This window comes from Streptomyces sp. NPDC092369 (assembly GCF_044755245.1).
GTDB lineage: Bacteria > Actinomycetota > Actinomycetes > Streptomycetales > Streptomycetaceae > Streptomyces.
The window spans coordinates 55,488-110,926 of sequence record NZ_JBIVQP010000012.1 but is presented as its reverse complement, the minus strand read 5'-3'; the positions used below and the strand labels follow the sequence as shown (position 1 = coordinate 110,926).

Annotated in this window: 56 protein-coding genes and 8 pseudogenes (1 of these 64 only partly in view); 36 read left to right on the top strand and 28 right to left on the bottom strand. The window is 68.0% G+C overall.

Going from position 1 to position 55,439, the window contains the following annotated elements:
- Both ACIQI8_RS44480 and ACIQI8_RS44475 read left to right on the top strand, forming a co-directional pair.
- Window positions 1-738: the 3' portion of a cytochrome ubiquinol oxidase subunit I gene (locus ACIQI8_RS44480; RefSeq protein ID WP_402364790.1), read on the top strand. 672 nt of this gene lie to the left of the window's left edge; 738 of the gene's 1,410 nt are visible here — the last part of the coding sequence; its start codon lies beyond the left edge, outside the window; its stop codon occupies window positions 736-738.
- 38 nt (window positions 739-776) lie between these two features.
- Window positions 777-1,790, top strand: a complete 1,014-nt coding sequence (locus tag ACIQI8_RS44475) for a cytochrome d ubiquinol oxidase subunit II (RefSeq protein WP_402364906.1) — start codon at window positions 777-779, stop codon at window positions 1,788-1,790.
- Window positions 1,791-1,843: 53 nt separating this feature from the next.
- On the opposite strand, the pseudogene ACIQI8_RS44470 reads toward ACIQI8_RS44475, so the two are convergent.
- The 3 genes and pseudogenes from ACIQI8_RS44470 to ACIQI8_RS44460 all read right to left on the bottom strand — a co-directional run.
- Window positions 1,844-2,477: pseudogene (locus ACIQI8_RS44470) on the bottom strand (ISAzo13 family transposase); the annotation flags it as partial.
- Window positions 2,478-2,629: 152 nt separating this feature from the next.
- Window positions 2,630-3,046, bottom strand: a pseudogene (locus tag ACIQI8_RS44465) (TetR/AcrR family transcriptional regulator); the annotation flags it as partial.
- A gap of 45 nt (window positions 3,047-3,091) precedes the next feature.
- The gene (locus ACIQI8_RS44460) at window positions 3,092-3,379 is read right to left on the bottom strand and encodes a TetR/AcrR family transcriptional regulator (RefSeq protein ID WP_402364786.1); all 288 of its coding nucleotides are present in this window, start codon (window positions 3,377-3,379) and stop codon (window positions 3,092-3,094) included.
- A gap of 104 nt (window positions 3,380-3,483) precedes the next feature.
- Here ACIQI8_RS44460 and ACIQI8_RS44455 point away from each other — a divergent pair, with 104 nt between their 5' ends.
- The 3 genes from ACIQI8_RS44455 (at window position 3,484) to ACIQI8_RS44445 (ending at window position 6,273) form a co-directional block, all read left to right on the top strand.
- Window positions 3,484-4,383: an NmrA/HSCARG family protein gene (locus tag ACIQI8_RS44455; RefSeq protein ID WP_402364784.1), complete on the top strand. Its 900-nt coding sequence runs from the start codon at window positions 3,484-3,486 to the stop codon at window positions 4,381-4,383.
- A gap of 538 nt (window positions 4,384-4,921) precedes the next feature.
- Window positions 4,922-5,443 (top strand): DUF664 domain-containing protein, encoded by a 522-nt coding sequence (locus tag ACIQI8_RS44450; protein WP_402364781.1) that lies wholly within the window; start codon window positions 4,922-4,924, stop codon window positions 5,441-5,443.
- Window positions 5,444-5,943: 500 nt separating this feature from the next.
- Window positions 5,944-6,273 carry a DUF6234 family protein gene (locus tag ACIQI8_RS44445; protein ID WP_402364778.1) on the top strand — a complete coding sequence of 110 codons (330 nt, stop codon included), beginning with the start codon at window positions 5,944-5,946 and terminating at the stop codon, window positions 6,271-6,273.
- Window positions 6,274-6,399: 126 nt separating this feature from the next.
- On the opposite strand, the pseudogene ACIQI8_RS44440 reads toward ACIQI8_RS44445, so the two are convergent.
- The 3 genes and pseudogenes from ACIQI8_RS44440 to ACIQI8_RS44430 form a co-directional block, all read right to left on the bottom strand.
- A pseudogene (locus ACIQI8_RS44440) lies at window positions 6,400-7,549 on the bottom strand (transposase).
- A 131-nt stretch (window positions 7,550-7,680) separates the two neighbouring features.
- On the bottom strand, window positions 7,681-8,220 hold the full coding sequence (locus ACIQI8_RS44435; RefSeq protein WP_402364775.1) for a CbrC family protein: 540 nt from the start codon (window positions 8,218-8,220) through the stop codon (window positions 7,681-7,683).
- A 118-nt stretch (window positions 8,221-8,338) separates the two neighbouring features.
- A complete protein-coding gene (locus ACIQI8_RS44430; protein ID WP_402364772.1) occupies window positions 8,339-8,983 on the bottom strand; it encodes a class I SAM-dependent DNA methyltransferase in 645 nt (214 codons plus the stop codon).
- A 242-nt stretch (window positions 8,984-9,225) separates the two neighbouring features.
- Here ACIQI8_RS44430 and ACIQI8_RS44425 point away from each other — a divergent pair, with 242 nt between their 5' ends.
- Together ACIQI8_RS44425 and ACIQI8_RS44420 are read left to right on the top strand one after the other, a co-directional pair.
- Window positions 9,226-9,435: a hypothetical protein gene (locus tag ACIQI8_RS44425; protein ID WP_402364770.1), complete on the top strand. Its 210-nt coding sequence runs from the start codon at window positions 9,226-9,228 to the stop codon at window positions 9,433-9,435.
- Between the two features lie 38 nt (window positions 9,436-9,473).
- Window positions 9,474-9,869: a contact-dependent growth inhibition system immunity protein gene (locus ACIQI8_RS44420; protein ID WP_402364767.1), complete on the top strand. Its 396-nt coding sequence runs from the start codon at window positions 9,474-9,476 to the stop codon at window positions 9,867-9,869.
- A 221-nt stretch (window positions 9,870-10,090) separates the two neighbouring features.
- Here the strand turns inward: ACIQI8_RS44420 and ACIQI8_RS44415 are convergent, their stop codons facing one another.
- On the bottom strand, window positions 10,091-10,633 hold the full coding sequence (locus tag ACIQI8_RS44415) for a transposase (protein WP_402364764.1): 543 nt from the start codon (window positions 10,631-10,633) through the stop codon (window positions 10,091-10,093).
- Between the two features lie 571 nt (window positions 10,634-11,204).
- Between ACIQI8_RS44415 and ACIQI8_RS44410 the strand changes: the two genes are divergently transcribed.
- The 4 genes from ACIQI8_RS44410 (at window position 11,205) to ACIQI8_RS44395 (ending at window position 13,670) form a co-directional block, all read left to right on the top strand.
- Window positions 11,205-12,710 (top strand): amidohydrolase family protein, encoded by a 1,506-nt coding sequence (locus tag ACIQI8_RS44410; RefSeq protein WP_402364761.1) that lies wholly within the window; start codon window positions 11,205-11,207, stop codon window positions 12,708-12,710.
- A 146-nt stretch (window positions 12,711-12,856) separates the two neighbouring features.
- Window positions 12,857-13,132 carry a hypothetical protein gene (locus ACIQI8_RS44405; RefSeq protein ID WP_402364758.1) on the top strand — a complete coding sequence of 92 codons (276 nt, stop codon included), beginning with the start codon at window positions 12,857-12,859 and terminating at the stop codon, window positions 13,130-13,132.
- A gap of 23 nt (window positions 13,133-13,155) precedes the next feature.
- Window positions 13,156-13,287, top strand: coding sequence for a hypothetical protein (locus tag ACIQI8_RS44400; RefSeq protein WP_402364755.1), 132 nt, complete (start codon window positions 13,156-13,158; stop codon window positions 13,285-13,287).
- Complete coding sequence (locus ACIQI8_RS44395) at window positions 13,284-13,670, top strand: barstar family protein (protein ID WP_402364752.1); 387 nt, start codon at window positions 13,284-13,286, stop codon at window positions 13,668-13,670. Before ACIQI8_RS44400 ends, ACIQI8_RS44395 begins: the two co-directional genes overlap by 4 nt.
- Window positions 13,671-14,083: 413 nt before the next feature.
- On the opposite strand, the gene ACIQI8_RS44390 is transcribed toward ACIQI8_RS44395, so the two are convergent.
- The gene (locus ACIQI8_RS44390; protein WP_402364749.1) at window positions 14,084-14,644 is read right to left on the bottom strand and encodes a MarR family winged helix-turn-helix transcriptional regulator; all 561 of its coding nucleotides are present in this window, start codon (window positions 14,642-14,644) and stop codon (window positions 14,084-14,086) included.
- Between the two features lie 86 nt (window positions 14,645-14,730).
- Here ACIQI8_RS44390 and ACIQI8_RS44385 point away from each other — a divergent pair, with 86 nt between their 5' ends.
- The 3 genes and pseudogenes from ACIQI8_RS44385 (at window position 14,731) to ACIQI8_RS44375 (ending at window position 16,743) form a co-directional block, all read left to right on the top strand.
- Window positions 14,731-15,639: an NADP-dependent oxidoreductase gene (locus ACIQI8_RS44385; RefSeq protein ID WP_402364746.1), complete on the top strand. Its 909-nt coding sequence runs from the start codon at window positions 14,731-14,733 to the stop codon at window positions 15,637-15,639.
- A 46-nt stretch (window positions 15,640-15,685) separates the two neighbouring features.
- Window positions 15,686-16,069, top strand: coding sequence for a limonene-1,2-epoxide hydrolase family protein (locus ACIQI8_RS44380; RefSeq protein WP_402364743.1), 384 nt, complete (start codon window positions 15,686-15,688; stop codon window positions 16,067-16,069).
- A gap of 132 nt (window positions 16,070-16,201) precedes the next feature.
- A pseudogene (locus ACIQI8_RS44375) lies at window positions 16,202-16,743 on the top strand (hypothetical protein).
- A gap of 296 nt (window positions 16,744-17,039) precedes the next feature.
- Here the strand turns inward: ACIQI8_RS44375 and ACIQI8_RS44370 are convergent.
- On the bottom strand, window positions 17,040-18,419 hold the full coding sequence (locus tag ACIQI8_RS44370) for an MFS transporter (RefSeq protein WP_402364740.1): 1,380 nt from the start codon (window positions 18,417-18,419) through the stop codon (window positions 17,040-17,042).
- A gap of 61 nt (window positions 18,420-18,480) precedes the next feature.
- On the opposite strand from ACIQI8_RS44370, the gene ACIQI8_RS44365 reads away from it, so the two are divergent.
- The 10 genes and pseudogenes from ACIQI8_RS44365 to ACIQI8_RS44320 all read left to right on the top strand — a co-directional run bounded on the left by ACIQI8_RS44365 (window position 18,481) and on the right by ACIQI8_RS44320 (window position 27,826).
- Window positions 18,481-19,032, top strand: a complete 552-nt coding sequence (locus ACIQI8_RS44365; protein ID WP_402364737.1) for a CGNR zinc finger domain-containing protein — start codon at window positions 18,481-18,483, stop codon at window positions 19,030-19,032.
- Window positions 19,033-19,691: 659 nt separating this feature from the next.
- Window positions 19,692-20,078 (top strand): STAS domain-containing protein, encoded by a 387-nt coding sequence (locus ACIQI8_RS44360; protein WP_402364734.1) that lies wholly within the window; start codon window positions 19,692-19,694, stop codon window positions 20,076-20,078.
- Window positions 20,079-20,142: 64 nt separating this feature from the next.
- Complete coding sequence (locus ACIQI8_RS44355) at window positions 20,143-20,892, top strand: ANTAR domain-containing protein (RefSeq protein WP_402364731.1); 750 nt, start codon at window positions 20,143-20,145, stop codon at window positions 20,890-20,892.
- Entirely contained in the window at window positions 20,889-21,656 is a 768-nt protein-coding gene (locus tag ACIQI8_RS44350; RefSeq protein WP_402364728.1) for a GAF domain-containing protein, read from the top strand. Before ACIQI8_RS44355 ends, ACIQI8_RS44350 begins: the two co-directional genes overlap by 4 nt.
- Before the next feature lie 36 nt (window positions 21,657-21,692).
- A pseudogene (locus ACIQI8_RS44345) lies at window positions 21,693-22,160 on the top strand (transposase); the annotation flags it as partial.
- 64 nt (window positions 22,161-22,224) lie between these two features.
- The gene (locus tag ACIQI8_RS44340; protein WP_402364724.1) at window positions 22,225-22,755 is read left to right on the top strand and encodes an SMI1/KNR4 family protein; all 531 of its coding nucleotides are present in this window, start codon (window positions 22,225-22,227) and stop codon (window positions 22,753-22,755) included.
- A gap of 32 nt (window positions 22,756-22,787) precedes the next feature.
- Window positions 22,788-22,975: pseudogene (locus ACIQI8_RS44335) on the top strand (AAA family ATPase); the annotation flags it as partial.
- A gap of 2,222 nt (window positions 22,976-25,197) precedes the next feature.
- Window positions 25,198-25,533, top strand: a complete 336-nt coding sequence (locus ACIQI8_RS44330) for a MerR family transcriptional regulator (protein ID WP_402364721.1) — start codon at window positions 25,198-25,200, stop codon at window positions 25,531-25,533.
- 57 nt (window positions 25,534-25,590) lie between these two features.
- Window positions 25,591-26,385, top strand: coding sequence for a hemolysin III family protein (locus tag ACIQI8_RS44325; RefSeq protein WP_402364718.1), 795 nt, complete (start codon window positions 25,591-25,593; stop codon window positions 26,383-26,385).
- A gap of 202 nt (window positions 26,386-26,587) precedes the next feature.
- Entirely contained in the window at window positions 26,588-27,826 is a 1,239-nt protein-coding gene (locus ACIQI8_RS44320; RefSeq protein WP_402364715.1) for a PP2C family protein-serine/threonine phosphatase, read from the top strand.
- A 62-nt stretch (window positions 27,827-27,888) separates the two neighbouring features.
- On the opposite strand, the gene ACIQI8_RS44315 is transcribed toward ACIQI8_RS44320, so the two are convergent.
- Entirely contained in the window at window positions 27,889-28,017 is a 129-nt protein-coding gene (locus ACIQI8_RS44315) for an ATP-dependent DNA ligase (protein WP_402364712.1), read from the bottom strand.
- 386 nt (window positions 28,018-28,403) lie between these two features.
- Here ACIQI8_RS44315 and ACIQI8_RS44310 point away from each other — a divergent pair, with 386 nt between their 5' ends.
- On the top strand, window positions 28,404-28,541 hold the full coding sequence (locus tag ACIQI8_RS44310) for a hypothetical protein (RefSeq protein WP_402364709.1): 138 nt from the start codon (window positions 28,404-28,406) through the stop codon (window positions 28,539-28,541).
- Window positions 28,542-28,600: 59 nt separating this feature from the next.
- Here the strand turns inward: ACIQI8_RS44310 and ACIQI8_RS44305 are convergent, their stop codons facing one another.
- A complete protein-coding gene (locus ACIQI8_RS44305; RefSeq protein WP_402364706.1) occupies window positions 28,601-28,993 on the bottom strand; it encodes an ester cyclase in 393 nt (130 codons plus the stop codon).
- A 126-nt stretch (window positions 28,994-29,119) separates the two neighbouring features.
- Between ACIQI8_RS44305 and ACIQI8_RS44300 the strand changes: the two genes are divergently transcribed.
- From ACIQI8_RS44300 to ACIQI8_RS44280, 5 genes are all read left to right on the top strand, one after another.
- On the top strand, window positions 29,120-29,698 hold the full coding sequence (locus tag ACIQI8_RS44300; protein ID WP_402364703.1) for a PadR family transcriptional regulator: 579 nt from the start codon (window positions 29,120-29,122) through the stop codon (window positions 29,696-29,698).
- Between the two features lie 20 nt (window positions 29,699-29,718).
- The gene (locus ACIQI8_RS44295) at window positions 29,719-30,702 is read left to right on the top strand and encodes an NADPH:quinone reductase (protein WP_402364700.1); all 984 of its coding nucleotides are present in this window, start codon (window positions 29,719-29,721) and stop codon (window positions 30,700-30,702) included.
- 440 nt (window positions 30,703-31,142) lie between these two features.
- A complete protein-coding gene (locus ACIQI8_RS44290) occupies window positions 31,143-31,355 on the top strand; it encodes a hypothetical protein (RefSeq protein WP_402364697.1) in 213 nt (70 codons plus the stop codon).
- 438 nt (window positions 31,356-31,793) lie between these two features.
- Entirely contained in the window at window positions 31,794-32,084 is a 291-nt protein-coding gene (locus ACIQI8_RS44285) for a hypothetical protein (protein ID WP_402364694.1), read from the top strand.
- Window positions 32,084-33,016: an anti-sigma factor RsbA family regulatory protein gene (locus ACIQI8_RS44280; RefSeq protein ID WP_402364691.1), complete on the top strand. Its 933-nt coding sequence runs from the start codon at window positions 32,084-32,086 to the stop codon at window positions 33,014-33,016. The genes ACIQI8_RS44285 and ACIQI8_RS44280 overlap by 1 nt, the downstream gene beginning before the upstream one ends.
- 83 nt (window positions 33,017-33,099) lie before the next feature.
- On the opposite strand, the gene ACIQI8_RS44275 is transcribed toward ACIQI8_RS44280, so the two are convergent.
- From ACIQI8_RS44275 to ACIQI8_RS44235, 9 genes and pseudogenes are all read right to left on the bottom strand, one after another.
- Window positions 33,100-34,032: an SGNH/GDSL hydrolase family protein gene (locus ACIQI8_RS44275; RefSeq protein WP_402364688.1), complete on the bottom strand. Its 933-nt coding sequence runs from the start codon at window positions 34,030-34,032 to the stop codon at window positions 33,100-33,102.
- Between the two features lie 140 nt (window positions 34,033-34,172).
- Window positions 34,173-34,844 (bottom strand): response regulator, encoded by a 672-nt coding sequence (locus tag ACIQI8_RS44270; RefSeq protein WP_402364685.1) that lies wholly within the window; start codon window positions 34,842-34,844, stop codon window positions 34,173-34,175.
- Complete coding sequence (locus tag ACIQI8_RS44265) at window positions 34,768-36,024, bottom strand: sensor histidine kinase (protein ID WP_402364681.1); 1,257 nt, start codon at window positions 36,022-36,024, stop codon at window positions 34,768-34,770. The genes ACIQI8_RS44270 and ACIQI8_RS44265 overlap by 77 nt, the downstream gene beginning before the upstream one ends.
- A gap of 101 nt (window positions 36,025-36,125) precedes the next feature.
- Window positions 36,126-38,378: an MMPL family transporter gene (locus ACIQI8_RS44260; protein ID WP_402364679.1), complete on the bottom strand. Its 2,253-nt coding sequence runs from the start codon at window positions 38,376-38,378 to the stop codon at window positions 36,126-36,128.
- Window positions 38,379-38,663: 285 nt separating this feature from the next.
- On the bottom strand, window positions 38,664-40,181 hold the full coding sequence (locus ACIQI8_RS44255; protein ID WP_402364676.1) for a sensor histidine kinase: 1,518 nt from the start codon (window positions 40,179-40,181) through the stop codon (window positions 38,664-38,666).
- Complete coding sequence (locus ACIQI8_RS44250; RefSeq protein WP_402364673.1) at window positions 40,178-40,882, bottom strand: response regulator transcription factor; 705 nt, start codon at window positions 40,880-40,882, stop codon at window positions 40,178-40,180. Before ACIQI8_RS44250 ends, ACIQI8_RS44255 begins: the two co-directional genes overlap by 4 nt.
- A gap of 48 nt (window positions 40,883-40,930) precedes the next feature.
- Window positions 40,931-41,707 (bottom strand): ABC transporter permease, encoded by a 777-nt coding sequence (locus ACIQI8_RS44245; protein WP_402364670.1) that lies wholly within the window; start codon window positions 41,705-41,707, stop codon window positions 40,931-40,933.
- Window positions 41,708-41,808: 101 nt separating this feature from the next.
- Complete coding sequence (locus ACIQI8_RS44240) at window positions 41,809-42,723, bottom strand: ABC transporter ATP-binding protein (RefSeq protein ID WP_402364667.1); 915 nt, start codon at window positions 42,721-42,723, stop codon at window positions 41,809-41,811.
- A gap of 251 nt (window positions 42,724-42,974) precedes the next feature.
- Window positions 42,975-43,225 (bottom strand): annotated as a pseudogene (locus ACIQI8_RS44235) (transposase); the annotation flags it as partial.
- 870 nt (window positions 43,226-44,095) lie between these two features.
- Here ACIQI8_RS44235 and ACIQI8_RS44230 point away from each other — a divergent pair.
- Together ACIQI8_RS44230 and ACIQI8_RS44225 are read left to right on the top strand one after the other, a co-directional pair.
- Window positions 44,096-44,194, top strand: a pseudogene (locus ACIQI8_RS44230) (IS5/IS1182 family transposase); the annotation flags it as partial.
- Window positions 44,195-44,346: 152 nt separating this feature from the next.
- A complete protein-coding gene (locus tag ACIQI8_RS44225; RefSeq protein ID WP_402364664.1) occupies window positions 44,347-44,484 on the top strand; it encodes a hypothetical protein in 138 nt (45 codons plus the stop codon).
- 506 nt (window positions 44,485-44,990) lie between these two features.
- Here the strand turns inward: ACIQI8_RS44225 and ACIQI8_RS44220 are convergent.
- Window positions 44,991-45,719, bottom strand: coding sequence for an SDR family oxidoreductase (locus ACIQI8_RS44220; RefSeq protein WP_402364661.1), 729 nt, complete (start codon window positions 45,717-45,719; stop codon window positions 44,991-44,993).
- 75 nt (window positions 45,720-45,794) lie between these two features.
- Here ACIQI8_RS44220 and ACIQI8_RS44215 point away from each other — a divergent pair, with 75 nt between their 5' ends.
- The gene (locus tag ACIQI8_RS44215) at window positions 45,795-46,172 is read left to right on the top strand and encodes a MerR family transcriptional regulator (protein WP_402364658.1); all 378 of its coding nucleotides are present in this window, start codon (window positions 45,795-45,797) and stop codon (window positions 46,170-46,172) included.
- A gap of 86 nt (window positions 46,173-46,258) precedes the next feature.
- Here the strand turns inward: ACIQI8_RS44215 and ACIQI8_RS44210 are convergent, their stop codons facing one another.
- Together ACIQI8_RS44210 and ACIQI8_RS44205 are read right to left on the bottom strand one after the other, a co-directional pair.
- Complete coding sequence (locus ACIQI8_RS44210; RefSeq protein WP_402364655.1) at window positions 46,259-46,540, bottom strand: amidohydrolase family protein; 282 nt, start codon at window positions 46,538-46,540, stop codon at window positions 46,259-46,261.
- Window positions 46,541-46,545: 5 nt separating this feature from the next.
- Complete coding sequence (locus ACIQI8_RS44205; RefSeq protein WP_402364652.1) at window positions 46,546-47,070, bottom strand: amidohydrolase family protein; 525 nt, start codon at window positions 47,068-47,070, stop codon at window positions 46,546-46,548.
- Window positions 47,071-47,189: 119 nt separating this feature from the next.
- On the opposite strand from ACIQI8_RS44205, the gene ACIQI8_RS44200 reads away from it, so the two are divergent.
- Window positions 47,190-48,007, top strand: a protein-coding gene (locus ACIQI8_RS44200; RefSeq protein ID WP_402364649.1) for an IS5 family transposase whose coding sequence is annotated in 2 segments (ribosomal slippage) — window positions 47,190-47,519 and window positions 47,522-48,007 — 816 coding nt in all. Because the reading frame shifts where the segments join, the coding sequence is not laid out codon by codon here.
- Window positions 48,008-48,042: 35 nt separating this feature from the next.
- Here the strand turns inward: ACIQI8_RS44200 and ACIQI8_RS44195 are convergent.
- The 4 genes from ACIQI8_RS44195 to ACIQI8_RS44180 all read right to left on the bottom strand — a co-directional run bounded on the left by ACIQI8_RS44195 (window position 48,043) and on the right by ACIQI8_RS44180 (window position 52,348).
- A complete protein-coding gene (locus ACIQI8_RS44195; protein ID WP_402364647.1) occupies window positions 48,043-48,750 on the bottom strand; it encodes a hypothetical protein in 708 nt (235 codons plus the stop codon).
- 98 nt (window positions 48,751-48,848) lie between these two features.
- Window positions 48,849-49,700: an IS5 family transposase gene (locus ACIQI8_RS44190; protein WP_402364644.1), complete on the bottom strand. Its 852-nt coding sequence runs from the start codon at window positions 49,698-49,700 to the stop codon at window positions 48,849-48,851.
- A gap of 269 nt (window positions 49,701-49,969) precedes the next feature.
- Entirely contained in the window at window positions 49,970-51,034 is a 1,065-nt protein-coding gene (locus ACIQI8_RS44185) for an acyl-CoA thioesterase/bile acid-CoA:amino acid N-acyltransferase family protein (protein WP_402364641.1), read from the bottom strand.
- 519 nt (window positions 51,035-51,553) lie between these two features.
- Complete coding sequence (locus ACIQI8_RS44180) at window positions 51,554-52,348, bottom strand: SDR family NAD(P)-dependent oxidoreductase (protein WP_402364638.1); 795 nt, start codon at window positions 52,346-52,348, stop codon at window positions 51,554-51,556.
- A 55-nt stretch (window positions 52,349-52,403) separates the two neighbouring features.
- Between ACIQI8_RS44180 and ACIQI8_RS44175 the strand changes: the two genes are divergently transcribed.
- Both ACIQI8_RS44175 and ACIQI8_RS44170 read left to right on the top strand, forming a co-directional pair.
- Window positions 52,404-52,847 (top strand): helix-turn-helix transcriptional regulator, encoded by a 444-nt coding sequence (locus ACIQI8_RS44175; RefSeq protein ID WP_402364635.1) that lies wholly within the window; start codon window positions 52,404-52,406, stop codon window positions 52,845-52,847.
- A 1,074-nt stretch (window positions 52,848-53,921) separates the two neighbouring features.
- Window positions 53,922-54,401, top strand: coding sequence for a hypothetical protein (locus tag ACIQI8_RS44170; protein WP_402364632.1), 480 nt, complete (start codon window positions 53,922-53,924; stop codon window positions 54,399-54,401).
- Window positions 54,402-54,616: 215 nt separating this feature from the next.
- Here ACIQI8_RS44170 and ACIQI8_RS44165 read toward each other — a convergent pair whose 3' ends face one another.
- On the bottom strand, window positions 54,617-55,117 hold the full coding sequence (locus ACIQI8_RS44165; RefSeq protein ID WP_402364629.1) for a hypothetical protein: 501 nt from the start codon (window positions 55,115-55,117) through the stop codon (window positions 54,617-54,619).
- Between the last annotated feature and the right edge of the window lie 322 nt (window positions 55,118-55,439).

Here is a 55,439-nt window from a genome sequence, read left to right as displayed (position 1 = left end):
CTGCGGGGACGCCACGACGCCTACCACCGGGCGGGGTTCTTCATTCCGTTCACGCTGGGCGCGATCGTCACGCCGTTCCAGATCTTCGTGGGGGACTGGGCGGCACGCTTCCTCTCCGACTACCAGCCGGCCAAGCTCGCCGCCATCGAAGGCGTCTACCAGACCGGCTCGCATGTTCCGCTGACGATCGGCGGTGTCGCCGGAGACAACGGGCTGAAGTACGGCCTGGAGATCCCCAACGGCCTGTCCCTGTTGGTCGGTTACAGCCCCGGCACCGTCATCCAGGGGCTCGATCAGGTACCGCGGTCCCAACGTCCTCCGGTGACCGGTGTGCACTGGGCCTTCGACCTGATGGTCGGCATCGGCTTCTTCCTGCTCGCCATGGGCGCATGGTTGCTCTGGGTGTGGTGGCGGCGACGCGTGCACGGGGGCGAACTCTCCCTCCCCCGCCCGTTCTTGCTGCTGGCCGCGATCGGCGGCCCGGCCGCGGTCGTGGCCCTGGAAAGCGGCTGGACAGTGACCGAGCTGGGCCGCCAGCCCTGGATCGTGTGGGGCGTGATGAGCGTGCGCGACGCGGTCAACCCCGCCCCCGGCCTGATGGTCGGCCTGTGGCTGGTGCTCTTCGTCTACGCCGCCATGACCATTGCCACCGTCTACGTCCTGCGACGTCTGGCCAGGGGCACCCCAGTGCCTCTGGCTCCGCAGGAAGAGGACGTCACCGGATATCCCGTCGTGTGAATCTCCGCCATCCGCTCTACGACCATCTGGAGGCGACCGTGCTCGCGGACGCTGCGCTCGCCGTCATGTGGGTGGGCCTCACCTGCTACGCCCTCTTCGGAGGGGCCGACTTCGGCGCCGGGGTCTGGGACCTGCTGGCCGGCGGCGCCGAACGCGGCCGGGACCGCCGCGCGCTCATCGAACACAGCATCGGGCCCATCTGGGAGGCCAACCACGTCTGGCTGATCTTCGTGGTCGTGCTGCTGTGGTCGGCGTTCTCCCCGGTGTTCGCCGCCGTGATGTCGACCCTCTACATCCCGCTGACCCTCGCCGCCCTCGGCATCATCGCGCGCGGCGCCGCCTTCGCCTTCCGCAAGGCCAGTACCGAACTGTGGCAACAGCGGCTCTTCGGAGCGTGCTTCGCGGTGTCCTCGCTGCTCACACCGTTCTTCCTGGGCACCGTGGCCGGGGGCGTCGCCTCCGGACGCGTCCCGCCAGGGCTCGCCCAGGGGGACGTCCTCACCAGCTGGCTCAACCCGACTTCGCTGCTCGGCGGCGTACTGGCCGTGGTCACCTGCGCCCACCTGGCCGCTGTGTACCTGTGCGCCGACGCGCACCGCGAGGGCCGCGAGGAGATGGCAGCCGCCTTCACCCGGGACGCCGTGATCAGCGGCCTGTTGGCCGGCGTCGTCGCCTTGGCGGGTATCGCGGTGCTGCATGCGGACGCCCCCGACCTGTTCCACGGGCTGACCCACCGCGCCCTTCCCCTGGTGATCGTCAGCGCCCTGGCCGGAGTCACCGGACTCGGACTGCTCCTCCGGCACCGTTTCGTCGCCGCCCGCTCCGCCGCGGCCCTGGCGGTCGCCGCGATTCTGTGGGCGTGGGGCGCCGCCCAGTACCCGGCCCTGCTCGTGGGCAGCACCACGGTCTCCGAGGCCGCAGCAAACGCCACCGTGCTGTCGGCGGTCCTGTGGGCGCTGGGCATCGGAGCGCTCGTCCTGGTCCCCTCGCTGTGGCTGCTGTACGCCACCTTCCAGCGCGCCACGCCCGAGGAGCACTCGTCGTCGCGGTGAACTCCCGGAGCCGCGTGGAGTTGGAGAGACGTACGACGTGTGGAGTTTGCCCGGCCGCAGGGGGAGACTCGGTGGGCCTGGCCGGTGAAGTCGTGCGTGTTGACTCTCACGGGCTGTCTGGCGGGCCGCCATTCGTGCCCGGCGTTCTTGCAGTCGCCGATCAGCTCCTTCTTCGTGGTGTCCACGCTGATCACCGGGTCTCCGGCGTACCGGTGGTCTCGTGCCTGCCCGTTGAGGTAGTGGAACTGGGCGTCCCGGTCCGGGTGTTGGGCGCCCTCGATGGTCTTGGCCTTGCCCTGAAGGCTGAAGCCTTCCTCCCGTAGCACGCCGGCGACCGTGTCGGCGGAGACCCGGTGGCCCCGCCGCATCAGTTCTGCCGCCAGTTTCCGGGTCGACTTCGTCGTCCACCGCAGCGGCGACATCGCCCCGCTCGTCGGGATCGACCAACGCCAACAGCGCCGGCAGCAGTCCCGCATCCAGCTCGGTCGCCTTCTTCCGGCCACACCAGAACGACGAACCCGCCCCAACGGGGCCTGCCCGGACTCAAGTTCAGCCACCCCGCGTGAGACTGTGCCCTCCCGCACCCCGGCCGCAGCGGCGACGAGCCTGAACCCGCCATGCCCGAGCGACCCCGCTTCCGCCCCTATGGCCAGGTCCACGCTGACGCTCGTCCAGATGCGGCAACAGCGCTTGGAACTAAGTACTCCAGCTGTAGATCGTGATCTTCATGTCTGGGATGCGGCTTGCTGCCGGTAATGGCTGGTACGGGATCGAAACAGCAACCTTGGCCGTGGGCACCGTCCTACTTGGCGCCGCCGATGCCAGGGATACGTTTGCCGCTAGGAAAGCTTTGCGGTACCGAGGCGACGGCGATGTGCTCGCTGTCGGCAGGTAGCTCCGCAGTAGCGCGCCGGGCGGCCGGCGGAACGGGCCTCGAGCCGAGCCCCGCATTCCTCGCACCGCGACGCTGCGTGAAGCGTACTGGGGATGTCACGAAAGCCCCGCCCTTGCGTGACGAATGAGGGAGCCCGCAGGCTCTCCAGTGCCAGCCGCACCATGCGGGTGCCGCCGTTCCGGTCATGGTGGGCGGCCCGTATCGTGGCGCACCCGACGGTGAGGGCTGTGACATCGTCCGGGTTGACGTCGGTACGGATGCCGCCGGCGTGCTGGGCCGCGCGGAGCAGTTGGTCAAGTGCCTGGCTGAACCGGCGCGCCGACGCAGCCAGGATTGGCCGTGGCCAGCTCGTTTGTGTGGTTAGGGCGTCGCATGCGTGCTTGCGCCCGTGGGACGTTTCGACGACCTACAGGAGGAAGCCGAAGAATGCTGCGGCAGGGTCAGTGCGGGCCGCCCACTGTCGAGCGGTCTCCACCAAGTCGTCGAGCTGCTGGACGAGTACCGCCTCCAGCAGGATCTCCTTGCTGGGGAAGTGCCGGTACACGGTGCCGGCACCGACCCCTGCCTGCCGTGCGATCGCGCCGAGCGAGACGTCCAGGCCCTGCTCGTCGAACGCCTGTGAAGCGGCGGCGAGCACCTTCCTGCGGTTACGGCGGGCATCGGCCCGGCTCGCGTCTTGAGGAGCTGCGGTCATGTCACGTAATCCCTTGTCTGCGCCACTCAACCGGGTGGAGCATTCCACATCGACCCCGGGGCCAGCCCGACCGGCCCACCGACCATCCCGGGGCGGAGGACGACATGACCACTGACCGCTTGGTTGTCGTGACCGGTGCGACCGGTCGGCAGGGCGGAGCCACCGCACACCGGCTCCTGGCGGCCGGAAGGCCGGTGCGCGCGCTCGTGCGGGACACGACCGCGCTCGCCGCCAAATCACTTGAAACCAAGGGAGCGCAGCTCGTGCGCGGCGACTTCGACGACCCGTCAAGTCTGCCCGCTGCGCTGGAGGGGGCGGCGGCACTGTTCGCTGTACCGCCCGTGGCGTTCGGCCCGACCGGCTCCGACGTGGAGCGCGAGTTCGCCCGTGGCCGGGCACTGATCGATGCTGCGGCCGCGGTGGGAGTTGAGCACGTCGTGTTCACGGGCGTCGCGTCCACGCCGGGTCGCCCGGGTGGCTCCGAGGGGAAGAAGCGCATCGAGGACTACCTGCGTGAGCGCATCCGGTCGGTGACCGTGCTGCGTCCGGTGCGGTTCATGTCGAACTATCTCGGTTCGACGCCCATCGGCCTCGACGGCATCGTCCAGGGCGTGCACCGGCACATCTTTCCGCCGGGCGAGCCTGTCCAGATCATCGCGGTGGAGGACATCGCGGAGTTCGCCGCGCTGGCCTTCGACCAGCCGGACCGGTTCGCGGGACGGAGTCTGGAACTGGCTGGGGACGCCCCCACTCCGACCGAGGCGGTCGCCGCGATCAGCGAGGCCACCGGTGCCGCAATTCGCTACGAGCAGATCACTCACGCCGAGGCAACCGCCCTCAACCCCGAGATCGCCCAGGTGCGGCAACGCTGGGCAGCCGGATCGCGCTGGCACGCCGACATCGAGGCGCTGCGCGTCATCCATCCCGGACTGCGTACGCTCGCGGACTGGCTCGCCGAATCCGGCACAATCCTGCTGCGGAAGCGACTACTTGAAACCGCCTAGCACTCCAGTTGCCGGTCGGGACCTGATTGGTGGTCCCGCAATTGGCCGAGGACACCGTTCGACGGCTGGGTGTGTTCGCGCAGGGACTGCTGCGTAGCCAGTCGGCCGCCAGCGGCAAAGCCCCCTCGGAACTGAGCTGAACCCAAGTCGACCTTCCCTCGCGGAAGAGCTGGAGCACGGTAGCTACGCACGACGGTAGGACACGGGCCCGACGGTGCGCAGATGCATCGGCCGGCCCCGCGGGCGGAGGTCCATCACGTCATTCAGCGGCTTTCTGTATGGACCTGCCTTCCGTGCCGCCGTGCTCAGGACCCTGACGCGGCTCCGGTATTTGTACGCGCAGGAACACCGGCCGACACGACGGAGCGCCGGGCCGTCCCCCCGGGCAGTTCGACGGCGGGTGCGAGGGAGTGCGCAAGGCGGGCCTGCGCGCTGTCGCAGCGTCCGCGCAGACGGGTGCGGGCGGCGGGGACGAGTGGTGTCCCGGACGTCAGGGAACTTCCTGCGATTCCAGCGGCGTTGGGGAATCCTGCGTGTCGTGACCGAAAATGCGTACGAAACGATTCCCGGCAGTGAGGTCAAGACACTTCTTAGGGTTTTGGACGGGCAGCGCCGCCATGTCCTGGGCGCCCTTGATGGGCTCGAGGAAGAGGCTCTGCGAAGGCCGGTGCTGCCATCTGGATGGCACTGCCTGGGAATGGTCCAGCACCTTGCGCTGGACGTCGAGCGGTTCTGGTTCCGCGCTGTCGTCGCCGGGGACGAAGAGACCATCCGCGCTCTGCCGAGCGGCGACGAAGCGTGGAAGGTGGATCCGGAAACACGGGCTGCCGCTGTCCTGGACTCATACCGGATGGAGGCAGAGTTTGCCGACGCCGTCATCTCCGCCACTGCCGCCGATGCCGCCCTGGCGTGGTGGCCTCGCGACCTGTTCGGCGAGCCGCATCTGCACACTGTGCGCGACGTCCTGCTGCACGTCATCACCGAGACTGCGTGCCACGCCGGTCACCTCGACGCGGCACGCGAACTCATCGACGGCCGGCGTTGGCTGGTGCTGACCTGACACAGCGGCGCGGCTGGAAGTCCCATGCTGGTCTGCCTCTCCCTCTGCGCGGTTTCCCGGGCCGGCCCGGGCAGGGCGCGGGCCGCTGCGTACTGCGATGGTCCTTTCCATCCACCCCTTGCGGCCGTGGGGGGCAGGCGGTCAGGAGGCCGGCGCGGAGCTTGGCGACGATGCCGTTGAGGAGGCGGGAGACATGGATCTGGGATCGGAACACAGGATCAGACGGCGGACGTGTTCACGTCCCCGGAATCCTCGTACGAGCGAGTGCGTTCACTTCGCAGTTCGAGGGTGGGTGGACACCTGTGGGGAACTCGGCTCGGCCACGCCTCGGTCTCGTCCTGGTGAACGGTGATGCAGCACACGGCGTGCCGTACGAGGGTGTGACCATGCCCTTCGAGCCGAGTCCGCACATACCGCGCCTGCCGGGGAATGACGGCCGCCCTGTAAAGCTTCCAGACTCGCGAAGCGACGGGTTCGCGGGTGGCTGCACAAGTCTTATCGTGCTGCTCATCGAAATCCCGGTCGCCTTGCTGCTGGGGCTGACGTCGGTCCTCCGTGGATGGGGCCGTGTGGACGAGCAAACCGCGGCATCCCCGATGGACTGGGACCCGGTCCTCTGGCTCGGCGGGTTCACATTGAGTGTGCTCGTGATCGCCCTTTTCTTCCTGTACTCGGCACATCCGTTCGCGGGTGCGGTCCAACTGCTTGTTGCAGCCATCGCACTGTGTTTCACGATCGCTGCTTGGCACGACCAGTACGAGCGTGCTCATCCACGACCGCTACCAACGGGGGCCGGGATGCCGGCTTCGAACCACGTGGTCGACCGGTAGCACCCACAGCGGCGGATGCTGAAGAACAAAGCACACAGGCGCAACAACTGGGCAGTCATGCACACTCAACTCCGCGAGCTGTCGCGGTCAGTCGCAGCGACCATAAAGAACAAGCTCAGATTGTTTTTATGGTTTGCCAGCTTTGAGTTGATTGCGTTCCGCGACACGGGGCGGTCTGGTCGTTTTGCCCACGTCATAACGGATGGCAGGGCGCCGATTTTACGAGCCAAGTGGGTGCGTTGGGCCTGGAGTTGAGGGTTTGGGCGCACGGGCCGGACTGTGCAGATGAGGGCGGAGGTTCCTGAACCCCCGACGGACGCGGGCCTGGTTGAGCCGAGAAGGTTCGGCCCGCTTCTCCCAGGGGCGGCGGAGATAGGCCGCGGCCTCGCGGGTGAGCCTGAGCTGGGTATGCGCCGCAGGCCATCGCCTTCGGGGTGCCGTAGGGGTCGGTGACCTGCGCCGTCTCGGCGTCCGGCTCGCCCCAGGTCTCGGGCTTGGCGAAGCGGAACTCCTTGCCGTGCTTCGGCGGCCTGCCGCCCTGGGGATAGGCCGGGGCGTACTCCTTGAGCGAGGGTGTCGGACGGCGCATGACCCGGTCGGAGCGCATCCGTCCCAGTCCCTCGACGGGCAGGCCGCCGAGGAGGTAGGCCATGGGCGGGGCGTCGTAGCCGACGTCGAAGACGACCAGGATGTCCGAGTCGCCGTTCTCCCACTGGCCTTGGCCGATCAAGTCGTTTACGACGCGGCGGACCTGGGCGGCGGTGACCTCAGCGACATCGTCGTCGGGGCCGAGATGGACCGCGTCCAGCAGCTGGCACCACGACGTCCGCCCGGTCTCCAGGGCGGCGACGAACGAGTACGGCCAGCCGGGAATGAACTGGTCACTGGAGCGTCCCGAGCGTCCCAAGACATGACCGAACAGGCGGTTCGGACTGGTCGGCGCGTCGGGCCGCAGCCACGCCGAGACATCGACCGCAAGGACCAGCCACCCGTCGGCGGCCTTGGGCTGCGGCAGCATCGCCAGGGCGCGGCGGAGACCAACCACGTCGATGCGGCCCTTGTTGAGCGCGTCGTACAACGTACCGTGCCCACGCCGGTGCTCGGCCAGCAACGTCAGGTCGACCGGCGAGGGCACCGGGCCGTCCTCGCAGAGCATCGCGTCGCACAGCTCGAACAACGTGTCACCACGCCGGGTCAGACACGTGTAAAGGTCCTCCCGAAAGTGGGACGTGAAGTCGAACGCATCGGGCCGGGCATCGTGATGCACCAGACTCATTCCTGGCGGTCTCGGTTCCGGTGGACTTGGTGGACAGCGCGCTCTGGACAGCACGCAGCATCACGCCAAGACTGCCGTCTGTGTACGCCGAACTCCCAGGTGAGTGAAACCGTTCGACCCGTCTGCAGCGCCTATGCGAAGTCGGCGTAAGCGAGTTGGGCTGCGCAGACCCGGCACCGGAAGAGGTACGCCGTCGGCTCCCCGTCCTTGTCCAGCGAGCCGAGGAAGTACTCGACCTGGTCCGACGGCCAGCCCCAGTCGTTGCTCTCCTGCCGCAGCATCTCCAGCGCGTCGGGATGAGCGGTGAGCTCGGCGGCCCCGACCAGGCCCAGGAACGCGGCGCCGTCGCCACAGTGGAAGAACCACTGGGGTTCCTGCCACGCGGTGAAGGCCGGAGTGTGGCGGTCGACCGCTGCGAAGACTTCCAGGGACACGTCGTCGCCCAGGCGTGTTCCCGCCGTGAAGTGCGCGTCGAACCGTTCGGCGGCGCTGCCGTCCGCGATGCACCACGGGCACAGCCGGCCCCCGAGCTCGTCGGCAGCGTAGACCGGGCCCTTGTACACATACCCGCGCTCCCGCCCACAGCAGAGGCAGGCCGTGCCAGAAGGCACGATCACGCCTGTGGCGATGGGATCGGGGTGGTACCGAAACTCAGGCAGCAGCTCAGTCACAACCCATCACCGTAACAATCGACACGAGCGGTCAGCGGCGCGGGCCCCAGACCATAAAAAGCGAACTCAGAGGCTGTGTTGGAGCCGCGCATGACAACCGGACCGCTGACTGATGTGGCTAGGACCCACGGCGTGCGAAGAGGACCGCACCTGGGACGCTCTCGTCGGGGTCGATCAGCATGTGGGCCTCGACGGCGAACCCGGCATCGCGTAGCCAGGACGCCACTTGGTCAGGCTGGCGGCGGTGAACGTGGACGTTCATCGGGTGGCCGCCGTAGCCCTGCGTCTTCAGCCTCGACTCGTCGCCGACGTGAAAGCCGAGCTGCAGTGGTCCCCCCGGACGCAACACGCGCCGGAACTGGCCGAAGACCGTGGGTACTGCTTCGTCGGGGACGTGAATCAACGACCAAAACGCGAGCAGGCCGCCGACTGAACCATCGACGAGGTCGAGGTCGGTCATCGAGCCCACCTCGAACCGCAGGCGGGGGTGGTCACGCCGAGCCACGTCGATCATCACGGATGAAAGGTCGATGCCGAAAGCGTCCACACCCAACTCGTGCAGGTGAGCGGTGACGTGTCCAGGTCCGCAGCCCACGTCGGCCACCGGCCCACCGCCAGCGGCGTGCACCAAGTCGGCGAACAGTGCCAGCGCCGCCCGCAGATACGGAGCCCGGGCCAGAGCCTCGCGCAGTTGGTCGGCATAGCTGAACGCGACCGTGTCGTAGGAGGTCCGGGTGTCAGCCAACCAGCGGTCCGCGTTCATGGCTCGACAGGGTAGTGCAGTGATCAGGATGACGAACCAGATCAACCGGGATCAACGACGAATCAAAGCAGGTCACTTGAGACGGAGGCCAGATCCAACCTCTGGGCCGGATGGCGCCGTGTGGTTGTTGCTGCGGCCTTTGCTTGCGCGCGAAACTCGTACCTGACAGGCGGATAACAAATACAGCGGCGGGCGGCGAAACAGCCGTCAGCCACAGCTTCTCAACGCAGGGAGATTCAACCGTGGGACAGCTTGGTCCGTCTGCGGAACAGCAAGGTAAGTCGCGCATGTTCTATGTCTGGTCGTCCATCGCTTCAGCAGTCTTGGTGATCGCCGGAGTGGCACTCGCGATCATGGGTAACGCCGCAGGCTGGGTTCTGGTTGTCTTCGCTGCCGTCATGTGGACAGGACTCTTCCTCACTCTCAGGCACACGAAGCAGGCGCAGCCCTGAGAGTCCGCGTTTGAGATCTGACGTGGGACGATCGGTCGGTGACTCGACTCGTGAACCGAGACCGCTCCCTTGAGGACCTTGAGCGCGACCGCTGGTCGACCCCGTCGAGCGGTGAAACCCGGCTGATGGCGACCGTGCGTGAGCTTCGGCGCAAGCCGATCGGCAGCCTGACGGTCGAGGACATGCGGCTATTGCTCAGGCAAGACGTGGGCCTTGCCTATCTGCTGCCCCTGGCGGTGGAGGTCCTCCGGATCGACCCACTGGCGGAAGGCGACATGTACGAGGGTGATCTACTGGCTGCCGTGCTCACCAGAAGCGCGGAGGTCTGGAGCGAGTCCCCCGAACTCGAGCGGGATGTCCGCCTGATCGTCTCGGAGTCGGCCGACGTGCCGCCTGCCCTAAAGAGCGAGGTCGAGCGGTTTTTAGCTCTGTAGCTCGCCGACAGCGGCTACCTCGTCAAAGGACCGGCAAGCTGACTACGAGAGGTTTCGTACGAGCAGCGGTGGGCCGGGAAGTGTTGCAGCACGGCCCCGGATCAGTCTGCGGACCATGACGCCGATCACGGCCCATTGAATCATCGTCTCGGAGTAAGCCGGACTGGTTTCGTAGTCCCGGGCCAGGCGCCGGTGGGTGGTGAGCCACGAGAACGTACGCTCTACCACCCACCCTTGGGCTGGACCTGGAAGCCTCGCTGGTCAGTATCATCGCGGACGATCTCCAGGTCGCGGCCGAGGATCTGGGCGGCCCACTCGACCAGGCGGCCGGCGAAGCCCTGGTCGGCCCAGACCTTCTGACGCGGGGTTGGTCGATCCTGGTCCACAGAAAGAGACGTTTCGCGGCGTCGCGGTCCTGGATGCTCGCCGCGACGACGTGAGCGGCCAGGAGCAGGCCCAGGGTGTCGGTGACGATGAATCTCTGGCGGTCCTTCACCTTCTTGCCCGCGTCGAAGCCTCTGGTGGCCGCGGGGGACCGTGTCGGTGGTGCGGACGGACTGCGAGTCGATCACGCCCGCGCTCGGCTCCAAATCGCGATCGTCAGCTTCACGGACCTTGGCGCGCAGAGCGTTGTGGATGCGCTCGACGGTGCCGTCGGCGTGCCACCAGGTGAAGTGCCAGTGCACCGTCGGCCACGGGGTGAAGTCCTTCGGGAATTGCCTCCAGGCACGGCCGGTCCGCACCACATAGAAGATCGCGTCCACGATCCGGGCCGCGGATGCTCTCCCGACGTCCGCCCTTCGGGCCCACCCTTGCCAGCGGGAGCAAGGGCTCCACCAGCGCCCACCGCTCACCCGTCAGATCAGACGGACATCCACCCCCACCACGGCTCACGGTGAGCTCAACCAACGCCTCAACACCCCGGCGCCGGGCGATGTTCTCCGGGGCGGGCGTGCGGGCCTCGGAGGATGCGGCAGCTTGTTGGAGCGGCTGTCGCGGTGATGGGTGAAGCTGGCTGATGAGACGTCACATGCGCTGTGCCTCACGTGATGTGGCTGTTGGTTCCTCCAGCTGGGAGGGAAGAGGCGGCCGGTTCACGGGCGGAGGCGCCGCAGTGCGGGGAGGGCGTGTGGTGGTGCCAGCGACACCCCCGCCTACACGGTCTGGTCGCACTGTTCTGTTGTCTCGTGTCGGCCAGGGTTGTGGGGGTCGGCGAATACGGCCGGCGGATTCGCGAGCTGGAGGGGAAACAGCATGTCCGAAGCGACAGGTGGGGCGGATCGCGGTGTGGGCCGGCGGGGGTTCCTGGTCGGGGCTGTAGCAGTGTCAGGTGCGGTGCTGACGGGGACTGCGGCGGCCGGCACGGCACGTGCGGTCGGGACGAGGGCTGGAAACGGCGCCGGCAGCGGCCTGTTGGCGTTCACCCATGTCACTGTGATCGACGGTTCGGGAGCGCCCCCGGCCGCCGACATGACGGTCGTCGTCGAGGGCAGCCGTATCACTGTGCTCGCCCCGAGCTCACGTACCCGGCTGCCCCCGGGCACCCGCAAGGTCGACCTGAGCGGCAAATATCTGATCCCGGGCCTGATCGAGGCACACACTCACAGCGACGGCCCGGAGAGCGTGATCCCGCCGCTGTACCCCCTCGCCGGCGTGACCACGGTCCGGGAGATGCGAGGCCAGCCGGTCCACCACGAGTGGCGCGAGAAGATCCGCAACGGTGCGCTGCTCGGCCCCCGCTGGGTGGTCGGCAGCCCTATCGTCGACGGCGCGCCCTCCCTGTGGGCGGCCGACGTGGGCCCGACCATCGAGGTGCGAGACGCGGCCGAGGCCCGGCTCGCCGTACGGCAGGTCAGGCGCGAGGGCGCGGACTTCGTCAAGGTGTACTCCCGCCTGTCCCGCGAGGCCTACTTCGCCATCGCCGACGAGGCCCGCCGCCAGGGCATCCCCTACCTCGGGCACTGCCCCGACACCGTACGGATCGCGGAGGCCAGCGCGTCCGGCCACCGCACCATCGAGCACCTGCACGCGCTGCTTCTTGCGACCTCACGGCACGAGAAGGAGATTCGGCGACGTCTGGCCGCCGTACGGATCGACCCGGGCGACCCCAGCAGCCTGTCCCGCTACCACAGCTGGTTCCAGCAGGTGCATCCGCTGGAATGGCAGGCGGTGCAGGGCTACGACCGGGACCGGGCGGACGCCCTGTTCGCGAGTCTGGCGTCCGGTCGGACGGCGGTCGTCCCCACGCTCAGCGTGCACCGCACGCTGGAGCTGCCCGACGAGGTTCCCTCTAGGGCCGAGGAGTGGAAGTATCTGCCGGCCTGGCAGGTGGAGAGCTGGCCGGACCAACTGGCGGCCTTGACCGGTGGGCGTACCGCCGAACAGAAGCGGCAGATCCGCGAGATCTTCGGGCACCGGCTGAGGCTGGTGAGCGAACTGCACGCCGCGGGTGTGCGCCTGGCAGCGGGCACGGACACCGGTACGGGATACCTCGTCCCGGGCTTTGCCCTGCACGACGAGCTGGCGCTGCTCGTGGCCGCCGGCCTCTCCCCGGCCGAGGCCCTGCGGGCGGCCACGCAGGACGCGGCCCGCACCCTCGGCCTGCCCGCTGTCGGCACCGTGGCCCGCGGACAGGCCGCCGATCTGCTCGTCCTGGACGCCGACCCGCTGCGCGACATCCGCAACACCCGCCGCATCCACGGTGTGGTCGTCGACGGCAGGTGGATCTCGCCGGAGGAACGCCGCCGGTTGCTCGCGGAGGTGGAGGAGGCTGCCGCACAGACCCCGCCGCCCCAGTCCGGGCCGGCCATGACGGGCTGCGGCTGCGGCGGACACCCCTGACACCCCTGCGGTGGCCTCGCCGGCGGGCGGGGCTGGCCGCAGGCCGCCGACGCGGCTCAAGGCGGCTGGTTTCCTCGGGGCAAGTGGTGGCGGACCTTCGACTTCGACGCGAACCCGAGCGTCGGCGCGGCTTTCGCCGGCTGCGAGTGGATCAGGAAGAGCCGGCCGCTCTGTCTGATCGGCGATTCCGGGGCCGGCGGTCCTACGTGCTGATTGTGCTCGGCACCGACGTCGGGATGGCCGGCTGCCGGGTCAGGTATGTGGTGGCGACGGAGCAGGTCGACGAGTTCGTCGAGGCCGCCGACGAGAAGCAGCTCTCCAGACGATCGCCCGCTGGAGTCGCGCCGATCTCTTGTCCATCGGCGGACTCGGGTGCATGCAACGCGACGGCCGCGGCGCTGAACTCCTGGTTCGGGCCCTGAACGAACGCAAGGAGAACAGCAGCGTGGCCATCGCCTCCAACGAGTTGTTCGGCAAAGCGCACATGTTCCCGGCGAACCTGTGTCAGGCAGCGGCTGAACAGCGCGGGTTCTTGGAGAGGGAGATCATCGAGCCGGACGTATCCTTCGTGTCGTGACGGCGGTATACGTGCTGGACGGCACCCAGGTGAGGACGCTGGAAGACTTCTGGCGACTCATCGGCGAGGCGGTCAATGGTCCTGGAGGCTACTTCGGCAAGAACCTCGACGCCTTCGCTGACTGCCTCAGCGGCGGCTTCGGGCAGCCCGACGATGACGACTATGTCGTTGAGTGGCATGAGCACCAGGCGTCTCGCGAGTATCTAGGCTATCCGGAGACGGCTCGCCAGCTGGAGATCCGCCTCACGCGGTGCCATCCCACGAACAGGGCTGCTGTCAGCGCGGATCTGGCTGCGGCGCGAACAGAGCAGGGGCCGACCGTCTTCGACTGGCTGATCAGGATTTTCGAGGATCGTGCCCCTGGCGTCCTGCGGCTTCAGTAGCCACCAAATGCCTGGTCTTCGCCGCCCTGGCAAACGGCCCTCGTCGACGTGGTGCGAGATAGATCATGGTGGCTTCGGGGTCGATGCCGAACGTGGCGGCGACGAGTTTGGGGTCCATGGTGTTGACCAGGTCGAGCAGCCGAGTGCAGCGGATCATGCAGGTGCGAGGCCGCAGGCGTCAAGGACGTGGCTGACATAGGCGGTGGTGGCGGGTGTCCTGCCGGACTTCGTCTGGCGAGCGATCATGGCGAAGGAAAATGTGTCGACTATCCAGATAGAGGTCGACATTGAGCGAATTCCAACTTGAAGCTGCTGGTGGGCGGGCTGGTATGGCAGTCGTGTGGGGTACTCGCACGGGTAGGGGGTTGTGGTCGCAGGATTGATTACCCGTCGCGTGGCCTGTCAGGTGGTCTCTAGGTCGAGCCCGGCGCCGGCCGCCGGTCACTCGCCTTGGGCGGGTGCCAGTCCACCGGCGGCGGCAGCGTGCCCTGCGCGACTGTGTTCGCGTAGATGCTCTCCAGTGCCTGGCTGAGCGGATCGACAAGCTCGCGTGGCAAGCCGTCGAAGAACAGGCGACGCACGAGTTCGACGTGTCCCAGAGCCGCGGCCTCCAGCACCTTCCGGCCGTGCCGGGTCAGACTCACCTCCGTGACGCGCCGGTCGTTCGCGGACGGGCTGCAACTCACCAGTTCTCGCTTGGCCATCCGCCGTACGTGGTGCGAGGCCCGGCTGCGCTCCCAGCCGATCTGCGCGGCCAGCGCCGTGATCGGCATCAGGCCGCCGTCGGCGACGCTCAGGGCCGTCAGGACGTCGTAATCCGGCAGCGACAGATCGCTGTCGGACTGCAGTTGGCGATTCATCTCGTAGGTCAGCCGCAGCTGAAGCCGGATGTAGGCCAGCCAGGCTCGTTGCTGTTCGCCGTCGAGCCATCCGCCCTCGGGCACCGGCGCACCGTCGTTGGCGTTGCGTGACATATCACCTATGCTCTCTGTCCAGCACCACCGTCGAGGTGTGCCGTCCCCCATCATCTCGCGCGGACCGCCAGGAGCAGGAGGCACCGATGCCGTACGCAGCATTGCTCACCGGATACGGATCGCCCGAGGCGCTCGTGTGGTCGCAAGTCGCCCTGCCCGTACCCGGACCTGGTCAGATCAGGATGCGCGTACACGCGGCGGGAATCGGCCCGACGGACCTGAAGATCCGGCGCGGCGACCTCCGCGAGGTCTTCCCGCTGCCCGACCCCGCTGTTCTCGGCTTCGAGGCCGCCGGCACCGTCGACGCCCTCGGACCTGGCGTGACTGGCGTGTCGCCGGGTGACGAGGTGGCCGCTCAGCTGCCCACGCTCGGCGGCTACGGCGAATACGCCCTGGCCTCGGCTTGGACCGTCAAACCGGCCACCGTCAGCTGGGCCGATGCCGCGGCGCTGCCCGCCTCGGCCGAAGCCGCCGTCGGCGTCCTGCGCCAGCTCGGCGTCACCGCCGACGAGACCCTGCTGATTCTCGGGGGCGGCGGCTCGGTCGGCGTGATCGCCACCCAGCTGGCCGTGTCCCAGGGCCTCACGGTCTTCAGCGCCACCGGCCCGAGCGACGAACAGCTTGCCACGGATCTCGGTGCGATCCCGGTCCGATACGGATCGGCACTCCTCGCGCAGATGCGTGCGCACGTCGGCAAGGTGGACGCCGTCTTCGACGCCGGAGGCAGTGGCGGCCTCCGTGACGCTGTCGAACTCGCGGGCGGCCCCGCGCGCGTGATCACCCTCGCGGACGAGCACGCGGCCGACCTCGGCGTCGTCCTCTCCGCCCCCACCCCGGACCGTGCCCCCGACGCGGTCGAGCAGACCATGCCACTTCTCGCTTCCGGGCAACTCCGCCTGCGTGCCCAGCGGCTGCTGCCGATGCGGGACGCCGCGCTGGCGCACGCCCTCCTCGAAGCGGGCACCGCGCACGAAAAGCTCATCCTCACCCCTTAGTCGTCTGTCGCAGTGCACTGTTCAGATCAACCGCAGGAGGAGCCAGATGGAAAGCCCGATCGAGGTAGTGCGCAGGTTTTGCGCGGCGTGGTCGGACAACACCGGGGCCGCCGAGCTGGCAGCATTTTTCACCGACGACGCCATCTACCACAATATCCCGCTGGAGCCGGTCACCGGCCGGGAGGCCATCGCCAACACCATCACCTCGTTCATCCGTCCCGGCCCGCCCGGCATTGAGCACATCGAGTTCCGCGTCATCAACATCGCAGCCGACGGGCCGGTCGTGATGACCGAGCGGGTGGACGTGTTCAGGCTCCCTGACAAATCGTTCGAACTGCCGGTCATGGGGACCTTCGAGGTCACTGACGGCAAGATCAACGCCTGGCGCGACTATTTCGACGTGAGCCAGTTCACCAGCCGAATGGGATAAGGCCGAACCTCATCAGCACGAGTCCACATCGAGCGCGTGTCAACTTGTCGGTGCGGGCAGCTGGTTGAGTGCTGGGAGCTGTGCAACGCAGTGAAGCGCCAGGTGGACGGGTTCACGACCAAGATCACCCGTATCGCCTGGCGCTTCTGTGCTTCTCTACCCGCCGGGATCTCCCTGTCCCATTCGACCCTGCAGTTCCTCATCCGTCACCTGCGTCAACACCGCCGGGAGATCGGCAGCCGGTGGCGACGCCCGCCACCTCGGCGCCAGGCCAACCTTGACCTCGCGCATCTACGCTGCGGCGACACCTACAACCAGTCCGCCACAGCGTTCGAAATCGGCATAGCAACCGTCTATCGCTACGTCCGCGAGGCCGTCGAGGTCCTGTCCGCCCTGGCCCCAGCCCCGAACAGTGCGTCAGGACAGCGGCAGCGATGGCATTCGAGATCCTGGACGGCACCCTGCTACCGATCGACCCCATCGCAGCCGACCGCCCCTTCTACTCCGGCAAGCATGGAGCACGGTCCTCCCACGCCAAGATCCGAGCCCTCGACGAGCAAGCCATGGCCACCCTCAAGGCCTGGCGACTCCTCCGCAAACTTCGCTGCAGCACCACCCGCATCACCGGAATCGTCCAGGCAATCCTGGCCCTTCACCTCGCCGCGTCAGTCTGAGGTTGGAAAGGGCTCGTTGTCAGGATCAACACCCTGGCCGCGTCGCACCATTCTCGCCGAGGCCCGCATCGCTGGCGGCTACGGGCGATCCAACGACCGCCGCCGGGGCACTAGGACTGGCTTAGGGCACGTCGGATCGCCTCCGGTCAGATTTTCTTTGATGGCAGTGGGAATGTCACTCGTCCCCGGCTTTTCACGCCGCCAGGGATGGTGTATCGGGTATGGGTGGTCTGGAACGGGACCGCCGGCTACAGATACTCTTTTTCCTCTTTGTTTCTGGTCGGGATAGGCGGCGGTCAATTCTTTCGGGATCTGGTGGAGGTATTTTCTCCTGGCGCTCCGGGTTCCTGGAATGCACCGTCCTGGGCACCGCCGTCGGGCCTTCTGCTGGTTCGCCGGATGTTCCTCGGCGAGTGCGTCAGCAGGACGACACCAAGGCCTGCCGCAAGGATCTGCGCGGCCGCCACCATGCCCAGAAGGGGTGCGGCTCCCAGCCCCCCCAGGGCGCCGATCCCGGCTGCTCCCGCCGCGGCCGCCGTGCTCTTCAGACCCGCGCCGAGGGTGAAGATCTGGGTGCGCAATGGCTGTGGCGCGTACCGTTCGCGCGCGGCGAGCAGGGTGCTGAACAGCGGACCCGTTGCCCAGCCCGCCGTGACGAAGAGCGCCGTGGTCAGTGCCATTGCGGTGACACATGCGGCCACAGCCAAGGGCAGTGCGATCAGCGGCAGGCACATCAGTACTACTCGTTCGGGCCGGGTAGGGGTCCAGGGTCTGACGGCGTAGGTGAGGGAGCCGACCATGGCGCCCACGGCGAAGGCGGTCATCAGACCGCCCGCCGCCCACCCGGCATTGCGCTCGCTGGCAAGCAGAGCCGTGATGACGGGCAGGGCTCCGATGCCGATCTGGCCGATACTGCTGGCCCAGGTCACGGACCGCAGCGGAGGATTGCGCACGATCTCCCGGGCACCGGCCGCGAGGACGGCGGGCCGTAGCGCGGCGCTCATCCGGTGCTTGGTGGCAGGGCGGCCAGGCAGCCGCAGCAGAATCACGGCAGAGGCACCGCTCATCGCCGCCACTCCGAGGGCGAAAAGTGCTGCGCCCGGTCCGATCATGACGGCGAGCATCGCTGCCAGAGCGGGGCCGAGGGCGCCTGCCAGGTTGTAGGTGGTGGAGTCGATGCTGAAAGCACGGGTGAGGGCCCGCTCCGGGAGGATATCGGCGAGCAGGCTGGTAAGTCCCCCGGTGACCAGGGGAGCGCAGCAGCCAGCCGCGAGGACCAGGAGCACAACGAGGGCCGTGGGAAGACGGCCCAATGCCCATGCGGTCGCGGCCAGGCCTGTGCCGTAGGCGGCCAGGCCCACGCCGTGGAAGAGCTTGCGACGCCGGACCCGGTCGGCGAGGGCGCCGACCACGGGAGCCGCGACCACATGGGGCACCATCAGCGCGGCGATCAGGAGGCCACCGAGACTTGCGCTGTGTTCGCGTGCCAGGGCGAGCAGAACGAGCGCTACACGCGCTCCCTCGTCGGCCAGGCGCGCCGGTATGGCGACGCCGAGGTAGCACGCCGTGGGCGTGGCGACGGCAGCGGATGAAGCGGTTGCGGCCATCGAGATCCTGCCCGTCATCAAGGGGCCGCGGACAGTGAAGAGCCAGCCCCGAACCTCCGTGAGCGTCATCGGTTAAGAGTCTGATTCCACGATCTTGTGGATGTATGCCTGGGTGGGCGACACTGCTTGGGTGGAGTTCACTTTCGTCAGCGGTCATCTGGCCTTGGACCTGGCCGCGACGCTGACCTGGCGCAGCAGCTACCCGATTGAGCTGCTGGCCGGCCCGCAGGACCTGTCCGCGTGGATCGAGCAGGCCGGACTGGCGGACGTGGCCGAGCGCGTCAGCGACGCCGATGTCGAGCGGACGCGGGAGCTGCGCGAAGCCGTTTACCGCACCGCGTCCGCGGAGCTGTTGGACCAGCCTCCCCGAATCGGGGACCTGCCCCTCATCAGCAGGACGGCGGCCGGCAGGCAGGTCACCCCCGTGCTGGAGGAGCTGGGCCGGACGGTGTGGCGCGGCAGCGTCGACCAGGTACTGGCCACCGTCGCCCACCAGGCGTGCGTCCTGCTCGGCGGCCCCGACCACCGGCGTATCCGGTCCTGCGCGGACACGCAGTGCACTCGACTGTTCGTTGACCATTCTCGGTCCGGCAGCCGCCGCTGGTGCGACAAGCAGACCTGCGGCGGGCGGGCCAACGCCGCGGCCTACCGTCGACGCCGGTCGCAGTCTTCACCGCGATGACCTCACGCGCCCACGCCGCCGGTGCACGACCACCGGTGCCGGCGGGGTGGTCTGTCGGGCGCGGGCAGCGTCACTAGACGAACCCGGACTCGACAGGGCCGCCTGCTTACGGATGTGCTCGCGAACCCCCGTCGCTCCGCGGTCAGCCCACCCCCTTGCGGATACCTCATATGACCGGCCTACTGCGAGAACCAAGGCTTGTCAGCCCCCGCGACATCACGCCAACAAGGTCAGTAGCGCCATATGGCTCCACGGTGGTACGCACTCATCGTCGTCACCGACCTGTCGCAGTCGGCTTCGCGCGCGACCGTCCCGAACTCGTCCTCGCGCTCCGGTCTCCTCTTGTCACACCATGCCGGGCCGGGGCCACTGAGCGGATCCGTGGGCCGTTTCGTGGAGCCATCGGGCGCCGAATTCGAAATCCGGCTCCCGGGCAAACGGCCTCCGTCAGCACCACTCTCTTGCACCTTCGTCCTCGATTTCGTCAGGAACCGACCAGGGACGACGCTTTCGACAACCCTCGTGGATACCTGAACAAAGGACGACCGGCCGATCCCTTCGCGGCAGTACTCTTCATATACGGGCGCCCATGACCCCGGCCCTCTCCGTGCAGTCTCGTTCCGCGCAACAGAGGCCCTGCGCAAGGTGAAAGCCAGCCAGTGACAGAGGAGATGGGGCACATGGGCCCGCATGCCGACCTGTTCGACGAGTTGCGAGTGGTCACGGCCGGAGGCGAGTTGGACCTGACGACCGCGCCGGCCTTCGCACGTGATCTGGAGGACGTCCGGCACGGCAGCGGCCGGCTATTCCTCATCGTCGACCTGCTCGACGTGACCTTCATGGACGGCAGCGTCCTGGACCCGCTGTGCGCGGCGTGGGAGGACTGTCATGAGCGGCTCGGATGGGTGCGGGTCGTGTACCACCGGCCGGGCGCGAGTCTCGTGTTCCGGGCCGGCGGCCTGCTGGAGCGTTTCCCGCGGTACGCGAGTTCCCAGGACGCCTGGCAGGACGTGCCCGCGGACCGTGCGGCGGGCCGGGCTCCGTAGTGGACGGTGCGAGTGGGACGGGATCCCGCTCCGAAGCGTCCCGGCCGGCAGGGATCGGAGAGCGGTGATCAGCGACGGTATGGCCGCGGTCCTGAGGTCGCTGGACGGGGGCAGGGTCGACGACCTGGCGCAGGCGTGTGCGAGGGCATTGGGCGTCGCGGGTGTCGCGCTGTCGCTGCGGGTCGGCGTCGAGCGGTCGCCCGAGCCGCTGTGGTGCCATCCCGAGCTGAGCGCGCAGTTCGAGGAACTCCAGTTCACGTTGGGCGAGGGCCCGGGGCCGGACGCGGTCCGCGTCGGCTCACCCGTTGTCGAGCCGGACCTGGACCGGGTGCGCCCGGAGCGGTGGCCCGCACTGCTGCCGGCCGCGCGCGAGTTGGGCGTACACGGGGTGTGCTGCTTCCCGCTGGGCATCGGAGCTATCCGGATCGGCGTACTGACCCTGCTGTGCGACAGCGGACGGAGGCTGAGCGGGCAGCAGTACACAGACGCCACCGCATTGACCGCCGTGCTGACCAGCGCCCTCCTGAAGGATGACCGACATGACGGGGACAGGGGCGGTCCCGGGCTCGGCATGGCCCTGGAATTTCCCTCGGTGCTGCACCGGGCGGTCGTGCACCAGGCCACGGGAATGATCAGCGTCCAGCTGGACGTGTCCATGGAGGAGGCCCTGCTGCGGCTACGCGCCCGTGCGTACAGCGGCGAGCGCCCCCTCGGCGAGATCGCGGCGGACGTGGTCGCCCGCAGGATGCGCTTCGATGACGACTTCGACGACGATGTGAGCGGGCCGTATTCGCCCGACGGTGGAAAGGGATGATTGCCATGGCCCGCGAACGACGTCTGGCCGAGATCTTCGTGGAGGTCGCGGACTCCCTGGTCGAGGACTTCGACGTCATCGACCTGCTGCACCGGCTGTCCGCGCGCTGTGTCGAACTGCTCGACGTGTCGGCGGCCGGGATCCTGCTCGCGGACGCGCACGGTGAACTGCAGGTCATCGCCGCCTCCGACGAGCACACCCGCCTGCTGGAGCTCTTCGCGCTGCAACACGACCAGGGCCCGTGCGTGGAGTGCTACCGCACAGGCACCGCCCGCACCAACATCGACCTGACGCGGCCGGAGTCGGCCGCCGACTGGCCGCGCTTCGCCGCCCGTGCGCGCGAGACGGGGTACGTGGCCACCCACGCCATCCCCCTGCGTCTGCGCAGTCGGGTCGTCGGCGCCCTCAATCTCTTCCAGACCTCCCCGCATGTCCTGGACAGGGGTGACATCGCGCTCGCCCAGGCACTCGCCGACGTGGCCACCATCGCGATCCTCCAGCAGCGCACCCTGGAGCAGTCGCACGTCGAGAACAGCCAGTTGGAGTCCGCGCTGACCAGCCGCATCCTGATCGAACAGGTCAAGGGCGTGCTGGCGGAGCGCTGGAACACCTCCGTCGACGACGCCTTCGCCGCGTTCCGGACGTACGCCCGCGCGCGGCATCTGCGCCTGTCGGAGCTGGCTACCCAGATCATCTCGGGCGGCTTCGACACTGCCGTCATCCCGCCACCGGTACCGGTCCGGACCGGCGACCACTGCGGCTGACCGCCGTTGCGCCCCCGGTACGGCCGGTGCCGGTGGCGGGGGAGCCACACGGGCCCCTCGCCAGTCGGCCGGGGCCGCGCCGGCTCGAAATATCCCCTCATCACCGACGGACACGACACCCCGCTTGCCGTCCTGCTGACCGGCGGCAACCGCAGCGGCGTCACCTAAATCCTGCCCCTGCTCGACGCAATCCCGCCGGTCCGCGGCGGCGTCGGACGGCCGTGGCGCAAACCCGACTCGCTCTTCGCCGGCCGTGGCTACGACCACGCCATCTACCGCGACCGGGTCCACGACCGCGGCATCGTGCCCGCAACCGCCCGCCGCGGCACCCTGCACGGCACCGGACTGGGAACCTACCGCTGGGGTGTGGAGAGGAGTCTTGCCTGGTTGCACGGCTTTCGGCGCCTGCGGATCCGGTGGGAACGACGAGCCGACATCCACGAAGCATTCCTGACACTCGCCTGCTGCCTCATCACCCACCGACAACTCAGGGCGTTGCGCTGACGTTGGCATGCAAGGCCGCTGGTCACCCGATGGGTGTCTGGGGCTCATGCCATGATCCGGCCTCATGAGCGAGCGTTCACTTTCCCCCGCCTGGCTGGTCTCGTGGACAGACAGTGTCTCCGGGATTCTCGCGGCAATGACAGGTGAGTTCGAGCGGCGGCACGGCTTTCCCTCTGGCACCAACGAGGTCCGGCCGGCCAACAGTGACGATCAAGGCGCTGCTCGCGCTCTTGCCCAAGCGAGCCTCATACCGGCCGACCTGGTCACCTTCTACGGCAGCGTGGGCGGCGTCACCTGGGCGGACGTCGGCAACGGCTACTTCCTCGACCCGGCAAGTGACGTCCTCCTGCGACTCCAGGAGATCGGCGCTGTCGACCTCGTTGCCCAGCAGAGGGTCCAGGGACTGGTCATCGGCTCGAACGGCGGCGGCCTGTCCTACGTGGCAGCCCCTGATGGGTCGGTTCATCGAACGCGGACGGCGTCGCTGGACGACCCGGAGCTCGACAAGGTGGCCGATGGCCTGCGGCAGTTCCTGGAAATGCTGGAGCGGTCCTTGACGCGGTTCGTCGCCGACGGCGAACCGGGATCTTTGTAGGTCAGCCCGCACGGCCCATTCAGTTAGCCGCTGCCCGCTACGGCCGCGTCGATCTCCTTTGTATTGATGAACTCGGCTAACCTTTACCGATCCACGTCTCTGCGCGGCCGTAGTGGACTGGCTGGCGTTCGGCGGGAACATCATCGAGACCGGCACCGACTCCTACCGCCTGGCCGCCACCCGCGCCGAACGGCAGGCCGCCGCGGTCCCCGCGGGCTGACGAAGACGGCCCCGTGCCACCGGCTCCGTCCCACCGGGCCCGTCCCGCCGAACGCTGCGACGCCGCCCACGGATACGTGATGCCACAGGCCGCCTCAGCACCACAGCCGACTGCCCGTACCCGGTCCGATACCGTCACGAAGGCCGGAAGTCGGGGGTGTCGCCCATCCGTTGCCTGGTTCTACCCTGGTCCCAGGGCAGTCGTCCGCTGCACCGGCACCAGCCGGCCACCGGACGCTGAGCCCGCATTCCTGGCCCCCAAGCCCCCGGGGCGATTGACGGTCGGAGCCGTATCGCCGACAACACGGCTCCGACCCCGTCCTCCCAGCTTTTCGAGCCGGGGTGAACTCCCGCGCACCCCGGACGCCGGTGAGGACGACCGGTGCGAGGACAGCGCGGAGGGGAGCCGCCCGTCCCCGCGCCACGGCCGCCGCCGGGGATGCCGATGCCTCGGCGGCGGCCACACACTCCGGCCGGGCCTCAGGCCCGGAGTTCGTCCTCGTACTCCGACACTACTCGGGGCCTGCCCGTGAGGATCCCCTTCTGCGACAGGCCAATTACGGACCGGACAGCCAAGGCTGAGAAGCCGTCAGGTCAGAGTCACCGTCCAGGCGGTCCCCGACATGCTCCGCCGCTCGGGCAAGTCGACGCCGCAGGCGACAGTTCTCGTCAAGCAGCCCCTAGCACTCCTCGGTCAACAAGCGAGCCTTCCGAACGAGTTCGGCAGCGCACTCCGCCTTCGCATCCAACCCGCTCCCGCCGCGCATCCCATCGCGCTTCCAATGCCATGAGAACAAGGTTCCCGACATCGGGAACTGTCATGTCGGTCTCAGACACAGGCTCTAACGCCCTCGAACACCCTGACCCGCCGCAGCGGGGCCGCCAGGTGGAGTCATTTCTCACCTACAGATTCAGGTCCCCTCAGGCACCGGGTGGAGTCAGAACTGACCTACAAGTGGAGTCCACCGTCATCCACTAAGCCACCCGGCCCGGTCTTGCTGGAACTGTGCATCAACGCCCGCGCCGTGGACGTTGTCGTGTGAGGCAGCGACCACATCGTGCCCGCTGCCCGGACCGCCGATTGCGACCGGATCGGCCAGCGCGGCCTGGAGATCTTCAAGGCCGTCATCGACACCCTGTTCACCGAGCGGGAGCCGGTCGGCAAGCACGTCGCGGCCCGCATCGCCTGTTCGGCGGCCCCGGGGGACACGCCACCAGTCTCCACCCCTAGTAGCAGGCAGCGCGCTCCCCTCGGTCCGGCGGCTTGCCGTGACGGCCTGCCCTAGTCCGCCCAGGAGGCTCAGGGGGCGGGCAGCCATGACATCGCTTGGGGCTCGGCCGGGGCCGCGCGGGTCGACGAGAGCGCGACGCCCCGCGCGTGCGCCGACCGGTCTCCTGTTGGCCCCCTCAGCCTTCCTCGGTATGGGCGGCGGCTCCATCTGGTGCCCTATCGCTGCTCGAGGTCGATTACCCCCCGTTGGACGCACAGAAAACCTGTACTGGCTGGAGTAGACATTGAGCAGTGGTGTGGTTATGGTTTCCCTCATAGCCAGAGAGACAGTAGGGCCTGGCAGACACGAACTGCCAGGCAGCAGTATGTAGTTGCAGTGTGCAGGGCGGTGCGGTGGTGGAGTTCCGGAGCCAGGGATGTAGGACGGTGACGGGACTGACGACCGGACCGGGTGGCGCGCAGTGATCAGGGGCCGCCGTGAGCAGTACCGCAGTGGCAGTACCCGCAAGTGAAGTTCGTAATACCCAGCAGTGAAGTCAGTGAGCGGTACCTCGGTGAAGGCGTCGGCTGCGGACGCGCGCACCGGGAGGTTCGGCAGTGGGGTTCTAAGCCAGAGCAGACGCAGGACGGGCGACGGGGCTGACTGCCGAAAGAGTGGCGCTGTCCCAGGCCATGGAGCAGGTCGCATCACCAGCACTACGCAGTAGAGCAGTACCAGCATTGAGGGAAGGAACGGAGGAATTGGGCGCCATCAGGATTGCCCGGGCGGCTTGTTGAGCCCGGGTACCGCAGGACATCGATAGTGAGGTGGTCTCCGGTCGAGCAATCGCGATCCGAGCATCCCCGACAGCATTCCGGTCGGGCGTGCGCAGACAGAAGGCCGGCGCAGAAGTAGGGCCGGCAGATGGTGGAGCAGTTCCTTCGGGCCCTGGCGCCGTACGGCGCCAGGGCCCTCCACGTGTTCCCCTCCACGCGTTTTACAGAGAGGTCAGATGACAGCAGACGACACCTTCAGCCGACTCGACGACGACGATTACCCCGCCTACACCATGGGCCGGGCCGCCGACATGCTCGGCACCACTCAGAGCTTCCTGCGCGCCATCGGCGAACACCGCCTGATCACCCCGCTGCGGTCCCCGGGCGGGCACCGGCGCTACTCCCGCTATCAGCTGCGCATCGCCGCCCGCGCCCGGGAACTCGTCGACCACGGCACCCCCATCGACGCCGCGTGTCGGATCATCATCCTCGAGGACCAACTCGAGGAAGCCCAGCGCATCAACGCCGAACACCGCCGCAATGCAACCCTGCGCACAACCGCCACCGGATAGGCGGTCCGCGATGCCGCGCCCGACCCCACGCTTTCGCCCTATCAAGAATATGAGCGCATGATCGCCGAAGGTACTGAGCCGCCGTCCCACGTACGGGAGCCCCAGCCCGACGCGGGCAACCCGCCCGGCACCCTGCGCATCCCGGCGATGGATGCGTCTGCGGTCGCAACAGGCCGGCTGACTGCCGCCCCCGGCCCGGAGGGCGGGGTGGAGCGGGCGGCGGCTGCGCTGAAGCCCAGGATGCGCGGCTGGCTGCACGCCGGCGTCTTCCCCCTGGCGCTGGCCGGCGGCATCGTCCTGATCGCTGTTTCGCGCACGGGCGCGGCGGTGGCGGCCTGCGCGGTGTACGCGGTGTCGGCCTGCCTGCTGTTCGGCACCAGCGCGGTCTACCACCGTGGAACGTGGAGTCCGCGCGGGGAGGCGGTTCTGCGGCGACTGGACCACGCGAACATCTTCCTGATCATCGCGGGCACCTACACACCGCTGGCGGTACTGCTGCTGCCCGAAGGCCGGCAGAGGGTGCTGCTGACGGTGGTGTGGGCAGGTGCGCTGGCCGGGATCGCCTTCCGCCTCCTGTGGATCGGGGCTCCTCGCTGGCTGTACACGCCGTGTTACATCGCGTTGGGCTGGGTGGCCGTCTTCAATCTGCCCGACTTCGCGCGCACCGGCGGTGCCGGCGTCGTCGTCCTCGTCATCGCCGGCGGTCTGCTCTACACCGGAGGCGCCGTCGTCTACGGACTCAAGCGCCCGGACCCCTCCCCGGCCTGGTTCGGCTTTCACGAGGTCTTTCACGCCCTGACCATCGCCGCCTTCACCTCGCACTACACGGCCATCCTTCTCGCGGCCACGTAGTAACGGTGTTTGAGGGCCGAAGCTGGGCCCGGTGGTGCATTGTGACCGGTCCGGGGACCGGGATCGGTACTGGTCTCCCGCGTCTTTCCGGGCGCAGTCTTGAGCGTCATCGAGCAATGGAGAAATCGCTGTGAGTGCAGGAGGGCCGGATGGCGGGCTGGTCTCTCGACTTCTCCGGGGCGAAAGGGGCCGGGGCAGGGCGATGACGTTGGCGGGGACGTTGGAGGCGGCGGAGGCCGCGGCGCCGGTGGAGTCGCTCGATGTGGTCGCGCGCCTGCTCCAGGAACGTCTAGGAGCGGTGTCGGTGTCGTTCCTGATCACCGACTTCACCGGCAGTTCGGTCGTGCGGCTGGGGGCGGCGGGCAGCGTCGACACCGACGAACCCGCCCGGCGCATCACGCTGCGGGGAACCTTGTACGACGATGTGATCCGTACCCAGCGGCCGGGCGTGGAGGACGAGGGCGAGGGCGGTCTGGTGCGGATCGTGGCCCCGGTGACCAACCGCGGTGACGCCATCGGGCTCCTCGAACTGTTCCTGCCCGAGGCGCCGGACGCGGAGGTGATGCGAGAGATCGGCGAGACTGCGCACGCGCTGGCATACATCGTCATCGCCAACCGGTCCTTCACCGACGTGTACCAGTGGGGACGCCGGACCAAGCCCCTGAGTCTGGCCGCGGAGATCCAGCACCGGCTGCTCCCGGCGTCGCTGGCGTGCGAGGCGGCACAGTTCGCGGTGGCCGGGGCGCTGGAGCCGGCCGACCACGTCGGGGGTGACACCTTCGACTACGCGATCGACCGGGACACCGTCCAGCTGTCCGTCACCGATGCCATGGGTCACGATGTCGAGGCCGCGCTGCTGGCCACCCTTGCGGTGGGCGCCCTGCGCCGGGCACGGCGGGCCGGTGCCGATCTCGCCGAACAGGCCCGCCAGGCCGACCAGGCCATGCGCGAGCACGGCCACAAGGGCTACGTCACCGGCCAACTCCTGCGTATAAGCCTGCTCGACGGCAGGACCGAGTTCGTCAACGCCGGGCATCCCTGGCCGCTGCGGATGCGGGATGGCCAGGTGCGGGAGATCACTCCGACGGTCGATATGCCGTTCGGTTTCGACGCCCCGCACAGTTACCGGGTCCAGTCTCTGGACCTGTGTCCGGGCGACCGGCTGGTGATGCTGACCGACGGCATGCTGGAGCACAACGCAGGCAGCATCGACCTGTCCGACCTGATCGTGCGCACCCGCCCGCTGCATCCCCGTGAGGCCGCCCGCACCCTCATCGCGGCGATCGTCGACGCCAACGACGGCCACCTGCAGGACGACGCGACCGTCATGTGCCTGGACTGGCACGGCACCAATCACTTCGAGAGGGACGCCGCCACCGGCGCAGACCTCACCGACGCCTCAAAAGCGTCAAGGATGGGACGGCCCACTCCCGGGCGGTGACCCCGGGCGTTTGGTGGTGACCTGGCCAAGCAGCGGGAGGCCCTTGCTGCGCAACGTCGCCGTCAGAAGGCCGGGATGTCGGCGGGGCAGAGGTCGGGGCGGGCGCGGTGCCAGCGTGCGGGGTGACGCCACCGGCCGGAGGCGTCGCGGGCGACGTCGACGCCGACTTCCACCACCAGCTCGGGCCTCACCAGCGTGACGCTCAACGTCTCCCGGCTGCCCTACCCGGCGGAGAACGACCAGCCCGTCACGGATGACCGTGCTGCGCCAAAGCGAGCAGGCCGGCGACCGCAGCGCTCGCCGGCCGGGTGAGGTCGGGAGTGCGGGCTGGAGCGGCGGCCCGATGTCGGCGAGCACGTCCAGGAGCGCCTGGCGGCGCTCGGTGCACGGACGCGACCGCAGATCAGGCAGCCCTCCGGCGCGATGGGTCAGGACGTCGAACCTGGAAGCGCAGGGGTTCGCGGAATCCTGGAGCAGTTCGAGTGCGAACCCGTACGTCGATGAGGGAGTGGTGGCTGTCTCGACGCGGGTTGACCCTCGAGTCGGGTTGAAGGTCTGGCGTCGATGGTGTGACGACATGCCGCAGTTCGCCGAGAGCTCCGGCATTCCGGCCACGACGCTGCGCTTCTACGAGGATGCCGGGCGGTTACACGTCGAACGCGCGCCGTCCGCGAGCGCTCCGGTGCAGGCTTCGCCCTCTGCCACCGTGCGGTAGGGCCGCTTCCCGGCAGCGTCAGTTCCGCGCAACGGAAGGCTCACCCGGTGCTACGCGGTTCACGGCGCCGGTACGGCACCGATCTGCTGCATCACCGCGACGAGATCGGGCTGGCCCCGTTCGCCGACGATCTGGCCGCCGGCCAGGTAGTAGAAGTTCATGGCCTGCACCGAGATCTTGTTGCCGCTCGCCGGGATCCCGAAGAATTCACCGTCGTGCGTTCCCCGCATGGTGAACCGCGCGGCCACGGTGTCGCCTTCGGTGACCGTCTCCTCCAGCGTCCACTGGACGTCGGGGAAGGCGCTGCGCATCATCCCGATGACTTCCAAGTACCCATCGGGCCCCCGCAATGGTTCCGGGTGGCTTGGCGCGTGGAACACCGCGTTCGGAGAAATGACCTCGTGGGCGAGATCCTCGTTGCCCGTGTTGATGAACTCGACGAAACGGTTCATCACTGACTCGGTGGACTGCGATGGCATCTTGCTGTGCCTCTCCGGAGACGTTTGGACGGGTACCGACGAGTGTAACATCGAATCGATGTGCACATCGATTCGATGTCTGCGTGCGAGGATGGACTCATGCTGGAACTCGCGATACTCGGTTTCCTCGCCGAGGGACCTCTGCCCGGACACGAGGTGCGCCGCCGCATCTCACAGCTGACCGGCTATACGCGGCCGGTCAGCGACGGCAGCCTGTATCCGGCGATCAATCGCCTGACCAGGGCGGGCTTGATCGAGCGGCGCTCAGACCCGGCTGCGGGGGCGGCCCGGTACGTGCTCAGCCTGACCGCGGCCGGACGGGCCGACATGCTTCAGCGTCTGCGCAAGCCCGCCGACCACGAGATCACCGACTTCACCCGGTTCTACGTCGTCCTGGCCTTCCTCTCCCACCTGCCCGACGTGGCCGAACAGCACGCGGTGCTGCGCAGACGGTTGGAGTTCCTGGAAGAGCCGGCGAGCTTCTTCTACGACCACGAGCGGCCCCTGCGTGCCGAGGAGGTCGCCGACCCCTACCGGCGGGGCATGCTGCTCACCGCCCGCGCCACCAGCCGCGCCGAACGGACCTGGCTGCGCGAGACCCTCGGGGAAGAACGGCCCGTATTCGACACCGGATGCACCGACAGCGATCCGCATGCGCCCGCCGCTCCCGCTAGCTGACTGTCCACGGAGGTACTCCCATGCTTGCTTCCTGGTACGACGACCAGGGCTCCGCCGCCGATGTCCTGCAGGTCGGTGAACTCCCTGATCCCGCCCCCGGCCCCGGCGAGGTCCGCGTCCGCGTCACCGTTTCGGGCATCAACCCCGGCGACACCAAGAAGCGGCGCGGCTGGCTCGGCTCGTCCATGCCCTATCCGCGGGTGATCCCGCACAGCGACGCCGCCGGAGTCATCGACGCCGTGGGCGCCCAAGTCGACGCCCGCCGCGTCGGACAGCGGGTCTGGGTATACGGCGCCCAGTCCTACCGCCCCTCCGGCACAGCTGCTCAGTACACCGTCGTACCCGACCACCAAGCCGAACCTCTGCCAGACCACCTCAGTGACGATCTGGGCGCGAGCCTCGGCATCCCCGGCATCACCGCCCACCGCACCGTCTTCGCCGACGGCCCGGTCGACGGGCAACTGGTCCTGGTCCACGGAGTTCTCGGCAGCGTCGGCTCCTTGGCCGCCCAGCTCGCCCACTGGGCAGGTGCGACTGTGATCGCGACCGTCCGCCGCGCCGCGGACCTCGACCGCGTCGACCCGGCCGTCGTCTCCCACGCCGTCGCCCTGGATACCGGCGACCCCGCCGCGGCCATCCGCTCGTATGCGCCCCGGGGCGTCGACCGGATCATCGAGGTCGCGCTGTCCGACAACGCCGATCTCGACAACGCCGTCGCCGCCCACAACGCCGTCATCGCCGCCTACGCCACCCGCACGGACCGCACCGAAATCCCCTTCTGGCCCCTGCTGTTCAACAACGTCACCCTGCGGCTGCTCGGCAGCGACGACTTCCCCGCCGATGCAAAGCGCCAGGCCGCCCGCGACCTCACATCCGCCGCCGCGGTCGGCGCCCTCACCGTCGCCGTCGGCGACCGTCACCCGCTGGACGACATCGCCAAGGCCCACGACCACGTCGACGCTGGCGGTGGCCACGGCCGCATCCTGCTCACCATCCCCCAATAGCGCAGACTGGGAACACTGGCCTACTTAGCTCAGCTTCCTAGCCCTGCGGGGGCGGCCCGTCGTGCTGCCAAGTAATCGGACGAGCTCTCCGTCGAGCGCGGTGTCGGCGGGCAGGGCGGCGGCAACGATCTCGGAAAGGCACCGGCTACGTCACCGCCGACGCGAGAGCGGATCAGCACACGCCGTCGACCCGCCAGCCCACGAGTGCCCGGTAACCGTCCCACTTGGGCTCCGCCGAATGATCCGGCAGGGACCAAGTCGAGGGCATGGTGGACGTCTTCCCTGCTGCGGCGCGGCTGGCTCACCAGCACAGCGTTCGCGACTCCGGAGCGTCTGATCGAGACCATCCGGCACGGAATGAGGGAGATCCAGTGCCGGCCGCACCCCATTTGACGGATGCCTCGTCGGAACCGGACTCACCCTCACCACGACGGCGACGCGTGTTCAAGCTCCAGCTGCTGCGCGAGAGTCGGGTAGAGAACGGTGACCGCTGCCGAGAGCGCGGTGTGCACCTTTGTGGTCATCTCGTCGACGATGAGTTCGTGGTCTTCGGCTTCGGCGGCGTCGAGGATTGCGGCGGCGACGTCGGAGGGCTGGTTCAGCCGGCCGGGTCGTTGCCTGCTTGTATCGGGGTGTCGGTCGGGCCGGCGTAGACGCCGAGGACCTGGATGCCGGCGGCAGGGAGTTCGAGTCGGAAGGCGGCGCCGTCAGCAGGTCGCCTCTGGGGTAGATGGCCGCGTCGTTGATCGAGATGGTCGTGTCGCCGGCTTGTCGTGCAATGCGGTCGATGGAGCCAGGGTCGGTCATGTCGAGGAGCAGAACGCGTCACTTTGCGTGAGTCGCCCGGCGGTAGCGTTCCGGAGGACAGCCGCGGGAACTTGCTCCACCCGCTCACCGGGGACGGGTCGCCACCTGCTGACAGAACCGGGCGTGCTCCGCCTGGATACACTGCCCCGTCGGGAGGAGCTCATCCTCTGCCTGTGCCGGCACGGTCGGCAGGCGGCTTGATGCGAAGGAGCCCGAGCGTGGATATCCCACATGGGGTGGGCGGGAGGGCCCTGGCGGAGCCCGGGAGGAGGGGTGCGTTGGAGGTGAGCCCGTTGCGCGGTCGTGCCGGGATACAAGCCCGCGGTGAGATCAGCGTCCTCACTCGCACGTCGTGGGCGCAGGCCCTGTCCGAGTTGGCCAGGCGGCACGCGGGCGTGTCGTACGTGGAGCTGTCGGATGTCGCGTTCGTCGACGTCGCCGGGGTGACCGCCCTGGCGGTCACCGCCATGAACCTGCCCGACGGGAGGGTTGTGGTCGAGAATCCCCCGCCGCAGCTGCCGCGGGTCTTGGAGATGTTCTGGCCTGGGCTGGACCGGATCGAGGTGGCTCTGTGATGAGCACGGTGACCACCCATGAGGCGTTCGTGCACCCCGCCCTTTTCTACCGCACCGAGCAGGAGTACACGCAGCAGACCGTGGCCTTCCTGCGCGAGGGCCTGACCAACGGCGAGCCGCTGGCCGTGGCGGTGCCCGGCCCCAACCTGGACCTGATCAAAGCAGGTCTGGGCGGGGACGCCGAGGGCATCCTGTTCCTGGACATGACCCAGGCCGGCCGCAACCCGGGGCGGATCATCCCCAAAGTGCTGCGCGGATTCGCCGACGCCCACCCGGAGGGCCGGGTGCGGATCATCGGCGAGCCGATCTGGGCCGGACGCAGCGCAGTGGAGTATCCGGCGTGCGCGCAGCACGAGGCACTGATCAACGCCGCCTTCGAGGGCCGGGCGGTGACGATCCTGTGCCCCTACGACGAGGTGGGGCTGGATCCGCAGGTGATCGCCGATGCGCGGGTGACCCACCCGACACTCATCAGCGGGCAGGGCCGCGAGTCGGTCAGCGACGCCTACGACTGGCAGGCGGTCGTCGATCGGTACAACCAGGCGCTCGTGCCCGCACCGGACGCCGCGGCCTTCTCTTACGGTGATGAGGACCTTCCGGCAGTGCGAGAGTTCGCTCTCGCTCAGGCGATGCAGCTGGGCATGGCCGGGGAACGGCTGATGGACGTGCAGCTGGCGGTCGCGGAACTGACGACCAACAGCGTCGTACACGGCGGAGGCCACGGGACACTCGCGGTCTGGGCCGAGCAGGGGCAACTGGTGTGTGAAGTCCGCGACGCAGGCCGACTGACCGACCCGCTGGCCGGCCGCCGCCCGCCGGAGCACGGCCAGTTGGGCGGCCGGGGCCTGATGCTGGTCCACTACGTCGCCGACCTGGTGCGCGTGCACACCAGCGACGACGGAACGACCGTGCGCTTCTACCTCAGCCTGTGACAATGCGCGGGCGGCCACGTGTGCGGGTAGCCGCCCGCCCCACTCGTCTCACGTGCAGAGCCAAGCACGTGATCCATTTCGGCTCACTTTGTTGCCCTCATGGCACGCAGGATGATCTGCTTGATTCCGCGTTGTCCGCGAGCGTTGGGGTGTATCGGTGCCGCCGGGCTACTGGGGATCAATGGCTCGATCCATCGTGTGTCCGGAGCTGAGCAGACGTTGTGCTCCCGGGATTCGGTTTCGGTGTCCACGTAGGTGGCGCCAGCTGTTTGGGCCTGTTGCCGCAGCACCTTGTTGAGCTGGTCTTCCCGCTCCCGCAGGTAGGCGATATCGCCGGGAGCAAGGGGAAGTGCGCGTCCGCATCCCGTGCCTCCGGGCGGCAGGATCGCGGGATAGCCGACGATGTAGAGGTGCGCCTTGGGCGCACGCCGCCTGATCTCCTGCATCAGGTCGGACAGTGCCGTTCCCAGCGCTGTCATCCGCTGCTGCGTCCTGTCGGTGCCGTCCTTGACGTAACGCTCTCGGCAGGGAGCGTCGACCGAGACGTCCTTGTTGCGAGTGATGAGCTTGTACGCCGCTCCCATGGTGAGGCAGCGGGTGAGCACGCTGCTGAAGCCGATGTCATTGCCTCCGACGCCGACGGTGACGAGCCGGGTCCGGCGGGACAGAGAGGAAAGCTGCGCAGGATTGCGGCCGTCGTCGGTGGACTGAGGCGAGGTGAAGTCCGCCGTCGTCGCGCCGCTGCAGCTCATGTCGCGGAACATGCCCGGTTTGAGCTTGAGGCGGGCGGCGAGCAGCGCCGGATAGTTGTGGTCGGAGCGGTCACAGCCAGCGGGTTTGCCGCTCTGAGCCGGTATGCGTGGACCGGAAGTGTAGGAGTCGCCGAGAGCGACATAGGGGCCCTGCAGGACGCTGTCCCCAGCAGGGTCGCTGTCCTGACGGGTCTCGGCGACGGTGGCGGTCAGGACTACTGCGGACAGGAGGATTCCGGTCAGAACGAAGCGTGGGTGCGTCACGATGCCTTGTGTCCCGTCTTCTGAGTGGCTTGATCGGTCAGGGACAGGGCATGCCCGATGCCTGCGAGAGCGGCAGCGTCGACAAGCGATGGCAGCCCTGTTACGGCGTGCGCCGGTGAAAGGCGCTGTCGTCTCGTCTGTCACCGCGGCGGTTGCATCAGGCCGGACTGGTAGGCGAAGGCGACGAGCTGTGCACGGTCGCGGGCGCCCGTCTTGGTTTTGGCGCGCTGTATGTGGGTGCGGACGGTCAGAGGGCTGAGGAAGAGTTCCTCGGCGATCTCTTCGTTGGATTTGCCCTCTGCGACCACGGCCAGCACCTCGCGCTCTCGCGGAGTAAGGCTGCTGAACCGCTCGGGGGCAGGGGCGACGGAGCTGGGCACGGGTAGGGCAAGGAAGCGCGTGATCAGTGAGCGGGTGGCTACGGGTGACAGCAAGGCGTCACCGGAGGCGACCGTGCGGATGCCGTCGAGGAAGGCGTCGGCGGTGGTGCTCTTGCCGAGGAAGCCGCTCGCACCCAGGTGCAGGGCCTGGGCGACGTGCTCGTCGGTCTGGAACGTGGTGAGGATGAGGACGCGGGTGTCCTGCAGCTCGCTCTGGTCGCAGATGGCGGCGGTCGCGGCCAGTCCGTCGGTGCCGGGCATGCGGATGTCCATCAGAACGACGTCCGGGCGGTGGAGTCCGGCCAGCGTGATGGCCTGCTGGCCGTCGGCGGCCTCGGCGACGACCTCCATATCGTCACAGGAGTCGATCAGCACGCGGAAGGTCGCTCGCAGCAGGGCCTGGTCGTCGGCAATCAGTACGCGGATCGTCATGGAACTCACTCTCTGCTGTGGCGCTGATGGGAAGTTCGGCCGTGACGGCGAAGCCGCCTTCCGGGCAGTGCCCCGCACGAAAGCTGCCCCCGACGGACTGAGCGCGCTCTCGCATGCTGATGAGACCGAAGCCACCGCCGGGTGCGCGCGGAGGCGCGATCGGACTGCTGTCGTTGCTCACGGTGATCGTCAACTGTTCCTGCGCGTATGCGAGGTGGACATGTGCCGTGTTCACCGCGGCGTGTTTGGCAACGTTGGTGAGCGCTTCCTGCACAATGCGGAAGGCGGCCAGGTCTGCCCCGGCCGACAGGAGCTTCACGGGGCCTTCGACGGCGATCGTGATGTGCAGTGCAGCGGCGGCGAAGGCGGCGACCAGGTCAGGAAGCCGGTCAAGTCCAGGTGCGGGATTGAGCGATTCCTCTGCGGTCTCGGACTGGCGCAACAGGCCCACGGTCGCCTCGAGTTCGCGCAGCGCTGCCGTGGTCGTGCCGGTGAGTTCGGTGAGGATGCGCCCGGTCTGCGCGGGGTGAGTGGAGAACAGGTGGGCGGCTGTGCCGGCCTGAGCGTTGGCCAGAGCCATGTGGTGGGCCACGACATCGTGCAATTCTCGGGCGATGCGGACGCGTTCTTCGGTGACGCGGCGCTGTGCTTCCTCGTAGCGGGTGCGTTCGGCGTCCTCGGCACGGGTGCGGACGGTGTCCATGTACGCGCGGCGGGCTCGCACGGCCGATCCATGCAGGATGGGCAGCAGGATCCAGAAGGCAAGGCTCACCGCTTCGTTCGCCCAGGGCTCGCCCTCCGCATCCCAGCGCAGGGCAGTAGGCACGAGGACGACAGCAGCCAGGAGACCGTAGATGCGGATGGCTTGCTGAGAGGCCTGGAGGGTCAGTTCGTACAGGGCGACGATGACCGGGAGCAGCAGAAGGGGTCCGAAGATGCTGCCCTGGGCACCTGCGACGGCGGTGCCGAGGGTGGTGAGGACGACAACGGCGCCAGGGCGTCGGCGGCGCGCCAGCAGACTCGTACAGGTGACTGCCGCGAGGGCGAAGCCCGGCCACCACAGGGTGTCGTCGCCGACCCGGCGGTACTGGTTGCTGGTGGCCGCATAGATCAACAGGAGGAAAGCCGTTTCGACCAGGCGGGGGTGCCGATCGATGCGACGTCGCAGGCGGGTGACCATGTTTTCTCCGCAGTGCCGTGGCCGAGGGCTGAAGAAGTGGACGCAGTGGAGGCAGACCGGGCGCTCTGGACTGGGTCCGAGCGGCCCGGCCGGCACGTTCGTCAGACCGTCACGGAGGTCCGCGGGTCGTCGGTAGGCAGATCACGCGGCGCGGAGACCTGCTGGGTGAGTGCTTCTCCCTCGACGTCGACGCGCGGCATCAGCCGGTCCAGCCAGCGCGGCAGCCACCATGCCCGCTTGCCGAGGAGCGCCAGGACCGCGGGCACAAAGGCCATACGGACGACGAAGGCGTCGAAGAAGACGGCACTGGCCAGTCCGAAGCCGACCATCTTGACCAGGGATTCGCCGCCCGTCATGAACCCTCCGAACACCGCGATCATGATCAGCGCCGCTGCCCCTACGACGTGGGCGCTGTGCCGGAATCCGGTGACGATGGCCTGGCCGGGCCCTTCTCCGTGGATGTGCGCCTCGCGGATCCGGGAGACGAGGAAGACCTGATAGTCCATGGCGAGGCCGAAGACGATACCCACCAGGAAGATGGGCATGGTGCTCATGATCGGGCCGGTTTCGTCGACGCCGAAGAGGCCGGCTCCGTGGCCCTGTTGGAAGACGGTGACGATCGCGCCGAGGGCCGCGCCGACGGACAGCAGGAAGCCGAGCGCGGCCTTGAGCGGTACCAGGATCGAGCGGAAGACCAGAGCCAGGAGGAGGAAGGCGAGACCGACGACGACCGCGAGGTAGGGGATGAGGGCGTCCTGCATCTTCTGGCCGACGTCGATGTTCAAGGCGGGGGTGCCGGTGACCTTGAAGTCGGCGCCGGTGGCCGACTCCACCGCGCTGCGCTCGCTGCGGATGCTGTGCACCAGATCCTGTGTCTGTCGACTGGTGGGCGCGCTCGACGGGACGGCGGAGATCACTGCCGTGTCCTTCGCCTCGTTGAAGCGTGCCGGCGAGACGGAGACGATTCCCTTGGTGCCGGCGAGCTTTGCGGAAACGGCTGTGACGGCTGCCTTCGGGTCATCGGAGTCCCTGGCGTCGACGACCACCGTCAGCGGGCCGTTGAAGCCAGGGCCGAAACCCTCGGCGAGCGCGTCGTAGGCGCGACGCTCCGTGGTTGCCGTCGACTTGGCCTCATCGCCCGGCATGCCCATCCGCAGGTCCAGCGACGGCACCGCGAGTGCCCCGAGTCCGATCACGGACAGGAGCAGCACCGGCAGCGGCCGGCGCACCACGAACTGCGCCCAGCGAACACCCCGGGCGGCCTTCGTCCTTGAGCCGACCGCCTTGGTCCTGCCGATGCGGCCGAAGCGTGTGCTGGGGGTGCGACGTCCGCCCTTGCGGTCACGGCGGGAGAGCACCGCATTGGGCCAAAAGCCCAGGAGCGCGGGCACTGCGGTCAGGGCGACCAGGACTCCGACGAGCACTGCACCTGCCGAGCCGATACCCATCTTGGTGAGCATCGGGACGCCGACCACGGACAGGCCCAGCAGAGCGATGACAACGGTGAGCCCGGCGAAGACGACCGCGCTCCCGGCCGTGCCCGCGGCCAGGGCAGCCGCCTCCTGCGGCTGGTGTCCCTTGGCCCGCTCTTCCCGGTAGCGGGAGACCACGAACAGGGAGTAGTCGATGCCGACGGCGAGGCCGAGCATCATCGCCAGTTCACCGACCGTCGAGGAAAATCCGAAGGCGCTGCTCACGGCGGTGATCCCGGCCAGGCTGACACAGACACCGAGGATGGCGGTAAGCAGGGGCAGGCCGGCGGCGGCGAGAGAACCGAATGTGATCAGCAGCACGACCGCGGCGACGAGAACGCCGAGTACTTCTCCCAGGCCTTGCCCTGCATCGGTCTCCAGCGCGGAGCCGCCGACCTCGACGCTCAGACCCGCGTCACGGGCCTGCTCAACCGCCTTGGTCAGGTCCCTCTTGCTGGCATCGGTGAGATCGTCACTCTCGACCTTGTAGGTGACGGTGGCGTACGCCGTCGACTTGTCCTTGCTGACGGCGTTCGTGTCGAAGGGGCTGGTCGCGTCGGCGACCTGTGCCCCGTTGGCCACCGCGGCGACGAGTTTGCCGATGGCCGAGCGGTTGGCGGCGGCGGTGACGTGCGAACCGTGTGCCGCGACGAACACGATGCGGGCCTCGGTCCCGTCCGCTTCGGCGCCCGGGAAACGCTCATTGATCAGATCGAACGCCTGCTGGGATTCGATGCCGGGCAGGGAGGACGAGTCGTCCGGTGCCTCGGACGCGGTGGAAGCCCCGAGGAACACGGCGGCCAGCACCGCCACCCAGGCCAACACCACAATGCGGCGCTTGCGGAAGGCCCATTGGCCCACCCGATGCAAGAAAATCGCCATGAAGGACATCTCCATATCTGGATATCGGGAACGTCTCTCACCCTGGCGGGCAGGCCTCTGCCTGTCGTCGGCCCTATCGACAATCCCCTGTACTCAAAAACAAGTAGGACTCGGCGGGTGTCTCATCTCCCGCCGGTAGTCCCCAAGCCGCGAACGGCACAGGGCGCGCGAACAGAAAGGCGACACACCTGGGTTGAGCACCCCATCGGTGAGTCTTGGATTCGGATATGCGTCGGCTACATCCGGCCGTTCGCATCGGCCGGCCGAGGGATTACCGCGCTGTCCTCAGTAATTGCTGACGGAGCTGTCGGGATGCAACGGCAGCAGGACGCGGAACGTGGCGCCCTTCCCCGGCACTGAGCGGACCTCAACGCGACCGTGGTGAGCGGTCACCAGGGAGCGGACGATGGACAGTCCGAGACCGGCACCGCCAGTCTGTGTGCGGCCGCGAGCGGTGTCGGCGCGGTAGAAACGGTCGAAGATGTGGCCGGTCTGCTCGGCCGCGATTCCTGGCCCCTCATCACTCAGCTCCAGCACTGCCTGATCCTCCACGGTGCCGACACCGATGCGTACCGGCGTGCCGGGCGGGGTGTGGGCGATGGCGTTGCCGACGAGGTTGGAGGTGACCTGTCGCAGTCGGGACTCGTCGCCCAGGACGGGGGCGCCACCGGGCGGACCGCCGCCCGGGCCGGTCAGGGTGATGGGACGTTCGGGGGCCAGGGCCCGTAGGTCGTGCAGGGCGTCGGCGGCCAGGGTGCGCAGGTCCATGGGGGTGAGACGAAGAGTCGGATGCACATCACCGGTGGCATCTTCGTCGAGCCTGGCAAGCAGCAGCAGGTCCTCGACAATGCGGGCCAGGCGGCCTGCTTCACGTTCGATACGGCCCATGGCGGCATCGACATCGGCGCGCTCGGGCATGCCCCCCATCCGATACAACTCGGTGAAGCCTTTGATCCCGAACAGCGGGGTGCGCAGTTCATGGCTGGCGTCCGCGACAAAAGTGCGCATGCGCTCGTTGGTGGCGGCGCGAGCGGCGTCGCCGGCTTCGATGCGGTCCAGCATGCCGTTGAGCGCGGCGGACAGCCGGCCCAGTTCGGTGCGCATCGTGTCCGGCTGCGGGACCCGGCTCGAGAGATCTCCGCCCGCGATGGCCGCTGCCGTCGTCTCGATGCGCCGCAGCGGCCTCAGACCGGCCCGCACGCCGAACCAGGCGATGACGCCCAAGCAGACGAGCACCAGGGAATCGATCACCAGCATCCACACGCCCAGCCGCCGGATCGTCGTGTCGACCGGCGCCAGAGAACCGGCCACGACGACGCTGCCGACCTCGTCCACCTGGGCGTCGTGGTCGGTATCCAGCGGGGCAGCGATGACACGCCACTCATCGCCGTCACCCTTGCCCAGGACCTGGAAGGGGTGCTGGTCTCGGGCCGCGACCGCTGCCGTGTCCAGGACCGGAAGCCGGGGGGCGCCATGGGCGGCTGGACGCAGCGTCTGCCGCAGATGCCCTTCGGCATCGAGGTAGGCGACGTAGACATCGCCCGCCAAGTCGCCCTCCACGCCATCGCGCGTCTCCGGTGCCGGCTCGCCGGACGAGTCCTCCGTGTTGGACAGCCGTGCCGCAGTCGTGACAGCGGTGCGCAGCCGGTCATCCAGCTGCTGTACCAGTTGCCGTTGCAGCAGGGTGACGAGCAGGGCGTTACTTGCCAACAGGGCGGCGATGACCAGCAGCAATGTGAGGGCCACGACCCGCCCGCGCAGCGACAGACGGCTGACCGGCCCACGCGTGGCAGCCGCACTCATCCGCGGGGCCTGCGCAGGACATAGCCGGTGCCACGCACCGTATGGATCAGCTTCCGTTCGCCGGTGTCAATTTTGCGGCGCAGGTAGCTGATGTAGGAGGCGACGATGGAGTCGTCGCCGTCGAAGTCGTAGTGCCAGACCTGGTCCAGCAGCTGATCCCTGGACAAGACCTGGCCGGCGTTGTCCATCAGCACGCGCAGCAGATTGAATTCGGTCGGAGACAGCTGCACCGGCTCGCCGCCTCGCGTCACCTGGTGGCTGTCGAGATCGAGTTCCAGGTCGTCGACGACCACGAGCCCATCGAGCCGGCGGCCGCTGGTGCGGCGCAGCACGGCCTGGATACGCAGGATGAGTTCCTCGAGGTTGAAAGGCTTGGTCACGTAGTCGTCCCCGCCGGCCCGCAGGCCGCTGATGCGGTCCTCGGCTGCGTCCCGGGCCGTCAGGAAGAGAATCGGCGGGTGCCCGCTCCCGGAACCGGACGGATGCTCGCGCAGGCGGCGTGCGACCTCGAAGCCGTCGAAGTCGGGCAGCATCACGTCCAGGACGATCAGATCGGGACGCTTGTCACGGACCGCTTCCAGGGCTTGGCCGCCGGCCTCGACCGCAATCACTTCGAAGCCGGCCAGCCGCAAGCTGGCAGACAGCAGCTCACGCAGCGTGGGCTCGTCCTCCACCAGCAGCAGTCGTTGTGTCGTCGTCATGGCACCCGTCCCCGGCTGGCGAATCTCTGTCTTCACTGTCCTGCCTTGCTAGGCGTCACGCTTGCGGAAGACGACGAACGCCGCCGTCATCAAAGCCGCCACGCATCCGGCCATGACGCCCACGCCCGCCCAGGGACTCAGCAACACGGGGTCCTGATAGCTGGTGATGATCTGCCCGCCGGCGATCGGCGGCCAGTACTTCGACACCCAGTCGCCGAGTCCTGCGGGCAGGGCCGGGGCGAAGGCCTGAACGATCAGCATCACGCCGAACAGTGTGGTCACTGTTGCCGTGGTGGAGCGGATCACCGTGCCCAGAGCCAGCCCGAAGAGCCCGGCCAGTGCCAGGTAAAGACCACCACCTGCGATGCCACGCAGTGCCACGCCGTCGGAGAGTGCCAGGTGCGGGGCGCCCGCTGCGGACAGCGACGCCTGTCCCACGAGAAACCCGGCCAGTGACACCGCGATCCCGACCGGCAGCGCCACGCCCACCAGCACCACAGCCTTGGACACCAGCACCCGCGCCCGGTGCGGAACAGCGATCAGGGTGGGGACGATCGTGCGCGCACCGTATTCCGAGGTGATGACCAGGCCGCCCAACAGGCCAAGCGCGATCTGCGCCAGCAGGTAGCCGCGCAGGCTGGTCGCCAACGGGTCGAACGAGGCCTGGTCCGCGGGACTCAGGTCCGCGAACTCACTGCCTGCGGCCGAGGCGTTCAGCGCAGCAAGACCAATGCAGAACGCCAGAGTGCCCACGATCACGTACATTGTCGATCGCATCGTGCGGATCTTGATCCACTCGGCGTGCAGACAGTGCCAGAAGGTCACCCTCCCACTCCCCGCACGATCCGGGTCTCGTCGAAGGCGGGACACGAGCAAGTGCCGACGGGCTTTTGTCGACCTGGCAGGGAGTTGCGCAGGGGCGTGCGTCATCGGCTCGTCTCCTTCTCCGACTGGTACTCCACCGCTTCGCGCGTCAGGTCCATGAATGCCTTTTCCAGCGACACTTGGCGCGGAGCAAGCTCATGCAGCTCCACTCCGCCGAGCGATGCCAGGGCCCCGATCTCGGCGGCTTCCAGACCTGTCACCACCAAGGCGTCACTGCCCTCGGTCCGCACCTGAACGGCTGCGGTGAGCATGCTGCGCAGGGCCTCGGCCTGAGGGGTACGAACGAAGACCTCGCGCTCGGAGTGCGCCTCGATGAAGTCCTTCATCGTCGTGTCAGCGATCAGCTTTCCGCGACCGATGACGATGAGATGGTCGGCGGTCAACTCCATCTCACTCATCAGATGACTGGACATCAAAACCGCTCGTCCTTCGGCCGCCATCCTCCGCATCAGCGAACGGATCCACACAATGCCCTCCGGGTCCAGCCCGTTGAGCGGCTCGTCAAACACCAGCACCGGAGGATCACCCAACAGGGCCGCGGCGATACCCAGCCGCTGACGCATTCCGAGGGAGAACGTCCCCGCACGTCGGCGACTCACCTTCTCCAAGCCGACTTCAGCCAGTACCTCGTCCACCCGGTGGCGCGGAATTCCGTTGCCGGCCGCCGACGCCGACAGATGGTGATAGGCGGTACGGCTGGGCAGTACCGCGCCCGGATCCAGGAGCGCCCCGACCACCTTCAGTGGCGCGGGCTGCGCGGCGTAGGGCCGACCGGCCACTGTCGCAGTCCCTGAACTGGCAGCGTCCAGTCCCAGAATCATGCGCATCGTGGTCGACTTGCCGGCTCCGTTGGGCCCCAAAAAACCGGTCACTTCCCCGGGGCGGACAGCGAATGTCAGATCATCCACAGCCATGACCTCGCCATAGCGTTTCGACAGGCCGCAAACTTCGATCATCGAGACTCCAGACGGCAGTGGTGCACGCGACCGACGCGTGCACCACGCACTGTCCGCTACCGACGTGGGCCCGATCTGGACGAACATGAACGTTTCATGGCAAGGCCAAGCCTCTGACCTGGGAAGACCCAACAGACAGTGCCCGATGCCTCTGGGACTCCCATGAAACTCACATGTTGAGGTCCGGCCGACAGTCATCTGTGGCCATACCTCAACGGCAGGTCAGAAACCGTGCAGGAAGCGACCGACCCCCGCCACTTGATGCCGTTGTCGACGAGGTAGCGCATCGCATCGCATCGAGTATCACCCGGTGGCAGTAGGCCTCCGGCTGTCCGCCCCGGCCCCGCAGCCAGGCCGGCACCGGCAGCAGCGGCCGGACCACAGCCCACTCCGCGTCCGTCATGTCCGAGGGATACCGCCGAACACGTTCCGGGTGATCGGCCGCGTTTCGGAACCGGTGAGCGACGCAAACACACGTTGGTAAAGCCGAGTTGAACTCCACCGGCGCGAGCACGTACAACTGCGGCAACGAGGTCTCCTGGATCTCGGTTGGCTTCGCAACCCCGAGCTACCAGGAGGCCTTGCCCTCATGCACGCGGCCGACCGCGGTCACCCGATCGAGACTCCCGTTCGACGCACAACCCTCAAGATCGAAACGACAACAACTGCTGAGGCGTACTAGGAGGAATGGGTCGGTGTCCCGCTCGCCTCGCCTGCGCGCTCGAAGGTCATCACCCAGCGCTCCCTGGGGTGTGAAGGATCTTCGTGGATACCGGCGAATTTCCAGCCCTCTGACTCGATCGCCGAGGTGTACCGGTCCTGGATCTGCTGACTCGAACTGGCCAATCTGTGAACGTAGGTGGCTTCACCCCGTTCCCGTGCTCCGATAGCACCTTGAGTCATGCGCTTACGCGCCCACTTCTGCAATATCCCCACGGCTGACCCCTCCCTGCCAAGTCGGGCCCCATAGCCCAACCATGGGGACGATAACGGCAGGCCTGCCCCGCTCTTGGCCCGGGGCAGGCGTTGCTGAGCCGTACCTGTCGCGGCCGCCGGCGCTGCCACGAGGCCCTGATCTCATACACGCGGCCGACTGCGGTCACCCGATCGAGACTCCCGTTCGACGCACAGCCCTCAAGATCGGAACGACAACAGCCACTTAGGCGTAGGCAACCGCTCCTCTCGTGAGCCGGAACAACAGTTGCTGGACTGCTGGCCCATCCTCATCGACCTTGAAGGGGCGGCTCGTCATCGCGCTGGCTGGGCGCCAGAAATGTCGCCGCGAGTTGCAGGGCGTCTTCGTGTTCCATCTTTCCTCTCCAGTCCGTTGGCTCAACGATGGGCACCCTCGCCGTCCTGGGATGATCTTCGGATGGCTGGTGTGATCACGGCGTTGGAGCCGTCTTGGATAGCCCCGTTTTCCGGGCTGCGCCCGCGCCATTTCGGGAAGCTGATCACAGCCTTGCGGCGGTAGGGCGCGGATCCGGTGCGCAAGGGTCGGCCGTGGAGCGGCGAGTTTCGGTGATCCGGTGCGGCGGGAGGCGGCTCACATCAGGGTTTGCTCTGCGTAGCCTTGTGAGAGACCGAGACCGGAGGTCGCAATGCCCTCTGAACTTCTCGGCCATGCTTCGGGGTCGATCGGCAGGCCCCGGGGCGGTTGTGACGATCCGCCGCGCGCTGCCGCCTGAGCTGCGCGACCGCCACCAGGCGGCGTTGGGCGACGCGGACCCCGAGGACCATTTCGCACTGGTCGCGCAGTAGGCGGGGGTCGCGCAGACGACCACCGATGCGGGCGCGGATGCGGCGGCCGGCGCCGTCCGGTCCGGGACTGCGGCCATGTATGAGATGGGCGACGCGTTCCCCGGGCTGGCCGGGAGACTGTGAGCGTGAGCTGATAATCGGGTGGTCTTCGCGGGCGGCGCTCGGGAGGCCTTGCGTGGGCCTCCCGAGCGCCGTGGTTGACGAACTCCCGCCGTCTGGCGCGGGACTGCGAGAGCCTGCACGAAGCGGACACAAGCTGCCGCAATGCCTCCCCCCAATCCGAGCGGAACTATGCCTGACCAGCAGGAATCAAGTTCGGCTGCGATACGGCTTCTTACGCCTCATCCAGGAACACGCTCACCTCGTAGCCGGCTGCCTCGCCGAGACCGGCCTACCCATCAGACCCACCTGATCAGCGGCGCGAGACCACGAGTTCGACCTCAGGTAGGGGAGTCCCGGAGGCTGTTCGAGAGGCAGCTGATCGAAGTCCGCGCCTGAGGGGCCTCTCAGGCCGCCATCAGCGCCGCGACGGCGCGGTCCATTGCGGCGTTGAACTCTTCCGGCGTCAGTGGCAGGCGGGACTTGACGTCCCGACTCCACTGGTCGGCGAGGACCTCGGCCAAGCCCGCCTCGACGCCGTCGAGCGCCGCGTCGGCCAGGTCCGCCGGCGCGATCTTGTCCACCGGCCAGCCCGCCGCCATGTCGGTGTCGGCCAGACCGAGGTGCACCGCTGTCACCAGGGTGCCCTCTTCGGCGAGTTCCAGGCGGACGCCGTTGGTCATGGCCCAGGCGGCGGCCTTGGTCAGGTGGTAGGCATTGGCGCCCTTGCCCCCGAACCATGACATGGCGGAGAGAACATTGACGATCGCGCCCCCGCCGTTTGTGGCGAGCGCCGGCGCGAACTCCCGGATCATTCCCAGGTGGCCGAACATGTTGGTCTCCAGCTCGTGCCGTACCGCGTCCAGTGAACCGGTCACCAGGTCGGTGCCCGTACTGATGCCGGCGTTGTTGATAAGCAGGGAAACGTCCGGGGCGGCTTGGGCTGCGGCCTTCACGGATGCGGGATCGGTGATGTCAAGGGGGAGCACTTCGACGCCGGGCAGGTCCACGGTCTGCGGTCGGCGGGCTGTCGCGTAGACCTTGCGGGCGCCGCGTTCGATCAGGCGTTGGGCGAAGGCGCGGCCCAGGCCGCGGTTGGCTCCGGTGACAAGGGCAACTGAGTTGTTGATGTCCATGCCCGGTACGCTAAAACCTGACGTTAACGTCAGGGGCAAGTGCTGGTCGGCGGGGCCAGGGGGAGAGGTACCACCATGACTGTCTCAGGGGCCGCGGACGAGCGGTTGATACGCATCGGTGAGGTGGCGCGGGGTGCCGGCGTCTCGGTGCGCGCGGTGCGCTACTACGAGCAGCAGGGGCTTCTCGTGGCGGAGCGCAGCCCGTCCGGCCAGCGCCTTTACCGGCAGGATGCCGTCACCCTGGTCCGTTTCTTCCAGCAGATGTTCGCCGCCGGCCTGACCAGCCGAAGGATCACGGAGCTCCTTCCGTGCTGGGTCGTGGGGCACACAGACGCCGAGCAACGAGCGATGCTGCGCGCCGAGCGGGACCGCATCCAGGCCAAGGTCGACGACTTGCAGGCCGTCCTGGACCGCCTCGACGAGGTCATCGCGGTCACGGACACGCACCCGTAGCCGCGGTCGGCAAGCTTGCTCTCGTATCTTGGGTCGCACTCCATCTCGCGGCGATCCTCATGGGAGCCGACGCGGCCCCGGCACCGTCAGATCCTGAAGATCCGTCGTGCGTTGCCGGACAGGAACAGCTCGGTGGCTTCCTCGTCCAGGCCCAGTTCGCCGAGGTGTTCCAATGCCTGGCCGGGGGTGATCATGGGGTAGTTGGTGCCGAACAGCACCTTCCTCCGGCCCCGGCTGCGCAGGTAGTCGACCAGCTCGGGCGGGTAGCGGCGAGCGGTGTAGGCGCTGGTGTCGATGTACACGTTGGCGTGCTTGTCGGCCACCGCAATCATCTCCGTGGTCCACGGGTAGCCGATGTGCCCGCACACGATGGTCAGCTCAGGGAAGTCGAGCGCGACCTGACGATGTACGGAATGGGGCGGCCGGTCTCGGACGGACGCAGAGGACCGGTGTGGCCGACCTGCGTGCAGAAGGGGATGTCGAGGTCCACGCAGGCTGCGTACAGCGGGTAGTAGAGCCGGTCGGTGGGCGGAAGCTGCCACAGCCAGGGCACGATCCGCAGGGCCACGAACCCGAGTTCCTCCAGAGCCCGGCGCAGTTCCCGCACGGCCGGGACCGGTCGGGCGAGGTCCGCGCCGGCCACCCCGCGCAGCCGTCCTCCGGACTCGGCGACGAACTCGGCCACTTCGTCGTTGCTGATCAGTGGCCCCTGGGGCCCGTACCAGGCTGCCGAAAGACCGATCTCCACATCAGCGGCCGTCATCGCAGCCACCGTGGCCTCGACAGGCAACGGCTCCTCTAGCAGGCTCCGCCCCGTCCACCGACGCAGGGACTCGAACATCTCGTGGTTGGTGTGACGGAGCGTGGGGTGCTGCATCCACGCATCGATGACCGACATCAGGTTCCCTACCTCTCTCGCGGTGCCACTGGTCACACCGAGGGCGGCTAAGAACTCCTAACAGAATGATCTTCGAGGTGGTTGGATCACTCCTGGACCGATGAATCCGGGGGTGCGGGGTGGCGCGGCCGAAGCCGTGGGAAGTCGATGACGAGCTGTGGGCGGTGATCGAGCCGCTGCTGCCGAGGGTGGAGCGTCGGGCCCGGCATCCGGGACGCAAGCGACACCCGGACCGGCTGGTGTTCCAGGGCATCCTGTTCGTGCTGCACACAGGGATCGCCTGGGAACACCTGCCGCAGGAACTCGGCTTCGGTTCCGGCATGACCTCCTGTTGGCGCCGCCTGGCCGAGTGGACCGAAGCGGGGGTCTGGCCCCGGCTGCACGAGGTCCTCCTCGCTGAGCTGCGCAGCGTGAACGCCCTGGACTTCTCTCGGGCTGCGGTCGACGGCTCCCACATCCGGGCGTTAAAGGGGGCTCCAAGACCGGACGAAGCCCTGTCGACCGGGGCAGGACGGGCAGCAAGCACCACCTGATCACTGATGCCACCGGCATCCCGCTTGCCGTCACCTTGACCGGCGGCAACCGCAACGACGTCACCCAGCTGATTCCGCTGCTCCAGGCCGTGCCGCCGGTGCGGGGCAAGCGAGGCCGGCCCCGCCGTCGACCAGACGTGGTGCTGGCCGACCGGGGCTACGACCACGACAAGTACCGCCGTCTGGTCTGGGATCTTGGCGTGAAGCCGCTGATCGCCCGCCGCGGCACCGAGCACGGCTCCGGGCTTGGCACCCAACGCTGGGTCGTGGAGCGCGCGTTCGCCCACCTGCACTGGTTCCGTCGCCTGCGGATCCGCTGGGAGATCCGCGACGACATTCACGAAGCTTTCCTCACCCTCGGATGCGCCCTGATCTGCTGGAGGCGTCTTGCCGCGTACCGATAGCAGCCGACCCCTGCACCAGAATCTCCTCAAGCCGGTCAGTGCACGCGATCCCCACACTCCGCTGGAAGCAGCATGGCACCTGGCGGCAGTTCGCCCGGATGTCGGGCGATCACCCGCAGGCATGCTTCGAGAGAGCCCTCCGCGAGGGGGTACTCGAGGGTGACTTCGCTCAGCACGGTGATGGCACCCGCGAGATGCATTTCCGCTGCATGCACACCGTCGGTGAGACAGCCGGCCAAGATGCCGAATGCTGCTGTGCCGCCGCTGCCGGCGACACACTCGCGGATCTCGAAGCGCCAGTGCGCAGCCGCGTCGGCCAGCAATGACTTGCCCCTCTCGCCCAGCCCGACGAGGAAATCAGTGCGGGCCCGCAGATGGTGGGCGATGGCACAGCAAATGGGAACCGCAGTGCCGTCAGGAGCCATCGCCCGCGTGTACCCGGCATGCGGATAGCACGACAGAGCCTCATCAAGCAGCCCCAACGCAGTGTCCCTTGCCGCCGGATGCCCCTGCTGCGCGATGTCCAGAAGCAGCGGGGTCGCAACGACAGCCGCTGGGAACACAGCGGCACTGTGGCCATGAACGACTCCACCGCCACCAAGCCGCGAGCCGGCCTCCGCCGCCTGCGCCAGGTCCGCTGCCTCGGCCAGGGCCCTCAGACCACGGACGGCACGCTCCGGTTCATACCAGTCGAGATGGCCCGGTATGGAACCCCAGTCCACCGCGTCGATCTCATCCAGCACACCAGCATCCTCGCACCCGGCCGTTACCTACCGCCCAAGCTTCAATGGGCCTTGAAGGTCCTTCTGTTAGTGGTTCTAAGAGAGCATCTGATCAATGTTCAGGACGATGTGGGTGGCTTGTCCGTTTCGATTCGCCAGGTTGGTGTGGATTCTCCGGTGAGTTCTCGGCTCGTTTTGTTAGCCATGGCCCAGTGGATCATTGTGCGGGATCTCTGGGGCAGAGCTTCGTAGTCTCGAACGAGGCGCCGGTGCTGCATCAGCCAGCCAAAGGTGCGTTCGATCACCCAGCGTTTCGGCTGGGGCTGAAATCCCTTGGTGGTAGGCCGTTTCACGACCTCGACGTCGATTCCCTTCGCGGCTCCGTGCTGGAAGACGCTGGTCTGGTATCCGCCGTCGGCCCAGACCTTGGTCACGCTGGGATGTGACGCGGCAAGCTCGTCGAGCAGGCGTTTTCCGCCGGTGGAGTCGTGCACCGAGGCGGCCGTGACGATGACAGCCAGGACCAGGCCAAGCGTGTCCGTGGCCACATGGCGCTTACGCCCTTTGATCTTCTTGCCGGCGTCGATGCCCTGACTCGCCTCAGCGACGTTCGCGGAGGTCTTCACGCTCTGCGCATCAATCACCGCAGCCGACGGGGCCGCAGGCCGGCCATGCGCGCGGCGGGACTTGTCGCGCAGCAGATCGTGAACGTGCTGGGCGGTGCCGTCCACTTCCCACTTCGCGTAGTAGTCGTAGACGGTCTTGTACGGCGGGAAGTCGTGCGGCAGGTACTCCCACGGGATACCCGTGCGGTTGACGTAGAGGATGGCGTTCACGATCTCCCGCAGCTCATGCACCCGCGCCGCGATACCTGGACCGGTCCGGGCAGCCCGCCAGGCCACGAACACCGGCTCGATCAACGCCCAACGGGCATCGGACACGTCGCTGCGATAAGGGCGTCGAGAACTCACGAGACCCGCAACGACCCACAGTCGCCACAGTCACAGCGAGCACCCCAAATCACCTGCAAGCCAGATCAGTTGCCCTCTAAGCGAACGCTTACCGCGACCCTAGCCGGTGCGCGCCTTCCCCAACCACCCCCCCGCCCAGCCCCACCTCCCAGGTCGAAGAGATAGGCCCCGGCTTGATCTTTAACGTCTGAGCGGTTGGTCAGCCGCTGAATAGGATCAAGCTCAGTGGTTGTATCTGAACCTGCCTCAGGTGTGCAGCTCCGTCGTGTCTACGACTCGAGGAGTTGGAGCACGTGCGGCCAACTGTCGGCCTTTGCCTGGGCGTTAGTCGCACGGGTTCCGCCAAGCGGGCCGGCGCCGCTGTCCACGCTGTCGGGAAGATAGGGAAGGCCCGCAAGGGCGTGTCCGGCCTTCGGGTAGAGCAGGGCCTGGTACGTGTGGCCGGTGGCGTTGTGTTCGCGTGCGATCGATTCGGCGGACGGCAGCGAGCCCCATATCCGGTCGTCACCGCCCGCGATGGCCAGTACAGTGCCGCGGACGTGGTCGAGCGGGATGGGGACCAGCTGCAGACCTTTGCCGTTCCTGGTCCATGCGGCATGTCCTCGCCCGCAGCTGAGGCAGTCCTGGTAATAGGCTCCGTTGGTGTTCCGGCTGGGCATGTACACCACGGCGTTGTCGACCAAATCCGGGTAGTACTGGGCCATCAGCTGGGCCGCTTCGGAGCCACGGGACGCGCCGATGACCGTGAGGCCCGTGGGGTCGGCCTGTGGCTGGGCACCCAGCAGGCGGGCTGCGGAGGCGAAGTACTCCAGGGGGATGCCGGACAGGTTCTTGGGCCGTCCCTTGCAGCTGAAGTAGCACAGAGCCAGGGCGGGGTGGCCGCGGGAGGCCAGCAGTGCTGCCGTGAGCAGGGAGCCGGTACCGCCTTCCGAACCGCCGACGAGCAGGACCGGAGCACGGCGCTGTCCGCCCGCGGGAGGAAGGAAGAGTTCCCCGTTCAGTCTGTCGTGAGCCACGGTGAGTGTCGTGTGACGCACTCCGCGCACGGTCCAGTTGCGGGTGAGCTGTCGCTCGGCGATGGTGCGGCTGCCGGCTTGGACCGTGAGGCACACCTGGTAAGAGGTGACCGTCTGCGGATCAGCGGTGTGGAACCAGCTCTTGTCAGGATCTCCCTGCGAGGGGGTCATGGACCAGAAGAGGCCCATGCCGTCGACTCCGCGGTATGTCCCGCCCATGGGCTTGGCACGATCCAGGTCCACAACGCCCCTGTCGTCGGCGTTGAAGACGGCGCGGCCCGTCCAGGCCATGCCTTCGGCATCAGTGGCCCGGGCCATGACCGTGACTTTCTCCCCGGAGGCCAGATTGCTGATCCGGGTGTGCACCGGCTCGTCCGCCAGAGCAACCGGCTTGTCAACGGAGATGGTGGCCGTTCGACTGTGCTGGACGTCCGGTTCGTGGCTTCCGCCGCAACCTGCTGAGGCCAGCAGGACCAGAGACGCCGCGCCGGTTGTGATTCGTCTTCCCGCTCTCTGCATGCATGCAGTGTGATCGTCTGCATCGCGTGCTCCAAGACGGATCAGAAATGGCGACGGGCTGGGTGGACAGTGCCGACGCCATTCAGTGGCGCCACGAAGTTCAACAGATCATGGAGGCCCTCGCACCACCCAGCAATCACTAACGGTGACCGCGTCACAAGAGGCGGACCAGAACCCGTTGAGAATGGCACAGCCAGCGGGCAACGCCGATCGCTTCCAGGCGATCTCGCTGGCTGTCCAACAGCCCTGTCCACACCGTGTGCCGGTGCTGCTTGATGGGAAGCCGTTGTGCGCCGAGCGCGGTCTGGCGAGGTCGGGTCAGTGTGCTGGTGCGACGGTGCCGTCGGCCTGGTAGAGCGGAACGGGGAAGCGTGTCGAGGCCGATTCGAAAGCGCGGTGCTCGGCGGTGAGGCGTGCGGTGAAGTCGGGCTGGGCGGTCGGGCCGAAGCCGACGTTGGGGTGCGATCCGTCCAACAGGGGATACACCGTGTCGCAGTACTCGTCCGGGTCGGCCCCGTGATTTGGACCGGGGCCGGCGAGCTGGGTGGCCACGGCCGGCGGGATCAGTTCCACCACCCGGCATGGGGTGGCCCGAAGCGCGTGGCGCAGGTTCACGGTGTAGCTGTGCACGGCGGCTTTGGCCGCGCTGTAGAGCGGTGCGAAGGGCATGGGCTGGAAGGCGCCGCCGGAGGTGACGTTGACGTACACGCTGGGGCGGCCATGCTCCAGGAGCTGCGGCACGAGGAGCCGGGAAAGGTGGACCGGCCCGGCGAGCAGGATGTCGATCTCGTTTTGGACGTCGGCCCACGGCGCGTGGTCCACGGCGATTCCTACACGCCGCTGGATCCCGGCGTTGCTGATCACGACGTCCAGGTTCGGCATGACCTGCCGAACGTGGGCGGCAAGCTCCTCGCGGTCCTGGGGGTTGGCGATGTCGCTGACGAAGGTTTCCAGGCCGGGCAGTGCCTCGGAGACTGCGGCCAGCCTGTGGCGGCTGCGCCCGGTGACCAAGACGCGATGTCCGTCCCTGAGGAAGCGCTCGGCCAGGCCGAAGCCGATCCCGGAGCTGCCGCCGGTGATGAGGACGTTGTGGATGGTCTCTTCTGTTGCCATGTAAACAGCATGGCCCATTCGTGTTTACACGGCAACTCCGGCATACACTGAGCGCATGACCACACCGCTCGATGACGCTGAGATGGCGCAGTGGGTCGCCTGGAAGCGGGCCAACGACGCCGTCACCACCGCCGTGGCGAGCGAGATCTACAAGGCTTCTGGCCTGTCCGTGCCGGACTTCTCGATCCTTTCGAGAGTGATCGAGGACGGCGGAGGCCGCATGCCGCAACAGGAGCTCGGGCTCATGCTCCAATGGCAGCGGGCGCGGCTGTCACGTCAGCTCTCCCGCATGGCCGAGCGCGATCTGCTGACTCGGGAGGGCGGTCCGGGCAGGCGTCACGTCATCATTGCCTCTGACGCCGGCCGCAGAGCCCTGGCCGCCGCCCGGCCCGCTCATGCACGCGCCGTCCGGCATGCGCTCCTCTCCCACGCCATGGACCGGGAAGGCTTCTGGACAGCTGTCCGTCTCATCGCCGATGCCCCTGAGTCCAGCCCGTGACGAGGGCGAAATCACCAGGGCCGCAACGCCCGCGCAAGCCGTATCCTCACCCGGATACCACGCGGCGGGCAGGCTCACCACGGAAGGCGGGGGCGCCCCGTCGGATGGAACCAGGCCGACGCCCGGCCGGTGATCGTCCTGACCGACGGCAGGACGCCGAAGGCCGTTTCGGTGTCGGGGACACCCCCCCCCGCGAACCGGCGCTGTCGGGCACGCAGGGCAAGGAAGCCTCCAGCCACCAGCGCCTGGAGGCTGCGTGCCGAGCGGGGGTGGGCGAGTCAGTTGCGTCCAGCCTGCTGAGGGCCCGATCAACGGTCTGACTCGGGTCCTCGCCAGCGACGGCTGATGCCCACCATGCTCGCCCGGTGTGCGAGGGAGGCACCCCTTCGAGCCCGGCCGTCCGCGGTCGGACCGCGCCAGTCGGCGTGTGCTCTGTGTGCCGCGGTCTCGGGCCGGCAGCGCGAGGGGGATACGGAGGAGTTGCGGGGTCGGGCTCACCAGGTCTGTTCGCCGGCGCGGACCAGGATTTCGTTGACGGCGGCGCGGCGGTCGCGGGTGACCATGTAGCGCACGGCGACGTCCGCGGGCCACCGGTTCCCTCATCGCCCTCATGTACACCCGACCGAGCCGGACTGCTCGTCAACGGGCCCGAGCCCGCCTTCTGTTGCACCATCGGCTGGGCCTTCTTCTGCACAAGCCGGAGTCCGCGGCTTGCTGTCGTCGCTGGTGCACCAGGTCCTCCGGGTCCGTCGCATAGGGCTCGTGGCCGATCACAGGGGAGTCCAGCTGCGCGCTGGTCTCATGTCAGCGCGTCGCGGCTTCGGCGACCTTGTCCGCGACCTGCGCCGCGTGCTGCCGCCGGACCGAGGCCCGCGCCAAGTCTTCGGCACTCCACATCACGCTCCCCTCCTGCGCTGTCTACTCCAGACCCAGGTGGGCCAGCTGCATGCGCCGTTCCGGGTTTACCTAGCCTTTCAGGCTCCGCTGAAAGGTTTGTGACGCGCGGATTTGGACGGGGAGACTGGCGGCGCTCGCTGAAGGTCGGAGCGTCATAAGTCTGTGTGGAAGGACGTCATGAGTCTCAGCAGAAAGCTCAACCACGCACTCGCCGCGAGCCTTCCGGGTGTCACGGTGCTCCGTGAGAGGGAGCACCGCGCAAAGGTCCTACGGGGGATTCACATGCGCAAGAGGAGCAGGGTGGGTGCGGTGCTGACCACCGCCGTAATCGCCGCCGCCATGGTGGGAGCCGGCACGCCGTCAGCCGGAGCGGCCCGCGGGTGCTGGCAGAGCGGTGGGCGCTGGTGGTGCAACAACGTGTCGGGGGCGCCCGTCTACGGCACGATGGGAGCGAGCACGCAATACCCCGACCCCGACGTGATCGTCGGCTACATGTACTCCAACCCCAGTTGGTTCGACTGCAAGATGGACGATCAGGCCTGGGTGGGCGGACCGCACCCGAGGCGCTGGGAGTTCACGAAGGCGGACAATGGGCAATGGGGCTGGATGAAGGACACAGCGATCTCCAGCGAGACGAACCCGTTGCCCAACTGCTGAGTAGGCGTGGGGGAGTGTGGACATCCCCTTCGCGGCCCCTTTCACCCATGCGCTGGCTGAGTTGCGGATGAGGGAGGACAGGGTCACGTTGCTCAACATCGGAAATTTGCTCGCAGGCCCCGTCGATGAGCAGCAGGAGCCGCACGGCAACCTGTTCACGGCTCGTCACCCTCTCGGCAGCCTCTGGATGGGGGGCCGTCCTTGACCCACCACCCTCAGGTATCGCCCGTAGCCGCACCCGTACCGTCCGCGTACGAAGTGATCGTGCGCCCGGCCGCGAGCAGGTTCTCATGACGTCTCGTCGACGTGTACCCGCCGATGGGACGACAGATGGACGGTGACCGCAGTTGCCGGGTGGGGGAGACGGCGATGAGTTTGCCCTTCGGCGCGAGGCAGCGGTTGATCTCGTCGGCTCCGGTGAGGTGAGCGGCCAGGAACTCCTCGACGGCGGAGGGCGGAGCACAGTGAGGGATGGTTACGCCGTAGGGCGACGCGTGCACTTCGGATCGGGCTGGTCCGGCAACCACAGCGGGAGCACCCGTCACCGCGAACGAGGTCCCCGAGGTGTCAGCGGCCACCGGCACGGCGAGTAGTGCAACTGTCCGACGGCGTACTGCGCGGCCACCGTCACCACCGATGCGCCGAATCGCGCTGCGCACCGCGGTCACCGTGTGCGCATCGGCGGCCGGGTCGGGCAGCTCGACGTCCGGCGCCATCGAGTGCGCAAGCCTGGCCTGCCCACTCGTTGGTTCGTCCGTGCTGCTGTGCAGCCTCGCGTCGATGAACAGTTGCGCGTGGCCCGCCGGGGGATCGGCGGGTGCCGCCGTGCGCACGGGTGTCGGGTTCACGGCGGCTGCCGCGGTGGTCGGTCCGGGTCACAGGGTAATACCGAGGGCGAGGGGGCCGGCGCCGATCGCGGTGAGCAGGGCGAGTTGGGTGAGGCGGACAGGCCTGCACATCCTCTCCAACCGGGCGCCTGCGGCTGGCGGAGTGCTGGCCTCGCTGGGTGGGGCCTGTGTGTCAGGGAGCATGGTGGAC

Coding starts and splice junctions, on each gene's coding strand:
- ACIQI8_RS44460 (WP_402364786.1), bottom strand. CDS start 3,379: ATGACCGCAGCTCCTCAAGACGCGAGCCGGGCCGATGCCCGCCGTAAC.
- ACIQI8_RS44455 (WP_402364784.1), top strand. CDS start 3,484: ATGACCACTGACCGCTTGGTTGTCGTGACCGGTGCGACCGGTCGGCAG.
- ACIQI8_RS44430 (WP_402364772.1), bottom strand. CDS start 8,983: ATGAACGCGGACCGCTGGTTGGCTGACACCCGGACCTCCTACGACACG.
- ACIQI8_RS44390 (WP_402364749.1), bottom strand. CDS start 14,644: ATGTCACGCAACGCCAACGACGGTGCGCCGGTGCCCGAGGGCGGATGG.
- ACIQI8_RS44385 (WP_402364746.1), top strand. CDS start 14,731: ATGCCGTACGCAGCATTGCTCACCGGATACGGATCGCCCGAGGCGCTC.
- ACIQI8_RS44380 (WP_402364743.1), top strand. CDS start 15,686: ATGGAAAGCCCGATCGAGGTAGTGCGCAGGTTTTGCGCGGCGTGGTCG.
- ACIQI8_RS44370 (WP_402364740.1), bottom strand. CDS start 18,419: ATGACGCTCACGGAGGTTCGGGGCTGGCTCTTCACTGTCCGCGGCCCC.
- ACIQI8_RS44350 (WP_402364728.1), top strand. CDS start 20,889: ATGATTGCCATGGCCCGCGAACGACGTCTGGCCGAGATCTTCGTGGAG.
- ACIQI8_RS44340 (WP_402364724.1), top strand. CDS start 22,225: ATGAGCGAGCGTTCACTTTCCCCCGCCTGGCTGGTCTCGTGGACAGAC.
- ACIQI8_RS44330 (WP_402364721.1), top strand. CDS start 25,198: ATGACAGCAGACGACACCTTCAGCCGACTCGACGACGACGATTACCCC.
- ACIQI8_RS44325 (WP_402364718.1), top strand. CDS start 25,591: ATGATCGCCGAAGGTACTGAGCCGCCGTCCCACGTACGGGAGCCCCAG.
- ACIQI8_RS44320 (WP_402364715.1), top strand. CDS start 26,588: ATGACGTTGGCGGGGACGTTGGAGGCGGCGGAGGCCGCGGCGCCGGTG.
- ACIQI8_RS44310 (WP_402364709.1), top strand. CDS start 28,404: ATGCCGCAGTTCGCCGAGAGCTCCGGCATTCCGGCCACGACGCTGCGC.
- ACIQI8_RS44305 (WP_402364706.1), bottom strand. CDS start 28,993: ATGAACCGTTTCGTCGAGTTCATCAACACGGGCAACGAGGATCTCGCC.
- ACIQI8_RS44300 (WP_402364703.1), top strand. CDS start 29,120: ATGCTGGAACTCGCGATACTCGGTTTCCTCGCCGAGGGACCTCTGCCC.
- ACIQI8_RS44295 (WP_402364700.1), top strand. CDS start 29,719: ATGCTTGCTTCCTGGTACGACGACCAGGGCTCCGCCGCCGATGTCCTG.
- ACIQI8_RS44280 (WP_402364691.1), top strand. CDS start 32,084: ATGAGCACGGTGACCACCCATGAGGCGTTCGTGCACCCCGCCCTTTTC.
- ACIQI8_RS44270 (WP_402364685.1), bottom strand. CDS start 34,844: ATGACGATCCGCGTACTGATTGCCGACGACCAGGCCCTGCTGCGAGCG.
- ACIQI8_RS44265 (WP_402364681.1), bottom strand. CDS start 36,024: ATGGTCACCCGCCTGCGACGTCGCATCGATCGGCACCCCCGCCTGGTC.
- ACIQI8_RS44260 (WP_402364679.1), bottom strand. CDS start 38,378: ATGGCGATTTTCTTGCATCGGGTGGGCCAATGGGCCTTCCGCAAGCGC.
- ACIQI8_RS44255 (WP_402364676.1), bottom strand. CDS start 40,181: ATGAGTGCGGCTGCCACGCGTGGGCCGGTCAGCCGTCTGTCGCTGCGC.
- ACIQI8_RS44250 (WP_402364673.1), bottom strand. CDS start 40,882: ATGACGACGACACAACGACTGCTGCTGGTGGAGGACGAGCCCACGCTG.
- ACIQI8_RS44240 (WP_402364667.1), bottom strand. CDS start 42,723: ATGATCGAAGTTTGCGGCCTGTCGAAACGCTATGGCGAGGTCATGGCT.
- ACIQI8_RS44225 (WP_402364664.1), top strand. CDS start 44,347: ATGCTTCGGGGTCGATCGGCAGGCCCCGGGGCGGTTGTGACGATCCGC.
- ACIQI8_RS44220 (WP_402364661.1), bottom strand. CDS start 45,719: ATGGACATCAACAACTCAGTTGCCCTTGTCACCGGAGCCAACCGCGGC.
- ACIQI8_RS44215 (WP_402364658.1), top strand. CDS start 45,795: ATGACTGTCTCAGGGGCCGCGGACGAGCGGTTGATACGCATCGGTGAG.
- ACIQI8_RS44205 (WP_402364652.1), bottom strand. CDS start 47,070: ATGTCGGTCATCGATGCGTGGATGCAGCACCCCACGCTCCGTCACACC.
- ACIQI8_RS44185 (WP_402364641.1), bottom strand. CDS start 51,034: ATGGCCCGGGCCACTGATGCCGAAGGCATGGCCTGGACGGGCCGCGCC.
- ACIQI8_RS44180 (WP_402364638.1), bottom strand. CDS start 52,348: ATGGCAACAGAAGAGACCATCCACAACGTCCTCATCACCGGCGGCAGC.
- ACIQI8_RS44175 (WP_402364635.1), top strand. CDS start 52,404: ATGACCACACCGCTCGATGACGCTGAGATGGCGCAGTGGGTCGCCTGG.
- ACIQI8_RS44170 (WP_402364632.1), top strand. CDS start 53,922: ATGAGTCTCAGCAGAAAGCTCAACCACGCACTCGCCGCGAGCCTTCCG.
- ACIQI8_RS44165 (WP_402364629.1), bottom strand. CDS start 55,117: ATGGCGCCGGACGTCGAGCTGCCCGACCCGGCCGCCGATGCGCACACG.